The 40,637-nt window shown below is 70.4% G+C and carries 29 protein-coding genes and 1 pseudogene; 18 read left to right on the plus strand and 12 right to left on the minus strand.

The features are described 5' to 3' along the window. Positions 1 to 478 precede the first annotated feature (478 nt). Complete coding sequence (locus tag ACFHWU_RS23640) at positions 479 to 1,195, minus strand: creatininase family protein (RefSeq protein ID WP_416551032.1); 717 nt, start codon at positions 1,193 to 1,195, stop codon at positions 479 to 481. A 2-nt stretch (positions 1,196 to 1,197) separates the two neighbouring features. After that, positions 1,198 to 2,754, minus strand: a complete 1,557-nt coding sequence (locus tag ACFHWU_RS23645; RefSeq protein ID WP_416591604.1) for a helix-turn-helix domain-containing protein — start codon at positions 2,752 to 2,754, stop codon at positions 1,198 to 1,200. Between the two features lie 207 nt (positions 2,755 to 2,961). On the opposite strand from ACFHWU_RS23645, the gene fxlM reads away from it, so the two are divergent. The 5 genes from fxlM to ACFHWU_RS23670 all read left to right on the plus strand — a co-directional run bounded on the left by fxlM (position 2,962) and on the right by ACFHWU_RS23670 (position 9,118). Then, entirely contained in the window at positions 2,962 to 4,200 is a 1,239-nt protein-coding gene (gene fxlM, locus ACFHWU_RS23650; protein ID WP_416569074.1) for a methyltransferase, FxLD system, read from the plus strand. 14 nt (positions 4,201 to 4,214) lie between these two features. Further along, positions 4,215 to 4,361: an FxLD family lanthipeptide gene (locus tag ACFHWU_RS23655; RefSeq protein ID WP_278110917.1), complete on the plus strand. Its 147-nt coding sequence runs from the start codon at positions 4,215 to 4,217 to the stop codon at positions 4,359 to 4,361. Between the two features lie 71 nt (positions 4,362 to 4,432). Beyond that, positions 4,433 to 7,189 (plus strand): lantibiotic dehydratase, encoded by a 2,757-nt coding sequence (locus ACFHWU_RS23660; RefSeq protein WP_416569075.1) that lies wholly within the window; start codon positions 4,433 to 4,435, stop codon positions 7,187 to 7,189. Further along, positions 7,186 to 8,268 (plus strand): lanthionine synthetase C family protein, encoded by a 1,083-nt coding sequence (locus tag ACFHWU_RS23665; protein WP_416569076.1) that lies wholly within the window; start codon positions 7,186 to 7,188, stop codon positions 8,266 to 8,268. The genes ACFHWU_RS23660 and ACFHWU_RS23665 overlap by 4 nt, the downstream gene beginning before the upstream one ends. Positions 8,269 to 8,281: 13 nt before the next feature. Next, on the plus strand, positions 8,282 to 9,118 hold the full coding sequence (locus tag ACFHWU_RS23670) for a thiopeptide-type bacteriocin biosynthesis protein (RefSeq protein ID WP_416569077.1): 837 nt from the start codon (positions 8,282 to 8,284) through the stop codon (positions 9,116 to 9,118). A 72-nt stretch (positions 9,119 to 9,190) separates the two neighbouring features. Here the strand turns inward: ACFHWU_RS23670 and ACFHWU_RS23675 are convergent, their stop codons facing one another. Next, positions 9,191 to 10,429, minus strand: coding sequence for an LOG family protein (locus ACFHWU_RS23675; protein ID WP_416551039.1), 1,239 nt, complete (start codon positions 10,427 to 10,429; stop codon positions 9,191 to 9,193). A 246-nt stretch (positions 10,430 to 10,675) separates the two neighbouring features. On the opposite strand from ACFHWU_RS23675, the gene ACFHWU_RS23680 reads away from it, so the two are divergent. Continuing rightward, the gene (locus ACFHWU_RS23680) at positions 10,676 to 11,104 is read left to right on the plus strand and encodes a DUF3151 domain-containing protein (protein WP_416551040.1); all 429 of its coding nucleotides are present in this window, start codon (positions 10,676 to 10,678) and stop codon (positions 11,102 to 11,104) included. Positions 11,105 to 11,108: 4 nt separating this feature from the next. Here the strand turns inward: ACFHWU_RS23680 and ACFHWU_RS23685 are convergent, their stop codons facing one another. Continuing rightward, complete coding sequence (locus tag ACFHWU_RS23685) at positions 11,109 to 12,812, minus strand: MinD/ParA family ATP-binding protein (RefSeq protein WP_416591614.1); 1,704 nt, start codon at positions 12,810 to 12,812, stop codon at positions 11,109 to 11,111. Positions 12,813 to 12,882: 70 nt separating this feature from the next. Here ACFHWU_RS23685 and ACFHWU_RS23690 point away from each other — a divergent pair, with 70 nt between their 5' ends. Further along, a complete protein-coding gene (locus ACFHWU_RS23690) occupies positions 12,883 to 13,071 on the plus strand; it encodes a hypothetical protein (RefSeq protein ID WP_416551110.1) in 189 nt (62 codons plus the stop codon). Positions 13,072 to 13,251: 180 nt separating this feature from the next. On the opposite strand, the gene ACFHWU_RS23695 is transcribed toward ACFHWU_RS23690, so the two are convergent. Beyond that, a complete protein-coding gene (locus tag ACFHWU_RS23695; RefSeq protein ID WP_416551041.1) occupies positions 13,252 to 14,280 on the minus strand; it encodes a hypothetical protein in 1,029 nt (342 codons plus the stop codon). A gap of 128 nt (positions 14,281 to 14,408) precedes the next feature. On the opposite strand from ACFHWU_RS23695, the gene ACFHWU_RS23700 reads away from it, so the two are divergent. From ACFHWU_RS23700 to ACFHWU_RS23710, 3 genes are all read left to right on the plus strand, one after another. Continuing rightward, entirely contained in the window at positions 14,409 to 15,695 is a 1,287-nt protein-coding gene (locus tag ACFHWU_RS23700; protein WP_281552466.1) for an adenylosuccinate synthase, read from the plus strand. Between the two features lie 232 nt (positions 15,696 to 15,927). Next, on the plus strand, positions 15,928 to 17,280 hold the full coding sequence (locus ACFHWU_RS23705) for a ferric reductase-like transmembrane domain-containing protein (protein WP_416551042.1): 1,353 nt from the start codon (positions 15,928 to 15,930) through the stop codon (positions 17,278 to 17,280). A gap of 125 nt (positions 17,281 to 17,405) precedes the next feature. Next, positions 17,406 to 18,737, plus strand: a complete 1,332-nt coding sequence (locus ACFHWU_RS23710) for an NAD(P)/FAD-dependent oxidoreductase (protein ID WP_416551043.1) — start codon at positions 17,406 to 17,408, stop codon at positions 18,735 to 18,737. Here the strand turns inward: ACFHWU_RS23710 and ACFHWU_RS23715 are convergent. Both ACFHWU_RS23715 and ACFHWU_RS23720 read right to left on the minus strand, forming a co-directional pair. After that, entirely contained in the window at positions 18,731 to 19,597 is an 867-nt protein-coding gene (locus ACFHWU_RS23715; protein ID WP_416551044.1) for a trypsin-like serine protease, read from the minus strand. The two genes, ACFHWU_RS23710 and ACFHWU_RS23715, sit on opposite strands and share 7 nt — an antisense overlap. A gap of 164 nt (positions 19,598 to 19,761) precedes the next feature. After that, positions 19,762 to 20,307: a DinB family protein gene (locus ACFHWU_RS23720; RefSeq protein ID WP_416591605.1), complete on the minus strand. Its 546-nt coding sequence runs from the start codon at positions 20,305 to 20,307 to the stop codon at positions 19,762 to 19,764. 181 nt (positions 20,308 to 20,488) lie between these two features. On the opposite strand from ACFHWU_RS23720, the gene ACFHWU_RS23725 reads away from it, so the two are divergent. Then, a complete protein-coding gene (locus tag ACFHWU_RS23725; protein ID WP_416591606.1) occupies positions 20,489 to 21,709 on the plus strand; it encodes a hypothetical protein in 1,221 nt (406 codons plus the stop codon). A gap of 105 nt (positions 21,710 to 21,814) precedes the next feature. Here ACFHWU_RS23725 and ACFHWU_RS23730 read toward each other — a convergent pair whose 3' ends face one another. After that, positions 21,815 to 23,131, minus strand: a complete 1,317-nt coding sequence (locus ACFHWU_RS23730; RefSeq protein ID WP_416591607.1) for an ABC transporter permease — start codon at positions 23,129 to 23,131, stop codon at positions 21,815 to 21,817. Further along, on the minus strand, positions 23,128 to 23,826 hold the full coding sequence (locus tag ACFHWU_RS23735) for an ABC transporter ATP-binding protein (protein WP_416569082.1): 699 nt from the start codon (positions 23,824 to 23,826) through the stop codon (positions 23,128 to 23,130). The genes ACFHWU_RS23730 and ACFHWU_RS23735 overlap by 4 nt, the downstream gene beginning before the upstream one ends. Positions 23,827 to 23,999: 173 nt before the next feature. Between ACFHWU_RS23735 and ACFHWU_RS23740 the strand changes: the two genes are divergently transcribed. From ACFHWU_RS23740 to ACFHWU_RS23755, 4 genes are all read left to right on the plus strand, one after another. Then, positions 24,000 to 25,199, plus strand: a complete 1,200-nt coding sequence (locus ACFHWU_RS23740; protein ID WP_416569083.1) for a sensor histidine kinase — start codon at positions 24,000 to 24,002, stop codon at positions 25,197 to 25,199. Then, positions 25,196 to 25,879, plus strand: a complete 684-nt coding sequence (locus ACFHWU_RS23745) for a response regulator (protein WP_416569084.1) — start codon at positions 25,196 to 25,198, stop codon at positions 25,877 to 25,879. Before ACFHWU_RS23740 ends, ACFHWU_RS23745 begins: the two co-directional genes overlap by 4 nt. A gap of 84 nt (positions 25,880 to 25,963) precedes the next feature. Next, complete coding sequence (locus tag ACFHWU_RS23750) at positions 25,964 to 26,572, plus strand: hypothetical protein (protein WP_416569085.1); 609 nt, start codon at positions 25,964 to 25,966, stop codon at positions 26,570 to 26,572. A gap of 21 nt (positions 26,573 to 26,593) precedes the next feature. Beyond that, positions 26,594 to 27,193: a hypothetical protein gene (locus tag ACFHWU_RS23755; RefSeq protein WP_416591608.1), complete on the plus strand. Its 600-nt coding sequence runs from the start codon at positions 26,594 to 26,596 to the stop codon at positions 27,191 to 27,193. A 23-nt stretch (positions 27,194 to 27,216) separates the two neighbouring features. On the opposite strand, the gene ACFHWU_RS23760 is transcribed toward ACFHWU_RS23755, so the two are convergent. Both ACFHWU_RS23760 and ACFHWU_RS23765 read right to left on the minus strand, forming a co-directional pair. Then, positions 27,217 to 29,388 carry a DUF262 domain-containing protein gene (locus ACFHWU_RS23760; RefSeq protein WP_416591609.1) on the minus strand — a complete coding sequence of 724 codons (2,172 nt, stop codon included), beginning with the start codon at positions 29,386 to 29,388 and terminating at the stop codon, positions 27,217 to 27,219. A 51-nt stretch (positions 29,389 to 29,439) separates the two neighbouring features. Next, complete coding sequence (locus ACFHWU_RS23765; protein WP_416591610.1) at positions 29,440 to 31,560, minus strand: UvrD-helicase domain-containing protein; 2,121 nt, start codon at positions 31,558 to 31,560, stop codon at positions 29,440 to 29,442. Between the two features lie 222 nt (positions 31,561 to 31,782). On the opposite strand from ACFHWU_RS23765, the gene drmD reads away from it, so the two are divergent. From drmD to ACFHWU_RS23780, 3 genes are read left to right on the plus strand one after another with little or no spacing between them, the layout of a single operon-like run. After that, entirely contained in the window at positions 31,783 to 34,968 is a 3,186-nt protein-coding gene (gene drmD / locus ACFHWU_RS23770; RefSeq protein ID WP_416591611.1) for a DISARM system SNF2-like helicase DrmD, read from the plus strand. Beyond that, positions 34,968 to 39,107 (plus strand): Eco57I restriction-modification methylase domain-containing protein, encoded by a 4,140-nt coding sequence (locus tag ACFHWU_RS23775; RefSeq protein ID WP_416591612.1) that lies wholly within the window; start codon positions 34,968 to 34,970, stop codon positions 39,105 to 39,107. The genes drmD and ACFHWU_RS23775 overlap by 1 nt, the downstream gene beginning before the upstream one ends. Positions 39,108 to 39,121: 14 nt before the next feature. Beyond that, positions 39,122 to 39,880, plus strand: coding sequence for a hypothetical protein (locus tag ACFHWU_RS23780; RefSeq protein WP_416591613.1), 759 nt, complete (start codon positions 39,122 to 39,124; stop codon positions 39,878 to 39,880). A gap of 23 nt (positions 39,881 to 39,903) precedes the next feature. Here ACFHWU_RS23780 and ACFHWU_RS23785 read toward each other — a convergent pair. Next, positions 39,904 to 40,637, minus strand: a pseudogene (locus ACFHWU_RS23785) (IS701 family transposase); the annotation flags it as partial.

The raw sequence follows: 40,637 nt of genomic DNA on the forward strand, positions 1-40,637 counted from the left end.
CACGCCACCGAGGTGTGCGGATGCTGTCGTCGATCTTCACGTACAGTGCGGTCAAGAGGGTGTCCAGGTCTTGCGTCACAACATGATCTTGGATGCCCTCTCCTCATGCCCGGAGATCGACCCCTCACTTCGGAACTACTCGTCTAGCCGACGCATCTCCACTCCCAGTCGAGCACCGGATCGTGCTTCCCACCATTGCTGCGGTCAACTCGTTGGCCGGGAGCTCAGCGAGCTGGGTAGTGCCGTAGGGTCGCGCAGAAGGACGTCGCGCGGCTGGTCTACAGCACCCGCAGCACCGTGGCGAACGTCGAAGCCGGTCGGCGGGTGGTCGACACCGGCCGGGATCGTTGGACGTTGCGCAGGATGATCTTGCCGCGCCCGGCAGTCCATCCCCACTGCGGTCCGTCGTTGTGTGGTCGGCTCTGCGCTGGAGCGCTACGGCGGCCTTCGAGGCGTAGCGGGCTGCGGGCGTGGCTGGTCAGGGTCGGGTGTGCTGTTGGAGGATGGCGAGGCTGGTGGCGAAGGTGGTGGTCAGGCTGTCGAGGACGGCCTTGCCTTTGGTGGCGGTGGCGGCGGATGGTGCGCCGATGACGCCGGTGTGGGTGTAGCCGCGCATGCCGAGCACCAGAAGGTCGGGTCGTTCGGTGAGGTGGTCGGCGGTCTGGTAGCCGGGTCGGACGAGGTCGGGGCACAGGTGCAGGAGCAGGGAGGTCTCAATCTCACCGGCGTGCATGTCGTCGTGGCTGGTGCTGTCGAGGCCGGCGTGCTGGCGGGCGGTTTCCCAGTCCTGCCTCCTCGGGTAGAGGGCCATGCGCCGTCCGCTCGTGTTGGCCTCTTGGACGATGTTGGATAGCACGTAGTTGCCGCCGTGGCCGTTGACCACGACCAGCCGGTCGACACCGGCCTGCTCTAGCGACTGCGCGATGTCGGTGATGATCTGGGTCAGGGTGGAGGAGCGAATGCTGACAGTGCCCGGCCATCCGGTGTGTTCCTGCGAGCAGCTGATCGTCACCGGGGGCAGCAGCAGCAGGTCGTAGGCGGTCGCGGCGGCTTTCGCGATCGCGCAGGCCACGACGGTGTCGGTGATCAGCGGAAGGTGGGCGCCGTGTTGTTCGAAGCTACCCACCGGGAGAACGGCGACGCTCGCGGCCCGGCTGGCCTCGTCCGTGGTGGTCGCGGTGGAGATCAAGTCCATGATCACAGTCTGGTCGTTGACGCGACGAGGGAAAAGGCATTGCGGAAATCGACGACCTCAGTGGATCCCGTTACGCCTGCGAGCCGACCGTGGAGTTGGTTCAAGGAGGTCATCGCCCTGGCCGCCGAGGTCGCGGCGGCCAATCTCAGGGCGCGGCTGCCTTCGGCACCCGCCTCGGCCAACCGGTTCGTCGCAGCGTAGGACCGGGCGAGCCAGCTCCGGGTGAGCGCTTCATCCTGGCGGTAGTCGCCGGGCCAGTCGGTAAGGACCGTTTCCAGGGTCTCCGTCGCCGCAGCGGCGTGGCCGAGTTGGAGCAGGCAGTAACCCTCATGGGCGCGGAGGTAAGCGTGGGTGCAGTGGCGGCCGATGGTGTCCGGGTCATCTGCGGTGTTGCCCATGGACCGGCTGACAAGCTGGTGCGCGGTCTTGATCGCGGAGAGGGACCGCAGTCGTTCGTTGCGAAGGGCGTGTCCCTGGGCCTGGCGGATGAGGCAGAGGGCGCGGTCGCGGTCGGTAAGTGGCACGAGTGTCTCGGCGGTTTCGGCGAGTCCCGTCGCCTGGGTGCCGTCGAGGCGGTCGACGGCCTGCTGCGCTTGGCGCATGACGACGTAGGCTGCCATCCGCTTGTCGCCCGCCCGGTGTGCCAGGGTGAGTGCGTGGTCGAGCCAGTGGGCGGCCGCGTTGACGTCGGCGAGGTTGTCGGCGGTCCAGGACGCGAACTCCGCCCATCGCGCCTCCACTGCCAGAAGACGTGGCGTGAGGTCGTCCGGGGCCTCGCGGCGGTAGCGGCGGACGATGGCCAGCTCTCGGCAGACAGCGCCGTACACCTGGCGTGAACCGAAGACGTTGTGCGAGGCGGCCAGGAGCCGTAGCAGTTCACTCCAGTGCAGCGCCAAGGCGGGATCGACGCCAGCTGGGTCGGGAATCGGATCGAGGGCGGACACCGTCACCGGCCCCGGGATATCTGGAGCGTTGCCGGTCGATGCTGGTAGCGCCGCTGGGAGGTCGCCGGCAGCTGGCTGTATACCGACATCGGTCTCGCCCCAACGGGCCAGCTGCCTCGCCTCGACCCTTTCGCGGTCGAACCGTTGCTTCAGCCGCACGTAGGCGTCGTAACCGGCGAGTAGCGCGCCGCCGGCGTCCAAGAATTGATCACACCGCTGCCAGAAGATCCGGTCGGCTACCTGCTGACCCCGTTCCACCCCGGCGATGGTGCTGCGGGTGCTGTACACCCGCCCGGCGACATCGGCCTGGGTCAGACCACGCGACCTTCGCCGGTGAGCGAGCGCGGCACCGAGCTCCCGTTTGACGTCCTGGACCTGCCGCGGATCGATCACGAAGTCCCCGACTCTCCACCACACGTTGAAATAGCACAACGTTGAAAGGGCACGATAACCGTTCAACGCAGAGCGAAGCCACCGTGACCGGCCGGTGAGTAGACGAGTGGATGGGCGCCGGGTAGACCGCACGGACTCGGGACTTGGGGGTATCGCATGCGTGGATTCCGGGAGGCCGCCGGCCGGAGGTTGTCGAGGATTCGTGTCGAGGGTGTTCGACATCGCCGTTCAGGCGTTGAGTGGATGCGACCAACCGTTGATCCAGCGCCTTGTCTGCGTCTGGGGATTGTGGCGCACGATCACCGCGACCTGCTGGGAACGGTGGGGCTTCAGATGGTGGTCGCGAAGATGTGTTCAGGACCGGGCAGCGATCCGACCGAGCGGGTCGTCCGGATGGGCGGCCGTGACAGGTGGGGAGTGGCGTAGCGGATGAGTGTCGACATGGTGACCAGCGATGGTCTGCGGGCGGCGATGGTGGATGGGTTGGTCGCTGATCATGTGGCGAAGGGTCTGACGATGCGGCCGGAGGTGGAGGCGGCGTTGCGGGCGGTGCCGCGTGAGTTGTACACGCCGGGTGTGCCGTTGGAGGAGGCGTATCGGGGTGACAACGCGGTCATCACGAAGCGGCGGGGTGCGGAGACCGTGAGTTCGGTGTCGGCGCCGTGGCTGATCGCGGAGATGCTGGGGCAGGCGGCTGACGCCTTCGACGGCGGCCTGCTCGGTCGGCATGTGTTGGAGGTCGGTTCGGGTGGCTACAACGCGTCGCTGCTGCGGGAGCTGGTGGGTCCGTCGGGTTCGGTGACGACTGTGGACATCGATCCGGATGTGACGGAGCGGGCGGTGGCCTGTTTGGCGGCGGCGGGCTACGGCGATGTGACGGTGGTGTGCGCCGACGCCGAGCAGCTGATTGAGCCGCGTCGCCGGTTCGACCTGATCATCGTGACGGCGGGGGCGTGGGATGTCCCGGAGTCGTGGATCGCGCAGCTCGCCGAGGACGGCGTGTTGGTGGTGCCGCTGCGGACGTTCGGGATGACCCGGTCGTGGGTGTTGCGTCGGGTCGGTGAGCGGCTGGTGAGCCACAGTCAGCGGCTGTGTGGGTTCGTGGCGATGCAGGGTGCCGGGGCGCACGAGATGCGCTACGTCGACATCGCCGACGGGGTACATCTGCGGTTGGATGAGGGCGAGCAGATCACGGTGGAGTCGGTCGCGGGGTTGTTGTCGCAGCCGCATGAGCAGGTGTGGGCCGGGATGAGTCTGCCGCCCCGTACCGTGCTGGCGGATCTGGATCTGTGGCTGGCGGTGCGTCTGTCCGCTGAGGTGGATCAGTTCGTGGTGCTGTCGGCGCAGCAGGAAGCGGTCGACGCGGGCGTGGTGGCGCCCGCGTGGCGGTTCGGCACGCCGGCCGCGCTGCACGAGGGCACCTTCTCCTACCGGTCGGCGCTCGCCTGGACCGGTGACCGGTTCGATGTGGGTGCGTGCGCGCACGGGTCGGACGCCGCCGCGGCGGCGGAGCGGATGGTGGCGCACATGCGCGACTGGGTGGACGGCGGCGAGCCGTCCCCGGCGTTGCAGGTGCTGCCCGCGGCTACTCCCGACGGTGACCTGCCGGCCGGGACGGTGCTGGACAAGCGGCACAGCCGTGTCGTCCTCACCTTCAACCCCGCATGAGAAGGGAAACGCGCATGGAGACCACGGAAATCGAGGAGTTCGACCTGGACATCACCCTGGTCGACGCCGGCCCCGCAGCGGGCGGGTACGCGACCAACACCGACGACAACTGCGGCTCGGGTAACACCGGGTCGAACGCCTGCTCCGGCGGCGGCAAGTAGTTCGGATTCGACGCCGTTCGGGCCCGGCGTCCACGCGGACGCCGGGCCCCCTTCCCTCCCGGTGGTGTGTCATGGTTCCTGCGGCGGGTGCGGCCCTGGTCAGAGCCGCCGCCTACCCGGACGGACTGACAGTGCCGAGCTGGCCCGACCTGACTTCAGAGCAGCCGGAGCTGTGGCAGGGGTGGCTGACGCAGGTGTGGGCGTTGCCGGGGTTCGCGGCGGCGGTCGCCTGCGCCGCGCCGGAGCTCGCCGAACGGGTCGGCCGTGCGGTGGCCGGCGAGCCGATGTCGGATCGCCGGTGGCGTCGCCTGGTCGAGACGGTCGTGCGGTATCTGCTGCGATGGACGACGCGGGCGACGCCGTTCGGTGTCTTCGCCGGGGTGGCGCCGGTCGAGTTCGGCGCCCACGCCGCTGTGCGGTGGGGTGGGGAGCATCGGGTGGTCGTGCGCCCGGACGGGGAGTTCGTCGCTGAGGTCACCGCCCGCGCGGAGCAGGACGTGGCCGTCCTGCGGGGTGTCACGGTGGTGACGAACACGGTGGGGTACCGGCGTGGCGGGGTGTGGGTGGTGCCATGCGCGCACGCCGACGGTGACCGCAGGCGGGACGTCGAGATCGGGTTGACCGGGCCGGTGCGGGCGGCGATCGACGCCGCCGCCCGCCCGATCGCGTTCACGGTGTTGGCGGAGCGGATCGGCGGTCCGTCGCCGGCCGGGGTGGGCGCGGCCGAGCGGATGCTGGCCACACTTGTCCGGTCGGGGGTGCTGCTGTCGGAGCTGCGGCCGGCGATGACGGTCACCGACCCGGTGGCCCACCTGGCCCGCCACGTCGCGGTACCCGACCCCGGCGGACGGGTCTCGGCCGATGTGCGTCTGGACGTGCCGGTGACGCTGCCCGAGGCGGTCCTGCGGGAGGCGGGTGAGGCGGCGGCGACGTTGGCGGCGGTGGCGCCGCCCGCGTCCGGGTGGGTGGAGTACCACGGCGCGTTCATCCAGCGGTGGGGTCCGGGCGCGGCGGTGCCGCTGCGGGACGTGGTGACCGTGCTGGGTTTCCCTGCCGGCTACCGGGGGTCGACCCGCCGGGCGCCGGCGGGGTTCTCGGCCCGTGACCGGCTGCTCGCGCACCTGGCGCAGCAGTCGGCGGTCGGCGGGCGGGCGGAGGTCGTCCTCGACGACGACCTGGTCGGCCGGCTACGGGGAGACGACGACCGGCCGCCGACGCCGCACACGGAGCTGCGGTTCACGCTCGCGGCCGCGACTTTACGGGACCTGGACCAGGGCAGGTTCACGTTGACGGTGGCCAGCGGCGCCCGCCACGCCGGGGTGTCCGCCGGCCGGTTCCTGCACCTGCTCACCCCCGGCGAGCTGGCGTCGTTCCAGCAGGTCTACCGGAGTCTGCCGACCCTGCTGCCCGACGCGGACGCGGTGCAGCTGTCCGGTCCGCCGCTGGACCCGCGTCTGACCCCGCTCGCCCGGACACCGGAGCTGCTGCCCGTCCTGCCCGTCGGGGACTTCCACCCCGACCCGCCGTACACGGTCGCGGATCTCGCCGTTGCCGGCGACGGCCGCCGGCTGTGGCTGGAATCTGCCAGCACCGGCCGGCCGGTCGAGCCGCTGCTGTTCAACAGCGTGCTGCTGCCCGATCTGCAGCAGCCGTTGACGCGGTTCCTGACCGAGATCTCGACGGCGTGGACGGCACCCTGCGGCAGGTTCGACTGGGGACAGTCACACGATCTGCCGTTCCTGCCCCGGATGCGACGCGGCCGCAGTGTGCTGCACCCCGCCCGCTGGATCATCGACCGGCACGCCCTCCCACCCAGTGGATCCTGGCAGGTGTGGCGCGACGCCTGGCAGCGGCACCGCGACCACCACCAGCTCCCGGCCGAGATCCTGCTCGGCTGCGGCGATGACGTGCGGCTGCGCCTGAACCTCGACGACGACACCCACCTCGTCGTGCTGCGCCGCCACCTCGACCGACATCCCCGTACCGTCGTCACCGAAGCGCCCGGCCCGGCCGGCTGGATCGACGACCGGCCCGCCGAAATCCTGCTCACCCTCACCGACACCCCACCAGCCACCCGCCCTACCCGGCGCGCCCGGCAGGTCCGGGCCGTGACCTCCGTGTCGCACCGGCCCGGACCGTCGTCGCCGTGGCTGGAAACCCGGCTGTACGGGCGGCTCGACGACATCCTCACCGACCTCACCCGACAGACCGCACCCGTCCTGCCGGTGGGCTGGTGGTTCCTGCGCTACCCCGACCCCGAACCCCACCTGCGGCTACGCATCCCACTACCCGACTCCGCGAGCTTCGCCGACGTCGCCGGGCGCCTCGCCGAGTGGACACACCGGCTGGAACACGACCGTGTCATGCACGACCACAGCCTGCACACCTACCGGCCCGAGACCCGCCACGGCACCGGACCCACGCTCGCCGCCGCCGAGGCGGTGTTCGCCGCTGACTCCCGCACCGCGCTACGGCAGTTGACTGGCGACCGTCGGGCCGCCACCGCCGCCGGCATGACCGCCATCGCCGACGCGTTCACCGGCGACGGACCACGCTGGCTCACCGACCACGTCCCGCACCGCAGCGGTCCGCGACTCGACCCCACCCAACTCGACCTCGCCCGCACTCCACACCACGACGATGACCGCGCGGCCGCCCTGGTCGCCTACCGGGACCTCGCCCATACCGACGGCCTCGACCTCGACCAGGTACTGGCTGACCTGCTGCACCTGCACCACGCCCGCATGATCGGCGTCGACACCGCCTCCGAACGGCACTGCCTGCGGCTGGCCCGCGCCGTCGCCCGCACCCACCAGGCGACCTCATGAGCGCCGGGCAGTCCCTCGCCGACGGCGCGGCCGGGGCAGCCCTGCTGCACCAGGAAACCGGCGACTGGCCGGCCGCGTACGCCGCCCTACGGGAAGCCACCGCCGACGGCGTCAGCATCGCCGACGGCGCCAGCCTCTTCCACGGCGCACCCGCCCTCGCCTTCGTCCTCGCCACCACCGACCACCCCCGGCTCGCGCGAGCCCGAACCATCGCCGCGACCGGCACCGCCACCGTCACCCGCCGACGCCTCGACACCGCCCACCGCCGCATCGACTCCCGCCGCCGGCCGCATTACGCCGAGTACGACCTCATCCGTGGCCTGACCGGCCTCGGCGTCGCCCTGCGCCGCCTCGGCGACCACGAACGGCTCCGACACGTCCTCGACTACCTGGTCCGCCTCACCGAACCCGTCGACGACCTCCCCGGCTGGTGGTGCCACAACGGACCCGACCGCCACCAGCCGCCACCACCCGGCGGTCACGCGAACCACGGCCTCGCCCACGGCATCACTGGACCCCTCGCCCTACTCGCCCTCACCCACCGCGACGGCATCAGCGTCAACGGACACACCACCGCGATCACCCGAATCTGCCGGTGGCTGGACCGGTGGCAGCAACACACCGACAGCGCCACCTGGTGGCCGCAAACCCTCACCCTCGACGACCTGCACCGAGGCACACCAGCCCAGCGACAACCGTTGCGACCCTCCTGGTGCTACGGCACCCCCGGCATCGCCCGCGCCCAGCAACTCGCCGGCATCGCCCTGCACGACACCACCCGACGGCACCTCGCCGACACCGCCTTCACCACCTGCGTGACCGACCCCGCGCAGACCCGCCGACTCACCGACCGCAGCCTCTGCCACGGCACCGGCGGCCTCCTCGCCACCGGCCGGCGCATCGCCGCCGACGCACTCACCCCGACACCCGTCACGCCGCTGACCCGCCTGCACCAGCACACCACCAGCTCCACCACCGCCGACGAACCCGCCGGACTTCTCGACGGCACCACCGGCACCCAGCTCGCCACCGCAACCACCACCACGACCGGGTGGGACGCCTGCCTCCTCCTGAACTGATGAAAGGCCCGCCATGGACACAGCCTGGAAACAGGTGACCATCGACTACCCCGGCCGCAGCCGCCACGAACGCGAACACAACGCCGTACCCCACCTCCGCAGCGTGCTGCCCGCCGCCGAAACCGCCGGCCTCATCACCGCATGGTGGTTCATCCGCAAAGGACCCTGGCGTATCCGCTACCTGCCCACCACACCCACCGACCACCCCGACCCCCTACACCGTCTCCTCACCCAGAACGTCCCCTGGATCCACGACATCTACGAACCCGAAACCCACACCTTCGGCGGCCCCGCAGCGATGGACACCGCCCACACCCTGTTCCACCACGACAGCCACCACCTCCTCACCTACCTCCACGACCGGCCCACCAACCGACGCGAACACTCACTCATCCTCACCACCGCACTGATGCGCGCCGCCGGACTCGACCTCAACGAACAAGCCGACGTCTGGGCCAGCGCCGCCCAACACCGCCCCGACCACCCCCACCCCGCCACCCGCACCAACCCCGTCACCTGGACGTCGTTCACCGACAAGATCCGCCACCTACTACTCGGCAACCCCCACCACCCGTGCGACTGGCACACCGCCTTCGCAGACGCCGGCACCACCCTCGGCGGCCTACGCGCCACCGGCACACTCACCCGCGGGCTACGCGCGGTCATCACCGAACACGTGATCTTCCACTGGAATCGGATCGGACTACCCGCCACCACCCAGGCCACCCTCGCCCACGCCGCAACCGAAGCAATCCTCGGCAGCACTCTGCCACCACCGACCTACGGGCAGACGGCGAGCCGAACACGGCATTCCGCCCACGGTTGGCCACGGTCAGCTCAGCAGACATGAACCACGGCTGACGGACGTTATGCAATGAATGGGACCGACCGCCGGATAGTCGATCGTCCTGCCGAGCCGAGGTCAGCTCCGTGACTGGGCCGGCACTACCGGCGGCAGCGCGGCGGCGGTGAGCAGCGCGACCGCCTCGTGCACGTCGTCGGTGAGCCGGACCAGCGGGGACAGGTCGCCGGCCGGGGACAGCGCCAGCAGCGGCGCCAGCAGCGCCTCGACCGGCAGGGTCTGGCTCCAGAAGGCGCGGTCCAGGAAGACGTACGGGCCGCTGGCCCCGTCGGTGCCGTAGAACGTCTTCGTGGCCGCCTGGAACACCTCCTGCACGGTGCCGGCCCGGCCCGGCGCGAACACGATGCCGCCCCGGGTCAGCCGCAGGATGGTGTCCTCCCGGACGGCGTTGCAGAAGTACTTGGCGATCCGGCCGGCGAACAGGTTGGCCGGTTCGTGCCCGTACAGCCAGGTGGGGATGGCGAGCCCGCCAACCCGCGCCCAGCCGGAGTCGCTGTCGTTGGACACCGCCGCGTCGACCGGGTACCGGTCGCGGACCGCCAGCGCCGCGGCGGTGTACGGCTGCTGGTCGGCGTAGTCCGGCGCGCCGGCCAGCAGGTCGATGGCGTCGGTCAGCTCCTCGGCGTCGCGGCTGCTCAGGTACGCGCCGAGGTTCGCCGCCTCCATCACGCCCGGCCCGCCGCCGGTGACCACCAGCCGGCCGGCCCGGGCCAGCTCCCAGCCGAGCGTGGCGGCCAGCCGGTACGCGGAGGTGCCGCGCGGCACCGCGTGCCCGCCCATCACCCCGATCACCGAGGCCGGCCCGTACCGGTCGATCCAGGTCCGGGTGGCGTCGGCGAGCGCGTTGTCGATGCCGTGGTCGTGCAGCCGCTGGGCCAGCGCCTCGCGGATCTGCGGCTGGGCGCCGCCGTGCCGGCGGAAATGCCGGTAGACCAGGTTGTCGTACATTCCGTCGGCGCCGTGCTCGGCGAACCCGGCGGCCAGGTCGGCCGGGGTGTACAGCCGGGGCGGGTGACTCGGGTACGGTCGCCCGGCGAGCGGCGGGACCACATGTGCGCCCCGGCGCACCAGCTCCGCTTCTGCCGCCGCCGACGGGAACGAACAGCCCAGGAACAACGTGTCGGTGAGGTCGATGTCGGTCAGGTCGGGCACCGGCGGCACGTCGAACTGCAGTCCCTGTACGGTCAGCCCGGCCAGGCTGCCGGCGCGCAGATGATGGTCGAGCTCGGCGCGGGACTCCACCTCGTGCGGGGTGGAGTCGTAGTCGCCGGACAGCGCTGCGGGAGGTGGCGTGGGCATCCGGCCATTTTTCCGTACCGCCGCAACCGGCGTGGCGTGGCGCAGCGAAGCCCGGTCGTACGACGGCTCGGTCGTACAGCGAAGCCCGGTGGCACGAGGCCACCGGGCTTCCCAAACCGGTTCCTGGGGAGGCTCCGGACCTCTATTTCTAGTCGAGTACCGGCATCGGCACACCCGCCGCACGCGTGACGAAGGACTCATCCGTTCAGACACCATGTCGCTGCGAATCCAGGTTGAATGGGCAAAATGCAGAACCTGTTGCCCGAACCGCCGGCCACCACGCTGCCCGGCGACGAGCAGGCCGAGGCGGCACTCGCCGAGGCTGCCCAGGTGGACACCGAGGAGGCGTACGCCGCTGCCGCCGGACGCCACCCCACCTACAGTCGGGCCTGGGCGGTGCTCGCCCAGCGTGCGTTCACCAAGGGGGAGGTCGTCGCCGCGTACGCCTACGCTCGCACCGGCTACCACCGGGGCCTGGACCAGCTGCGCCGCAGCGGCTGGAAGGGGCACGGCCCGGTGCCCTGGTCGCACCGGCCGAACCGGGGTTTCCTGGCCTGCCTGCATCTGCTGTCCCGGGCGGCCGGGGAGATCGGGGAGAGCGACGAGGCCGCCCGGTGCGCGCAGTTCCTGCGGGACTGCGACCCGGCCGCCGGGGACGCTCTCGCCAGCAGTTGACGGCTCAGAGCCCTTCGGCCACCGCCGAGGCGATCTTCAGCCACGCCTGCCGGAACGTCGCGGACAACTGCCCGTACCGGATCGGTTCCCCGCTGTCGATGATCCGCTCGTAAGGTGCCAGCAGCACCGTACGGGTGCGGGCGGCGAAGTGCCGGTGGATCGGTGCCAGGTCGATCTCCCGGCGGGACGGCGGCATGGAGATGACGGTGACCGCTTGGCGGACCAGCCGCTGCCGGCCGGTCTGCTCCAGGTGGTCGAGCATCCGGGCGGCCGGCTCGGCGGAGTCGTTGCGCGCCGACATGGTCACCACGAGCTGGTCGGTGGCGTCGATCGCCGCCTGCCAGTTCTGTGCCCGTACGTTGTTCCCGGTGTCCACAAAGATCAACTTGTAGAACCGGCTGACCACCTCACGGATCTCGGCGAACGCGGCGGCGGTCAGCATCTCGCCGGCGGTGGCCGACTCGTCCGACGCGAGCACGTCGAACATGCCCTCGCCCTGCGCCCGCACGTACTGCGACAGGTCGCCGACCCGGCCGTGTGACCCTTGGAACAGGCGCAGGTCGCGCAGCATGTCCCGGACCGTACGGGAGTGGAAGTCCTGCTGGGCGCGCATGCCGAGGGTGCCCTGGGTCTCGTTGTTGTCCCAGGCCAGCACGTAGCCGCCGCGCTTCTGCCCGAACGTCATGGCCAGCATCAGGATGGCGACGGTCTTGCCGGCACCGCCCTTCGGATTGACCACGGTGACCTGGCGCAGCCCACCGAAGTTGCGGCGCACCATCTCGACGTCCCGCCGGATCTCCTGCTCGTGCTGCCCCGGCGGCAGCTTGACCAGGCCCAGCGTGGTCCGGTTGAGCGCGGCCCGGACCCCCATCGTGGCGACCGGGTCGGCCGGTTTCGCCGCCCGACGCAGGGCGAACTCCTCGGCGGTCGGCACGAACGACTCGGGTGTCCAGCCCGCCGGCAGCTGGCTGCCGCTGGCCGGCATGCTCGCCTGCTGGTGCGCCGGCACGGCCGGCTGCTGCCCGGGATCCTGGTACGCGGGGCCCTGTTGAGTGGGACCCTGCTGCACCGCGCCGAGCACCGCGGGCGGCACCGGGTAGCCCGAGTCGAACATTGCCGACCGTGGCGGCGGCCCCGGAGCGTCCGGCCCCGGCGAGCCCGGCTCCGGCGAGCCCGGCCCCGGCGAGCCCGGCCCGGGAGACGATGGCATCCGGTGCACCCCGGGCGCTTCCTGGTACGGCTGTCGGGGCAGTTCGGTCACGCCCGGACTCACCTGCTGGTACGCCGGTGCCGCCGGCGGTGGCGGTGACCAGGCCCCGCCGTCCGTCGGAGTCCAGTCGTCCCAGCCGGGCGTCTCGTCCCAGCCGGGCGTCGCCGTGGGCGCCGACACAGCAGGCGATGTCGCCATCGGGCCGGCGGCCGGCGGGGCCCACGGGTCGGCGGGCTGGCCCGGCATGGGTTCCGTCGCCTCTTCCTGAGGCTCGCCCGGTCGGCCGGGACCGGTCGGCGGCAGCGGGGGCGGCGTCGGTGTCTGACCGGGTGGTGGGGCGGGCCGGCTGGGACCGGGATGTGGCTGGCGGGGGTGGGTCGGGCCGGGCCGAGGCGGCGTCGGGTGCGGCCGGCCGGCAGCCTCCGACGTGGGCGTGGCCGCGTCCGCCGGCGGTACGGGCTGCTCCGTGAGCGGTAGCGGTACGGGCGCCTCCGCCAGCGGTACGGGCTGCTCCGGTGACCGCCGGGGAGCCGGCGGCACAGCGCCGGGCGGACCAGCATCGCCGCTGGTGCCAGCGGCACCCGTCGAGCGGCTGGTCAATCTGCTGGGGGGCTGCGCCCACGGCGACGCGGGCGAATGCGGCAGTTCCGGATCACGGTCGGCGGGTAACCGACCGTTGCCGGCCGTCCTGCCGTTGCCGGGCCGGACCTCGGCTCCGGACGTCACCGTCGGAATGACCGGTACGGCGATGGTCTGATCGCTGCGGGGAGTTGCCACTACTTCGTCCGGCGGCCAGAACGGCTCCTCCACCTGACCTCCGTCGGTGCCGGTCGACCGCCCCGGATCGGTGTTGTCGTGCACTGCGTACCTCCCCCTCGCCCCCCGTGGACAACCCGAGGATGTGCAGGTCAGTCGCTACTTAGCGTCGCATACCAGGTCAGTATGTGTACACGGCCCAGCCGCCTGGTTCCACCCACCAGGAGCGTTTCCGGGTCAAGCCGCCCACCACGCCGTCGTCCAGAAACGGCAGTTCGCCGTCGCGCGGGGTGACCGCCGTCGCGCGACCACGGGCCCGGCGGATCTCGATGCGTACCCGCTCGCCGCGCCACCACGACCTGGTCTTCACCGGTACCGCCACCGCCACCTCCAGCACCCCGTCCGCCGGGTCCGCCCGGGTCACCAGCTCCACCTCCGCCAGCCGGGCGTACCCGTCGGCGTTCGCCACCACGCAGGCCAACAGCGGGTCGTCGCCCGCGCTCAGCACGGCGTCATCGACCTCGATCCGTCCGCGCCAGGGTAGCGGGTGATCGTGCTCGTCGGCGGCGCCCAGCAGCGCGCCGTCCAGGGTCACCGAACCACTGTCGGTCCGCAGCAGGTCCAGCCGGCGCTGCCGACCGCCGAGGACCGCGGCGGCGACCGCGGCCGGCTCCCGGGGCAGGCCGAGCCGGCCGGCCAGGTCGGCTGGCGGGGCGTCGTCGGCCGGGGTACCGGTTGCCGTCGACCGCCGGGAGTCGGCAGAACCGCCGGGGTCGAGTGGCAGCACCCCGATCGCCGGCAGGTCCGGCAGGGTCCGGGAGTCGGCCAGGTCGGCGGGTCGCCGGCTCGGCGGCGGCGCGTAGCGGCGTACCATCCGGCGCAGCACCGCCCGCAGCTGCCCGTCGGCGGCCGTGGCGACGATCAGCCGGGTCTTGCCGTCGTCGTCGGGCCAGGTCAGACCGTCCGGCCGGGCCGGGCCGTCCAGCCGGGCGAGGACGTCGTCGATCTCCCGGTCCGACCGCGCCGTCACCGTCTCGACCCGGGCGCCGGCGGCGACCAGCGCGTCCCGGCAGGTCAGCACCGGCACCCGGACCGGTTCGGCGCAGTCGGGCTTCGCCCGGGTGAGTGCCGTGCCACAGCTGACACCGCAGCCGCCGTCGCAGCCCGCGTCCGGCTGGCTGCCGAGTGTCAGCAGCACCACGTCGTACACCGTCGCCGCCTTCCGCCGATCTCTGCGGCCACGTCCACCAGGTTCGTGACCCTTGTTAGCCTGACTCCTCGGGCTTGCCACGCGGTCGCCACCTGGCACCCGAGCCCCATGGAGGCGGGTTACACAAGATGCCAGCGATCGTGCTGCTCGGCGCGCAATGGGGTGACGAGGGCAAGGGCAAGGTTACCGACCTGCTTGGCGAGCGGGTCCACTACGTGGTGCGGTTCTCCGGCGGCAACAACGCCGGGCACACCGTGATCACGCCGGACGGGCAGAAGTACGCCCTGCACCTGATGCCGTCCGGTGCGCTCTCCCCGAACGCGATGATCATCATCGGCAACGGGGTGGTGGTCGACCCGAAGGTCCTGCTGACCGAGATCGACGGCCTCGCCGAACGCGGCGTGGACGTCTCCCGGCTGCGGATCTCCGGTGACGCGCACCTGATCATGCCGCACCACCGGGCGCTGGACCGGGTGGTCGAGCGCTACCTCGGATCGTCGCGGATCGGCACCACCGGGCGCGGCATCGGGCCGGCGTACGGCGACAAGGTGGCCCGGATGGGCATCCGGGTGCAGGATCTGCTCGACCCCGGCATCCTGCGCAAGAAGCTGGAGCTGGCGCTGCGGGAGAAGAACCAGATTCTGTTCAAGGTCTACAACCGCAAGGCGCTGGACCTGGACGCGGTGGTCGAGGAGTACCTGGCGTACGCGCAGCGGCTGCGTCCGCACATCGCCGAGACCCGGGCGATCCTCTGGGACGCCCTTGACCGGGGCGACACGGTGCTGCTGGAGGGCGCGCAGGCCACCATGCTCGACATGGACCACGGCACCTACCCGTTCGTGACCTCGTCCAACCCCACGTCGGGCGGGGCCTGTGTGGGCACCGGCATCCCGCCGACCGCGATCACCAAGGTGATCGGGGTGACCAAGGCGTACACCACCCGGGTCGGCTCCGGGCCGTTCCCGACCGAGCTGTTCGACGCCGCCGGTGACCATCTGCGCAAGATCGGAGCCGAGTACGGCACCACCACCGGTCGGGAGCGCCGCTGTGGCTGGTTCGACGCGGTCGTCGGCCGGTACGCCGTACGGCTCAACGGCATCACCGACCTGGTCGTCACCAAGCTCGACGTGCTGACCGGGCTGGCGAAGGTGCCGATCTGCGTCGGCTACGAGATCGACGGCGAGCGGTTCGACGACATGCCGATGACCCAGACCGGCTTCCACCACGCCACGCCGATCTACGAGGAGCACGACGGCTGGTGGGAGGACATCACCGCGGCCCGCACCGAGGCGGAGCTGCCGGTCAACGCCCGGCGCTACATCGCCCGGATCGAGGAGCTGTGCCGGGCCCGGGTCAGTGTGGTCGGCGTCGGTCCCGGCCGGGAGGAGAACGTGGTACGCCACGAGCTGCTCTGAGCCGTACCCGTCGGCTCTGAGTGGTGCCCGTGCCCCCGGCACGCGGATCCTCAGAAAATCCTCAGATCTCCGCCAAGCGTGGCGGGGCATGCCTGCTTCATGATCGAACCGGACCCGAACGTCCGCCGGTTGCCACCAGCGCCGGCGGCGGGGCACCCTTCCCAGAATTCGATCGAAATAACTGATAGCAGGGAGCAAGGCAGTGAGCCGGCTGTACGGCGATCCCAATCGCGTGCGAGACGCGATGGAGGCCACCCCCACCCCGACCCCTCCGACCGGCATCCCCCCGATGACCCTGGCCCGCTGGACCCTGTGGGGTGTGCTGGCGGCCAACCTGTTGATCCTCGAAGTGGCGTTCTTCGCGTACGGCCAGGGCAAGCACCCGGTGCTGACCGTCGCGAAGTTCTTCGGCCTGCACGCCGCCATGATCATGATGCTGCAGCTGACCCTGGTGGCCCGGATTCCCTGGCTGGACCGGCGGCTCGGGATGGACCGGCTCACCGCCTGGCACCGGTGGATCGGGTTCGGTCTGTTCTGGACCGTGATGCTGCACGCCGTGTTCGTGATCGCCGGCTACGCCACCCTGTACGACATGGGCTTCGGCGAGACGTTCCTGAGCCTGGCCGGGGTGACCGCCTCGCTGCTCGGGATGATCGCCGCCGGCATCATGATCGTCGTGGTCGGGGCCTCCATCCGGTACGCCCGACGCCGCCTGCCGTACGAGGCCTGGCACAGCCTGCACGTGCTGATCTACCTCGCACTGCTGGCCGGCCTGGTGCACCAGTTCATGGAGACGACCACCTTTGACTCGGCCCCGGCCAACATCTACTGGTGGACGCTGTGGGCGCTGGTGATCGGGTCGCTGATCGTCAACCGGGTCGCCGTGCCGCTGTGGCGCAACGCGTACCACCAGTTCCGGGTCGCCGCCGTGGTGCCCGAGGCCGACAATGTGACGTCGGTGTACGTCACCGGCCGCCATCTGGACCGGCTGCCGTCGCGCGCCGGGCAGTTCTGCATCTGGCGGTTCCCCGGTCACAACCGCTGGTGGCAGGCGAACCCGTTCTCGCTGTCGGCGGCACCCGACGGGCGTTCCCTGCGGCTGACCGCGAAGGCCGCCGGCAAGACCAGCGCCGGGCTGCGGCACCTGAAGGTCGGCAACCGGGTCTTCATCGAGGGACCGTACGGCGCGTTCACCAACCTGCACCGCAAACTGGACAAGACCCTGCTGATCGCCGGTGGCGTCGGGGTCACCCCGATCCGGGCGCTGCTGGAGGAGTCGGGCGGTTCGACGGTGGTCCTCTACCGGGCGGCCAGGGAAACCGACGCGGTGCTCCTCGGCGAGCTGCAGGGGCTGGCCGCCGCGCAGGGTGCGCAGCTGCACGTGCTGACCGGGCGCACCGGGTCCGGGTCGCCGCCGAACCGGCCGTTCGACCCGGAGAACCTGCTCGCCCGGGTGCCGGACATCACCGAACGCGAGGTGTTCGTCTGCGGGCCGCCGGCGATGACCACCGCTGTGGTCGACAGCGTCCGGGCCATCGGCGTGCCGAACGCTCAGATCCACGCCGAACGTTTCGGGTTGGGCTGACCCCTGAGGCTCAGTCCTTCCTCAGGGTCCTCAGATCTCCATCACGCGCCGGGTCCGGTCGCGGCCCGATGGTCGTAGGACCAGTCGGCGGGTCGGCGGGTTCGACCCGGAAGGGCGAAACAAGGGTGAGCGACAGCGACGGCACCAGCGCGATCGTGATCGGGGCGGGGATCGCGGGCCTGGTCACCGCCCGGGTGCTGAGCGACCACGTCGATCGGGTGACGGTCCTGGAACGGGACCGGCTGCCCGACGACGCGGTGCCACGCCGGGGCGTCCCGCAGGGCCGCCACTGCCACCTGCTGCTGGCGGCCGGTCGGCGGCTCCTTGACGGCTGGTTCCCCGGGCTGACCGGGGAACTGGTCGCCGCCGGTGCCGTCCCACTGCACGGCGCCGACCTGGTGTGGCATCAGGGCGGCGGCTACCGTGTCCGTCCCGACCTCGGCTTCCTCGCCGTGTCGGCGAGTCGGCCGCTGCTGGAGGATGCGGTCCGTCGGTGCCTGCTGCGGCAGCGGCGCAACGTCACCGTCGTCGACCAGACCGCAGTCGACGGCTTGGTGGGCGCGACCGACCAGATCGTCGGGGTCCGGGTGGACGGCGTCGAGCACCGGGCCAACCTGGTCGTCGCCTGCACCGGGCGCAACACCCACTTCCTGGATCAGTTGGCCGAGCTGGGCTTCCCGGCACCCGAGGTCGCGGCGGTACGGGTCGACGCGGCGTATGCGTCGCAGCTGGTCCGGCGGGGTCCGGACGACCTCGACGGTGCCATCGCGGTGGTGGTCGACGACCGGGCCGGCGGCCACCGGACCGGCACCATGGTGCCGGTGGAAGGCGACCGCTGGCTGATCACCATAGGCTCCCGGCACGGGGAGGTGCCGCCCAGTGACCCGGCCGAGTTTGAGGCCTTCGCCCGGGAGCTCCCGTCGCCCACCATCGCCGATGTGCTGACCAAGGCCGAAGCGCTCAGCCCGGTGCTGACCCACCGGATCGCCACCGATCAACGCCGGCAGGTGGAACGGCTGCGCCGTACCCCGGCCGGATTCCTGGTCCTGGGCGACGCGATCTGCAGCCTCAACCCGATCCACGGGCAAGGCATGACGTCCGCCGCGCTGCAGGCCCGGGCATTGGACCGGGCGCTGCGGCGGTACGGGCCGACCTCGCCACGGCTGGCCGGTGCCTTCTACCGTCGGGCCGGCCGGGCAGTCGACGCACTGTGGCGTACCGCGGTCGGAGCCGACTTCGCCGACCCCCGGACCACCGGCCACCGGCCGGTCGGGACCGGCCTGGTCAACCGGTACCGGAACCTGGTGTCGCGGGCCTGCCACACGTCGCCGGTGGTGGCCCGGCAGGCGCTGCTGGTGCGACATCTGCTGGCCCGGCCGGCGTCGTTGGCGACTCCGGCGATGATGCTGCGGGTGCTGCTGGCCAGCCGACGTCGGCCGGGCCGGGCCGATCAGTAGATCGTCACGTCGTACTCGTTGACCGCCTCACGCACCGGCTGGTAGAAGGTCGTGCCGCCGGTCCGGCAGTTGCCGCTGCCGCCCGAGGTGAGGCCCAGCGCGGTCGACCCGGAGTAGAGCGGGCCGCCGGAGTCGCCCGGCTCGGCGCAGACGTTGGTCCGGATCAGACCGCGGACGACCCCGCTGCCCAGGTAGCGGACTCGGGCGTTGAGCGCGGTGACCGTACCGCTGTGGGTGCCGGTGGTCGAACCGGTGCGGGTCACCGACTGCCCGACGAAGGCGTCGCCGACGCTGAACCCACCCGGGTGGCTCTGCGCCGGGTTGTCGTAGCGGACCAGCGCGTAGTCGTCACCGGGGAAGCTGTAGTCGATGGTCGGGCCGATCAGGTTGGTCTGCGCGGAGTTGCTGTACCAGGTGCTGACCACCTCACCGCAGTGCCCGGCGGTGAGGAAGTAGTAGGTGCTGCCGCGCACGGCGTTGAACCCGAGCGAGCACCGGCCGCCGCTGCCGTAGATCGGGTCGCCGGACGAGACCAGCCGGGTGAAGACACCGGACGTACGCTCCACCCGGATCGCGCCGGCCTTCCCGCGCGCGGTCCGCCGGATCTTGGCGATCTCGGCGCGGGAGACGCTGGTGTCGGCGGTCACCACGACGCGGCCGGAGGCGCTGTCGACGTGCCAGGCGATCCCTTCGACGCCGGAGGCTTCCACCAGGTCGCTGACCTGGGCTAGTTCGCTGGCGGTGTAGACGACCGGGGCGGCTGCACCGGCGGATGGCAGGGCGAGCGCGCCGGCGGTGAGTACGCCGACGGCGACGGCGAGCAGCCGGGTTGCCCGGCTGGTCGTGTGGCTGATCCGCACTGTTCCCTCCTGAATGGGACTGGGGATCTCAGGCTTACTGGATATTGACAGTTTTGTTGTGTGTCGATGTTTATGCAAGTGCTAACATGTCAAAGTTACTTAGACAATAGCCAATATGAAAAACGATTCTGGCAGTTGTCTGACTTGGCGCGGTCCCGCCCCGGTCAGAAGGTGGTCCGGTCGAGGTCGCCATGCGCTGCCCGGAGCATCCGGAGCTGGCCGATTTCCGAAGCGTTCTTCATCAGCTCCGCATTGACCCAGCTGGCCAGGTGGGCGAGGCTGAGCCCGGCTTCGGCGGGCCACGGATAGGCCGTCGGGCGGTCGAGGTCGGCGTCGGCGAGTCGGTCCAGCACCGTGGTCCAGGTGGCACGCAACTCCCGCAGCCAGCCGATGGATGCCGCACCGCTGCCCGGCCAGCGGATATCCGCGCGGTCGTGGGGCGTACGACTCTCGACGTGGTCGATGGCGACGGTCCACCACCAGCCGATGTGCCAGGCGAGCCAGGCGATCGTCGGCACCGGAGTCGGATCCGGTTCGCCGTCTGCCCAGTCCGGCATCCAGTCGCCGTCGTCGGACGGCCGCAGTGTCCAGCACACCGGTGCCGGTTCGGCGAGGAAATCGTCGGGCTGTAGTCGCTCCAGGTGGTACTCGAACAGCGACCAGGTCAGATCGAACTGCCACCGCAGCAGCTCGGCACGGGAGGACGACATCGGGTGATCATGTCACCCGCTGGTCTGGTGTCCAATGAATTACTGACACTGACCGTCTCCTGCTTGAACTTGCGACCAGTCCACAACTGTGGATCCTGGTAACGTTTCAAGCAGCACAGATCAATCTACTTCGATCTTTGTGTTCATTGTGTCGATCCAGTTCTCGTTGAGAGGATCACGGATGTCCCGTCCTGCCCGCCTCACCCGGCGCGCCCTCGCCGCAGCGGTCACCGGCGCCCTCGTCGCCACCCTCACGCCCGGCACCCCGGTCTCGGCCGCCGACCGACCCTTCACCTACCAGGTGACCCCCGGCACCGCGCAGTGGCGCGCGTTCAGCAGCCATCAGGAGATGGTCGACGCCGTACAGATGCCGGACAAGACCGCCGCCGCCCTGCGGACCCCGCTGCTCGTCGACGCCGTCCTGGCGTACCCGCTGCTGCCCGACGCCCTGGCCTTCAACAGCGTCCAACAAGGCTTCGAGACCGTCACCGCCCGCTTCACCGGACTGCAGGAACTGCTGCGCCGCCCCGACGCCGGCCAGGAACTGCTCAAGCGCTACCGGACCCTGAACCTTGCGGCCCGCCACGGTGAGACGCTCGATGAGGCAGGCGACCGGGTGATGACCGCGTGGAAACTGGAAACCGTCCTCGCCCAGCCGCAGGTGCTGGCCACCCTGACCCCGGCGCAGTCCGACGAACTGCTGCGGGTCGGCCTCGCCGTGCACCGGGCCAAGCAGGCTGACGCCGCGACGTACGGCCAGGCCAGCCTGGAACCGACAGCGGTGCTGCTGGGTCGCACGCTCGCGATCCGGGAGAACTGGGACTGGACCCGATCGGAGCTGCTGCGCGAAGGCCTGCAACTGCGGCCGGGCGCGGTGGCGACCACCGTCGCGGCGGTACGGGCACACCTGGCCGACCCCAGCGTCGCCCACCCGGTCCGCGACGACGTCGGGACGCTGGACTACTACAGCACCGTCTACACCCCCAACGGCACCCCGGTCTCGGTGATCACCATGACGTCCGAACTGACCAGTGCCGAGATCACCAGAGCCAACAATTTCGTGGCCGACGCCTATCCGTCGGCCACCCGGGAACGCAACGCCTCGCGCAAGTACAACTGCCACTCGTACGCCTGGTACAGCACCTCGAGCGCGAACAACCGGTGGATGAACAGCCCCGGTGACGACCAGTACTGGCTGGACGGCAGCTACACCCGCTGGCACCCGCCGTACATCTGGTTCTCCAACATGAAGCTGTCCTACTCGAGTGACGATCACTCCGGCATCTGGGTCGGCACCGGCAGCTACGTACGGTCCAAGTGGGGTCAGCTGCCCCTGATGTATCACTACTGGAACTACTCGCCGTACGTCAGCACGACCACCAACTCGTACTTCCCGTCCTGATCGATCGTCGGCCTGACCGACTCCATCTGCACGGCGACGTGCCTGGCGGGAACGGATCCCGCCAGGCACGTGGTGCAGGTCGGCCGCCTTCCGGCCGGCTGCTGCCTACTCGTAGCGCAGCGAGTTCACCGGATCGGCCCGGGCCGCCCGCGACGCAGGCAGGGTGCCGGCCAGGAACGCGATCGCCATCACCAGCAGAATGATCACCGCGATCGAGACCGGTTCGAAGGCGATCAACGTCAGGCCGGGCAGATCCGACAGGAAGCCGCCAGACAGTGCACTGCTGATCGCCGTACCGGCCGCGATCGCCAGCACCGCACCGATCGCGCTGCCGAGGAAGCCGATGAAGGTGGCTTCCAGACTGAACAGGCCGAACACCTTGCCGGAGCCCATGCCCATCGCCTTCATCAGGCCGATCTCGCGGGTGCGTTCCTGCACCGACATGAACAGGGTGTTGACGATCCCGAAGCTCGCCGCCAGCAGCGCGATGACCGCGAAGGCGTTGAGCACCAGCACGATGCCGTCGATCACGGTCCGGAACGCGCCGAGCTGGTCGGCGACCGTGCTCCCGGCGTAGCCGGCGTCGGCCAGCCGGTCCTTCAGCGCGCTGATCTGCTCGTCGGTCGCGGCCGGGTCGAACCAGATGCTCGCCTGGGCGTACCGCTGCGCCTCGGCGGCGGGCAGGCCGGTGTTCTGCGCGTCGAACAGCGCGTCGGTCAGCGCGTCGTTGGGCACGATGCTGGCCCCGTCCGGGGTCGCCAGGGTCTCCTCGGCCACCCCGACGATCGTCGCCTCGATGACCTGCTCTGTGCGCTCGGCGTCGGTGACCGCGATCGAGACGGTCTGCCCGACCGCCGCCGCGCCGTCGGCGAAGCCGAGCGGTTCGACGTACGACGTCGGGAGCGCGAGCTGCAGCTGCGATGACGAGTTGTCCGGCTCGGCCCCGGCCGCCAGCGGCGTCTGCTGCCCGGCGACCAGCCCACCGACGTTGACGACGTAGCGCGTGCCGTCGCCGACCTGGATGTAGTCGGCGCTGATCGACCTGGTGGCCTGGACGTCGAGCACACCCTCGATGTCGGCCAGCATGTCGATGTCGGCCGGGGTGAGCGCGACGACGGTCTGACCGGGCGGACCGGGCTGCCCGCTCGACACGGCGTCCGGGTCGTACTCGGCAGGTCCGGCGTCGGCGTCACCGAAGCCGTTGTCCGTGTCCGTGTCCGAGGACTTCATGACCGTCATGACGTCGGAGGCGCCGATCGCCGTCACCGTGTCGTCGATGTAGGCGTTGATGCCGGTGCCCAGCCCGCTGGTCAGGGTCAGGGTGAAGGCGCCGATGAAGATCGCCAGGATCGTCAGCAGCGTACGGGTCTTGGACCGGAAGGTGTTCGCGGTGGCCGAACCGATCAGATCGGAGATCTTCATGCCGGCACCGCCAGCGAGTCGCCGACCAGGTGGCCGTCCCGGACGAGGATGCGGCGGTCACAGCGCGACGCGAGCTCCTCGTCGTGGGTGACGACGATGAGGGTGATGCCGTTGTGCCGGTTGAGGTCGAAGAGAATGTCCTCCACCACCGCGCCGGTGGTGGAGTCGAGGTTGCCGGTCGGCTCGTCGGCGAAGATGATGCGCGGGTTGTTCACCAGTGCCCGGGCGATCACGACGCGTTGTTTCTGCCCGCCGGAGAGATTCGCGGCCTTGTTCTTCGCCTTGTCGGCGAGTTCCAGCTGTTCCAGTGCGGCCATGCCGCGCTGTTTGCGCTCGTTGCGACCCACCCCGGCGATCTTCATCGGGAGCATGACGTTGTCGAGCACGGAGATGTTCGGGGTGAGGAAGAACTGCTGGAAGACGAACCCGAACGTCTTGTTCCGGGTCTGGTTGAGGCGGCTGCCCCGCAGCGTACGGGTATCGACCCCGCCCAGCGTGATCGTGCCTGACGTCGGGGCGTCCAGCAGCGCGAGAATATGCATCAGGGTCGACTTGCCCGATCCGCTCTTGCCGAGGATCGCGACGCTCTCTCCGTCATGTATGTCGAAGTTGACTCCCTTCAGCGCGTCGAAGCTGTTCGCGCCGCGACCGTACGTCTTCCGTACGTCGACAGCCGAGATGACAGGGCTTTCCATCGGACTCCTCGTATTCGCCGACCAGGCCGCTTTCCGGCTGGTGTCTCCATCGTCGTCGGCGGCCCGGCCCGCCGCGTCACTCTGCGGCGGGCATCCGCGTACCACGTTCGCGGTAGCGGGGATTACCACGCCAGGTGGACCTGCGTGGTCACGACGGCCGGCAGACTGGGACCATGACGACCACTGCGGCCGGGCCGGCGGACCCGAGGTACCGCCGTCCGCGCGTACCGCCGTGGGTCGGTGACCTCGTCGCAGCGGTGATCATCGTCGCGATGGCGCTCATCCAGTTCAAGATCCCCGAGCACGAGCCGGCCGGGACCGTCGCCGTCGCCCTCGCGGTCGTCCCCGCCGGGCTGTTGCCGCTGCGGCGGCGCTGGCCGCTGCCCGTGCTCGCCGGCTGTATCGCCATATACGGTCTCGTCGCGGCCACCGGGGCGCTGGAGCCGGGCGTGGTGCTCGCCGTGTCGATCGCCATGTTCGGCGCGGCGAACCGCACGGACCGGCGGACCACGCTCACCGCCGCCTGCACCGCCGTCGTCGTGACGGCCCTGCTCAACCTTCTGACGGCGATCGGGAGCGTGTTCGATCCCCGCGCGTTCCAGGTCACCGTCGTGGTCGCCTTCGCCGCCGCCGCCGGCGACGCCACCCGCTCCCGGCGGGAGTATCTGCGCGCCATCATCGAACGCGCAGAACGAGCGGAACAGACCCGCGAATCCGAGGCCCGCCGACGGGTGACCGAGGAGCGGCTGCGGATCGCCCGTGACCTGCACGACGTCGTCGCCCACCAGATCTCGGTGATCAGCCTCAACGCCGGGGTGGCCTCGTCGGCGCTGCAGACCCGTCCCGAGCGGGCACAGCAGGCCCTCGGGGTCATCCGGGGCGCGGCCCGGACCGTGTTGACCGAGATCGGCGACCTGCTGCGGGTGCTGCGTACCGAGGACGACGACGCTGGCGGGGCGGCGGCCCCGCAACCTGGCCTCGACCAGCTCGACCGGCTGGTCAGCGGGTTCGCCGACGCGGGCCTGAGCGTCTCGGTGCGGACCGAAGGGGACCTGGCGGCGGTCAGCGGCGCGGTCGACGTGGTCGCGTACCGGGTCGTCCAGGAAGGTCTCACCAACGCGCACAAACACGGTGCCGAGCACCGCGCCCGCGTCCTGATCGAGGTCGACGCCAATCAAGTTCTGGTGGTGGTCACGAACCCGGTGTCCGGCCGATCGTCCGACGACCGGCCCGAGGTACCCAGTGGCGGACACGGCCTGGTCGGTCTGCGGGAACGGGTCGCCTCGGTCCGTGGCGTCGTCGAAACCGGCCTGTCCCCGGGTGGCTACCGGCTCGCCGCCACCCTGCCACTGCCCAAGGAGGATCCCCGGTGACCAGCGTGCTCGTCGTGGACGACCAGCCACTGATCCGCCAGGCCGTCACGGACATCCTGACCGACGACGGCCGGATCAGCGTCGTCGGCGAAGCCGTCAACGGTACGCAGGCCGTCGCGCTCGCCGCCTCGCTGCGCCCCGACGTCGTACTGATGGACATCCGGATGCCGGAACTGGACGGCATCGGCGCGACGGCGGCGATCTGCGCGGACCCGGCGCTCGCCGAGACCCGGGTGCTGATCCTCACCACGTTCGAGGAGGACGAATACCTGGTGGCGGCGTTGCGGGCCGGCGCGAGCGGGTTCATCGGCAAAGGGGCGGAGCCGGAGGAGATCGTCCGCGCGGTCCGTGCGGTGTACGCCGGTGAGGCGTTGCTGTCGCCGGCCGCGACCCGCAGCCTCATCGAGCGGTACGTGCTACCCAATGCCGCACCGGTCACAGTGAGCCGGCCGAATCCGGCCAGCGAGGCGATCGACCAGTTGACCGACCGGGAACGCGAGGTGCTGCTGCTGGTCGCGCGCGGCCGGTCGAACCAGCAGATCGCCGAGGACCTGGTGATCTCGCCACACACGGCGAAGACCCACGTCAACCGGATCATGACCAAGCTGTACGCGCACGACCGCGCCCAGTTGGTCATCCTCGCGTACGAAAGCGGCCTGCTGACCCCCGGCCTGACCTGAGGTCGAGGTGACTGTCGGAGATCTTGCACCGGGCTGGCCGGGTCTGCCTTGTGATCCATGGACCGACCTGCATACCGTATTGATATGTCCCGATCATTATCGTTGGTGGGGCGGGGGCGCCTGCCGAGCGGGGCGCGGGCCGCCGTGGTCGTGGCGGCCGGCACGGCGCTGTCGTTGCTCGCGGTCGCTCCGGTGCGGGCCGTCGACATGGTCCCCCAGGCCTGTCCGATCGAGGAGACCTACGAGGTCTGGACGCCGCAGAAGGTCTGGATCTCCACCGACACCGCGAGCGACTGGCAGACCGGCCCCGGGTCGATCGACTTCACCGGTAGCGGCACGATCGACATCTCGGTCACCACGTCGGCGAGTTTCTCGGTCTCGGCCGGTGCGCTCGTCGCGTCGGCTGAGACCACCTTCGGTGTCGACCTCACCGTCGGGTCGAGCCACACGACCAGCTGGAGCCATTCGATCCCGCTGTCGTCCGGGGTGACGTCCCGCCTGGTACGGACGAAAGAAGGCCGGCTGTTCGGCTTCAGGAAGCACCGGCTCAACACCAACTGCACGGTGACCACGTCGGTTGACGCGGTGGCGTACGCCCCACTCGCATCACACAGTTCGAACTACTACTGCTGGAAGCGGGACGACTACCCGGCGACGGCCTGGTGGTATCCGAACCCGCAGGGCGGATGTTAACAAAGGGTGACGTGGGGAGACATGGGGAAGCTGCCCGCCGTCCTGGGCCTCGCCGCGGTCCTGGCGTTCGGCATCGCCGGGTGCACCGACGACCCGGATGGCGGGGCGCCGTCGCAGTCGTCGTCCGCAGGCCTGGCCGACGACGACCATCGGGGTGTCGCCCTCGAATGGGCCGGGCGCGGCAGCCAGCACAGCTCACAGCTTGAGGTCAGCCAGAGTCGCTACGACGGCCTGGTCGTCTTCCGGAACGTGACGAGCTCTCCGGTCCAGCTGATCTCCGTCGAGATGGCGACGGGTGACTCGACGGTCGTCAGCGTGGACCGGGTCGGCCTGGTGGCGCTGACGCCGGACCAGGCCGACGGCGTCGGCTTCACCGACCGGTTCCCACCCGTGTTCGCACCTGGTCTGACCGCCGTCGATCCGGCTTCGGCCGAGCTGCTGCCGAGCGACGCCAGCCGGGAACGCTACTCGGCCGTATTCAAGATCACGGCCGTCCGGCCCGGCCTGTGGGAGGCCCCACCCGTCACGGTGACCTACCGGTCGACCGGGGGCGTTCGCTCGATCGACTTCCCGCACCGGCTCTCCGTCTGCGTCGATCCCGCCTCGACGGCCGAGTGTTGAGGCGGGCCCGACGGACCCGTCAGCTACCGGCGGACGAGGACGACGGTTTCGTCGACGAGCTGGGCGCGGGTCGCCTGGTAGCCACCGGCCACGATCGCCTTGCTCAGCGAGTTCGACTGTGAGTACCAGTACCCCGATCCGGCGCGGGCAGACGGTGCCAGTGGACCCCCGATGACGGTCTCCAGTTCGTCGAAGGTGACCGGCAGCGATTCGGCGTCCTGCTCACGTAGCCAGTCGGTCAGCGGTTTGTACTTGCTGGTCAGGGCGACGGAGTGGCCGGGGGTCGACTCCTCCTCGGTCTCGTCGACCTTCTCGGCCGGCAGCTTGTCTTTCTCGGCCGTGGCCAGGGGTGCGACGGCGGCGACGGCGGTCGGTGCCGGCCAGATCTGGAGGATCCGCTCGATGAACTCGGCGGTGCGCTGGCGGATCTGCTCGACGTCCCAGCCGTGCGGTGCGGTCAGCAGGATGTCGGCGTTGATCTTCAACGTCGTGTGCTTCTGCAGCTCGGTCAGCTTGCCGGTGGGGGCGGCGCCGACCGACTGGGCCTGTTCGTCGGTCCACGGCCGGTTGGACATGGACGGGTTCAGCTTGTTGTTGACCAGGGTCAGGTTGCCGATGGTGTGCAGCAGCTTGTCCCGCTCAGCGGCCAACTCCTCGGTGAGTCCGGCGGTCCAGTACGTTTGCCACTTCTGTGGCAGCAGGTGCTCGATGGTGAGATTGCGGGGGCAGTGCGGCTGCTCGCTCTTGGGGGTACGCCGGTGCTCCTCGACGGCCTCCAGGACCATGCGCAGCCGGGCCCGCAGCAGCGTCCGGTAGACCGGCGCGGTGGTCAGTGCCTCGCGTACCTGGGCGTCGGTGGGCCAGAACCGGGAGTCGGCCCGCTGCCCGGCGAGGAAGGTCTCGGTGACGTCGCCGGCGGTCGCCGGGCCGGTCTCGTCGAGTCTGCGCAGCAGATCGAGCGTCAGCCGGTTGATGTCCTTGCTGGTGAGCCGGCACAGCGCCCGGCGTACCAGCCAGCTTTCCAGCGCGGCGAGGGCCTTGTCCCGCTGGGTGGCGGGCAGCTCCTGATCGGTCCAGCGCAGCAGCCACAGCAGGACCGGGGTGACCACCGCCGAGTCCATCGCCTCCAGCACCCGGTAGCGGAACCTGCCGACAGCCGAGTCGGCCGGCCACTTGTCCAGGGCCGCGTAGTTCGCGGCGTCGCGGGACAGATCGGCGAGCAGCGCCGGCAGATCGAGCTGAACCGGTGCCGGCAGGTGCTCCTTGAAGGACAGGTAGAGACGGTCGGCCGGCACCTCCTTGATTGTCCGGGTGATCAGCCAGTGGTGGAGGAAGATGTCGATCCGGGGCACGTACTGCCGGCCACGGGCGACGCGCAGCCGCCAGTGGTCGGTGTCCAACTGCTCCCAGTGCTTGCGGTACAGGCTGGCCACGTCGAGCTGCTGTGCCTGCGCGATCTGGAAGACCAGGTTCTTGATCAGGTCGGCGGCGAGCAGCGGCATACCCCGGCTGTTGAGACTCTCGAAGATCACCTGGGCGTTGTCGCCCGGCTCCAGCTGGATCACCACCAGCTTCAAGTGGTCGCGCAGCGCCTGGGCCAGCGCCTGAAGTCGGGCAGCGGCCTTGTCCGGGTCACCGGTGACCTCGGCCCACTCGGCGATCGCCCGGACGAAGAAGTCGTGGCCGCGCACCAGCGCCGAGCCGGCCAGCTCCGCGTCGGGCGTGCCGTCGCCGTCCATCGCGGCCCGGAAGGCGTCCTGGTCGCGGTCGGTCGGCCAGACCTTGTACGCCTCCGACGGGTTCTGCAGGATCTCGGGCTGGTTGCGGACCAGGACCTGCAGCGCCTGTGCGTGCAGAGCGCTGCCGTGCTGTGCGGCGACCCGCTGTGCCGCGTTCAGCATCAGCTGCAGGGTGGTCAACCGCTGCTGGCCATCGATGACCTGGCGCATCGTGACGTAGCCGGATGAGCCGGCCGGCTGGTCGAGCACGATCGCGCCGAGAAAGTGCGGGGCGACCGGTAGGTTGCCGTATCCGGCCGGTGTAGTCAGCACGTCCTCCGCCACCCTGGCGACGTCCTCCCACAAGGGAACCCATTGGTCCTGCTCGTTCCACACGTACGGCCGCTGGAACAGCGGCACGACGTGCCGGACCTGGTGACCGAAGATCGCGGTCGGGGTGAGGGTGTGTGCCTGCATGTCGGGTGCCTCGCGAGGGTTCGGTGGTGGTCGCTGGATGGTCGGTGGTGGTCAGTGGGCGGGCCGGGCGTCGAGGAACGGGCTGGGCGCACCGGCGTAGGAGACATAGAGCGAGTCCCGGGCGCGGGTGCAGGCGACGAAGAGCAGGCAGCGTTCCCGTTGCAGGTCGTGCCGGTGCGCGGCGGGGTCGTCGTCGGCTGCGGTGATCGTCGAGCGGGCCGGCATGGTGTCGGCGTCGACGCTGATCGCCGCGACGCAGCGGAACTCGAGCCCTTTCATCGCGTGCATGGTGCCGACCCGTACCGCGTTGGTCTTGCTGGCAGTGGGGGTGCTGACCGGGATGCCGGCGGTGCCGAGCCGGTCGCGGGCGGCGCGGGCCAGGTGGCCGTTGCGTGCGGCGACGGCGATCGCGTGCGGTTCGACTCCGTCGTCGATCCAGCGGCGTACCTGGTTGACGAGCTGGTCGTGCTCGGCGTCGCGGTCGGGGTGCCCGGCGATCCGGGGCCGCCGGCCGTGCATCGGCGAGCGGTAGCCGGTCAAGTTGTCCGGCTGGTCGTCGAGTCCGGTCGGGTCGACTCCGGTGAGCAGCCGTACCGACCAGGCGAGGATTTCCTGGGTGGTGCGGTAGTTGATGGTCAGTTTCCGGCTGCGCCCCCGGATCCCGACGCCGAGGCTGCCCAGCGACACGTGGTTGTCGTAGATGCGTTGGTGCGGGTCGGCGACGATGAACAGGTCGTCGGGGCCGGCGGCGACGGCGGCCCGCAGCAGCCGCCACTGCGCCGGGTGCAGGTCCTGGCCTTCGTCGACGATGACGTGCCGGTACGGGCGGTCCGGCCGTTCGGCGAGGATCTTCGCCGCCTGGTCGGCCAGCTGCAGGTGGGTGTGCTGGTCCTGTTGCCGCAGCGCGTCGGTGACCTGCCGGATCGCTTCCCAGACGGCGAGCCGCTGGTCGGCGCGCAGCGGTGCGCCCCGGCCGTGCCGGCGGGCGGCGAGGTAGCCGGCCGGCTCGGTGATGCCCTGGGCGAGGATCACCTGCTCCCATTCACGTTGCAGGAAGGCAGCGCTGTGCTGCCCGCCGGTGGCGGCGGCGGCCTGTTCCCACAGCGGTCGGGTGACGGTCCTGGCGTCGGCGATGGCCGGTTGGCGGCCGAGGGTTTCGGCGACGATCCGGTAGGCGAGCCGGTCGACGTTCAGCACGTCGATCCGGTCCCGTACCGACGCATCGTCGGTGAGCAGGCCGAGTTGCCGGTCGAGGGCGTCGGCGAGGTTGCGGGTAAAGGTGGTCAGCAGCAACCGGTCCGGGCCGTCGGTCGTCCGGGCGGCGAGGAACACCGCCCGGTGCAGGGCGGTCACCGTCTTGCCGGTGCCGGCACTGCCGGTGACCAGCGCCGGTCCGGCGTACGACGGCCGGTGGGCGATCTCGCGTTGGGTCGGGTGCAGGAAGACCCGCCAGGCGTCGAACGGATGGGCGAGGATGCTGGCCAGTTCGGCGGGTCCGGAGACCAGGTGGAAGCGGTCCGGGGTGCGGGCGGCGGCGGCGGTCAGGTCGTCCGGGTCGACCGGCTCGGCGGGGGCGCTGGTCGGCAGGTGTGCGCTGACCTCGTCCCAGACCTGTTCCGGGGTGTATCCGGCGGCGAGGCCGGTGAGTGCGTCGTACTGGGCGGTGGGTAGCAGGTTCGCCAGGGCTTCCAGGTGCGCGTCGGTGGTGAGCAGCCGGACCAGGGGGAGGATGTCGGCGTCGACGCCGAGCCGGATCAGGTCGGCGTCGTTGACCCGGCTGAACAGCAGGCTCGGGTTGGCCCTGGCGGCCTGCTGCAGGGCTGGCTCGATGCTGTCGAGGGCCTGTTGGTTGCGGACCTCGAGGACGCCGAGGGCCTGGTTGACGGTGAACCGCCGGCTGCTGGCGTACTCGATGGCGTCGTCGTGGGGCAGGACGGTGAGCAGCAAGAATTCGTCGCCGCTGGTCGGGGCGAGTACGACGCCCCGGTAGAACTGGGTGATCCGGATGGTGCGGATGCGGGAGTCCTTGGCGTTGGCGAGTTTCTCCAGGTGGATGCCGGCGTGGGTGTGTGCCGCGAACTTGTCGATCACGGCGGAAACCGATTTCTGGACGGGTTTCTGCAGCTTGGCATAGTCGGCCAGGAAGTCCTTGGCGATTCCGAGCTTGGCCACTGTCGTAACCCCTGTCGACTGTGTAGACAAATTGCACTAACCTGCACGCCTGCGTTCGCGGAGAGCCCATGTTACGCAGTGGTCCCGGGCTCAGGAAACGACGAAAGGTGCAGAGTGGAGGCACGTACGTATGGAATGGGCCGTTCGGACACTTCGCACCAAACTATCGACGATGCTCAGCGTGCCGGATCGGCTGTCCCAACCCTGACGGAGCAGTCGGCGGTGCCCGCCGAAGGCCAACTGGTAACGGTACGAAACCGCAGGTGGGTGGCGGCGCAGGTGCATCGCGGCGAGGTCGCCAGCGCCGATCCGCACGTGTTCACCGGGCAGGCGCCGCACCTGGTGCAGCTGATCAGCGTCGAGGACGATGCCCGCGACGAGGAGTTGCGGGTGGTCTGGGAGTTGGAGCCCGGTCGGGCGGTGCACGACTCCACCGTCCTGCCCGGTCCGGGTGACGGGTTCGACGACCCGGCCCAACTGGACGCATTCCTCGACGCGGTCCGTTGGGGTGCGATTGCCTCGGCCGACCGTACGGCGTTGCAGGCCCCGTTCCGTTCCGGCGTGGAGATCGAGGATTACCAGCTCGACCCGGTGGTGCGGGCGCTGTCCATGCCGCGGACCAATCTATTGATCGCCGATGATGTCGGACTGGGTAAGACAATTGAATCCGGCCTGGTCATGCAGGAGTTGATGTTGCGGCACCGGGCCCGGACGATGGTGATCGTCTGCCCGGCCGGGCTGACCCGGCAGTGGCGCGACGAAATGCGCGACAAGTTCGGCCTCGAATTCCGCATCGTCGACAGCGCACTGCTGCGTGACCTGCGACGCAGCCGAGGCCTGTACGCGAACCCGTGGACCCACTACCCCCGGTTGATCGTCAGCGTCGACTGGCTCAAACGCGACCGCCCGCTGCGGCTGCTCCGCGAGGTGCTGCCGACCGCCCCCCGCTACCCGCGCGCCATCGACCTGCTCGTGGTCGACGAGATCCACACCTGCGCGCCGGCCGGCCGGGGCCGCTACGCCACCGACTCCCAGCGGACGAAGGCGATCCGGACCCTCGCCCCGCACTGCGAGCACCGGCTGTTCCTGTCGGCGACCCCGCACAACGGCTACCTGGAGTCGTTCACCGCGCTGCTGGAGCTGCTCGACGACCAGCGCTTCGCCCGAGGGGTGAAACCGACCGACGAGCAACTGGCCCGGGTGATGGTCCGCCGGCTCAAAAGTGAACTGCCACGGAGGTGGGACGGCACCCCACGGTTCCCGGTGCGCCGCCTCGACTACCTTGAAGTCGACTACCCGGCCGCCGAACGGCACGCCCACGAGCTGCTGTCGCGCTACGCCGCCAGCCGCCGCGACGCCGCCGCCGACCGGGCCGGGCAGCTCGCCGCCGACTTCGTCACCACGCTGCTCAAACGCCGGCTCTTCTCGTCACCGAAGGCGTTCGCCGAAACCGTCGACACCCACCTGGCCACGATGTCCGCCCGCACCGACGGCCACCCCGCCGACACCGCACCGGTACGCGACAAGGCCGACAAGGTGCTGCGGCCGGCGATCGACCGGCTCGACGAGACCGCCGAGGACGACGAGGCGTACGGCGAGGTCGAAACCGACGCCCTGACCGCCGTACGCCGCTGGGCGCCGCCGCTGTCCACCCAGGAAAAGGCGCTGCTCACCGAGCTGCAGACCTGGGCCCGGTCGGCGCAGCACCAGCCGGACGCCAAGTTCACCGCGCTGCGCGCCTGGCTGGACCCGATCGTGCGGCCGGGCGGCGACTGGTCCGACGAACGGGTCATCATCTTCACCGAGTACCGCGACACCCAACGCTGGCTGCACGAACGGCTGATCACCGCCGGCTACCCGGCGGAACGGATCGCGTTGCTGTTCGGCGGCCAGGACCCGCAGGACCGCGAACAGGTCAAGAACGTGTTCACCGAGGACCCGGCCCTGGACCCGGTACGGGTGCTGCTGGCCACCGACGCCGCCAGCGAAGGCATCAACCTGCAGCGCCACTGCCACCGGCTGCTGCACTGGGAGATCCCGTGGAACCCCAACCGGCTGGAGCAGCGCAACGGCCGCATCGACCGGCACGGTCAACGGGCCGCCGAGGTGCAGGTGCTGCACTTCGTCCCGGCCGGCTGGCAGCACGCCGACTACACCGACGGGTCCCTTGAGGACGAGCTGGCGTTCCTGCGGCTGGCTGTGGAGAAGGTCGAGGCGATCCGCACCGACCTGGGCAGCGCCGGTGAGGTCATCGCCACCCAGGTCGAGCAGAAGATGACCGGCAAGCGTACGGACTGGCGGGCAACCGACGCCGAGATCGGCCAGCGGGCCAGCCGTGCCCGGCTACGGTACGAGCGGGACCTGGCCCGTGAACTGCAGCGGCTCACCGAGAAGCTGCATGCCAGCCGTACCCAGCTGAACCTGACCCCGGCCACGGTGGAGCGGGTGGTCCGCACGGCGCTGCGGCTGGCGCACCGCCGCGACCTGATCGTGGCCCCGACCCCGGCGGACGCCACCGGCACCTGGTTCCGGCTGCCGGAGCTGCCGGGCGCGTGGGCGACGGCCCGCACCGACGGTCTGCTGCATCCGGTCACCGGCCGGGAAAGGCCGGTCACGTTCGACCCGGACGCCGCGAAGGGCCGCACCGACGTGGTGCTGCTGCACCTCGGGCACCGGCTGGTCGGCATGTGCCTGCGGCTGCTGCGCGCCGAACTGTGGTCGCGGACCGGCGGCAGCACCTCCGGTGCCGGTACCGGCACCGACGCGGGCACCGGGAAGCGGCTGCACCGGGTCACCGCCCGGATCGTCCCCGGCGACCTGCTGCGCAGCCCGGCGCTGATCGCCCACGGCCGGGTGGTGATCACCGGCACGGAAGGCACCCGACTGCACGAGGAGATCATCACCGCGGGCGGGCCGATCGTCGCCGGCAAACTGACCCGCGCCCGCCAGCAGGAGCTGGACGCGCTACTCGCCGCCGCCACCGACGAGACACCGGCGGAGCCGATGCTGGGCCAGCTCGTCGAGCTGTGGCCGACGCTGTCCGAGCCGCTCAGCCGGGCCCTCGCCGTCCGCGCCGACCAGCGCAAACGCAGCCTGTACAGCCTGCTGGAGCAGCGCTGCGCCGAGGAGGTCACCGCGATCGGGGCGGTGCTCGACGAGCTGGCGGCCAACATCCGGGCCCGCCTCGACGACACGCCGTCCTGGGAACAGCCGTCGCTGTTCGAGCTGGAACGCGAACAACTGCACGCCGACCGGGACGCCCTGCGGAACCGGCTGCGCGACATCCCGGCGCAGCGGCAGCGGGAAACCGACGCGCTGCGCTGCCGCTACGCCGACCCGACCGCCCGCTGGTTCCCCGCCGCCGTCACCTGCCTGGTGCCCGCTTCCCTCGCCCGAGGTGCCCGCTGATGCCGTCCACCCGAAGCACCGCCACCGCAGTCAGTGCCGGCCGTCGCCCGTACCGGCCGGCTCCGCAACGTGCCGACGAACAGCACGCCGAATGGCTCGGCCTGCTCGGCCCGGACGGGCCGTTCCTGACCGTGCCGGTGCTGACCGCCGCCCTGCCCGACGGCCTGGACACCGTGCCCGACGAGGTCCGCCACCGGATCCGCCAAGGCTGGGGTGAGATCCTCGACGCCCCGCCGGACCTGCTCGCCCCGGCCTGGGTGGAGCTGATCCTGACCGAACTGCTGCGCTACCCGGCCAGCGCCCGCGGCGACGGCACCGCGCTGCCGTCGGAGATCCTCGCCGGCGCCGACCGGCGTCGCCGTCGACCCGACTGGATCATGTACGGGCCGGAACCCGGCGGCGGCCGGGCCGCCCGGCTGCACGTCTACCACCTGCCGGCTGACACCCCGCTGACCAGGCCGGACGGCGACCGGCCGGCACCCACCGAGCAGGCCGCACAGCTGTGCCGCGACACCCGCACCCCGGTGGCGCTGCTCACCAACGGCCAGCACTGGGCGCTGGTGCACGCCCGCCCCGGCACCGCCACCGGAGTCGCCGTCTTCGACGCCGACCTGTGGTTGGAGGAGCCGCTGCTGCTGCGGGCGTTCGTCACCCTGCTGGCGGCGAGCCGGGTGCTGCCGCCGGCCGCCAACCCGGACGGCACCGCGTCGACCAGCCTCGCCGGGTTGTTCGTCCGCAGCGCCGACGCCCTCACCCAGGTCACCACCACCCTCGGTGACCAGGTCCGCCGGGCGGTGGAGCTGTTCGTCGGCGAACTGGCCCGGCTGGACCGCGAATCCGGCGGGGAGCTGCTGCGCGACGTCGCCGACCGGGAGATCTACCGGGGCGCGCTGACGGTGCTGATGCGGCTGGTCTTCCTGCTGTACGCCGAGGAGCAGCGGCTGCTGCCGCTCGGTGACCCGCTCTACCAGGAGGCGTACGCGGCGACCACGCTGCACGCCCAGCTGAGCCTGGCGCGGGACCTGTACAGCGAGGAGGTGACCGACCGGCGGGCGGCGGCCTGGCCCCGGCTACTGGCCCTGTTCGCGGCGGTGCACGGCGGCTGCGCCCACCCGGACCTGATGATCCCGGCGCACGGCGGGTCGCTGTTCGACCCGGCCCGGTTCGGCTGGCTGCACCGGGCGGCGGTCACCGACCGGGTGATCCTGGAGATCCTGGACGCGCTGCTGGTGCTGCGCCACCGGGGCAAGGCCGCCGAGCAGCTCAGCTACTCCAGCCTCGGGGTGGAGCAGATCGGCCACGTCTACGAAGGACTGCTCGACTTCTCCTGCCTGCGGGTGGATCAGCCGCACGTCGGGTTGATCGGCAAACTGGAGCCGGAGCTGCCGCTCACCGAGCTGATCGAGCAGGCCGGGCACGGTGAGCCGGAGTTCCGCGACTGGCTGATGAAATGCTGCGGCCTGACCGCCGGCCAGGTGACGAAGGCGCTGGCCCGCACGCCCCGGCCGGACGAGGTGGCGGCGCTGCACGCCGCCTGCGACAACAACGCCGACCTGGCCGAGCGGGCCCGCCCGTACTGGGGGCTGCTCCGCACCGACCTGCGCGGCCTGCCGGCGATCTTCCCGGCCCGGTCGGTGCTGTTCACCCAGGTCGGCGACCGGCGCGCCACCGGCACCCACTACACGCCGAAGGAGCTGGCCGAGGAGGTCGTCCGGCACACGCTGGCGCCGTTGTGTTTCGCGCCCGGCCCGGCGCAGGGCGTCGCCGAGGAAGGCGTGTGGCGGGCGAAGACCGCGGATGAGTTGCTGCAGCTGAAGGTGCTGGACCCGGCGATGGGCTCCGGCGCGTTCCTGGTGGCTGCCTGCCGCTACCTGGCCGAGGTGGTGGTGCGGGCCTGGCAGCGCGACAAGCTGCCGGCCGAGCTGGCCGACCTGCCGGCCGACGGGCGCACCGAGGAGGATCTGCGGCTGGCGGCCCGCCGGATGGTCGCCGCCCGCTGCCTGTACGGGGTGGACCGCGACGACATGGCCGTCGAGTTGGCGAAGCTGTCGCTGTGGCTGGTCACCCTGGCCAAGGGGCGACCGTTCGGCTTCCTCGACCACGCGCTGCGCTGCGGTGACTCGCTGGTCGGCATCACCTCGCTGGACCAGCTGACCGCCTTCCACCTGGACCCGGAGCAGGGCCGCTCGCTGCACGCCCGGCTCTACGGCTCGGTCACCGACCGGCTGCACGAACTGGTCGCCGAGATGACCGAGCTGCGGGAGCAGATCGAGGCGACCGTGGTGCAGGACACCCGCGACGCCGCCGACAAGGCGGCGAAGCTGGGCCTGATCGAGCAGATGGGGGACGGGCTGCGGCTGGCCGCCGACGCCGTCGTGGGCGCGGCGCTGTCCACCGCCGTACGGGCACAGCGCCGTCCATGGGATCCGGCCGACGACCCCGACGACGACCCGGAGTACAAGTACGACGACCGGCTGTCGGCGATCAGCGACCAGGTGTACGCGGTGCTGCACGACCAGGCGTCGGCGAGGCAGACCCGGCAGTTGACCGACACGATCAGCGGCTGGCTGCGCGGCAGCCGCCCCGCCCCGATCCGCCCACTGCACTGGCCGCTGGAGTTCCCCGAAGTCATCAACCGCGCCGGCTTCGACGCCGTCATCGCCAACCCACCGTTCGTGGGCGGGCAGCGGCTGACCGGATCGATCGGTGTCGACCTTCGCGAGTATCTGGTGGAGCGGGTCGGCCGGGGTCGACGTGGCAGCGCCGACCTGTGCTCGTACTTCCTGCTGCGCAAACTGGCGGTGACCGGGAAGGGCCGGGTCGGGCTGATCGCCACGAACACGATCGCCCAGGGCGACACCCGCGAGGTCGGCCTGGACCAGGCGATCGACATGGGTTGGACGATCTACCGGGCCAACAAGTCGCAGCCGTGGCCGGGCACCGCCTCGCTGGAGGTGTCGCTGCTCTGGGTGGGGCACGCCGGCAGCGGCGAGGAGCGCATCCTCGACGGCCGCAAGGTGCGGGGCATCACCGCCTCGCTCGACGCCGAGTCCCGTGTGACCGGCAACCCGCACCGCCTCGCCGCCAACGCCGGCCAGTCGTTCCAGGGCTCGAACATCCTGGGCAAAGGATTTCTGCTGGAGCCGGATCAGGCACAGGCGCTGATCGCCAAGGACCCGCGTAACAAGGACGTCCTCTTCCCTTACCTCAACGGTGAAGACCTGAACACCAGCCCGGACTGCTCAGCCACCCGCTGGGTCATCAACTTCCACGACTGGCCCATCGAACGCGCCCAGCAGTACCCAGACTGCTTCGCCACTATCGAACGCGAAGTCAAACCCGAACGCGAGCGCAACAAGTACAGCGCTAGTGCGCGCAAACGTTGGTGGCAGTACGAGCGCCGCCGCCCAGAACTGTACGAGGCAATCGAAGGACTTGACCGCGTCCTCGCCATCGCCCTCGTCAGTAAGACAGGGCTACCGATTACGGTGCCGACCGGACAAGTCTTCTCGCATATGCTTGGTGTATTCGCAACCAATCGCTTCGCGCATCTGACGCTGCTGTCGAGCATAGTCCATTTCGCCTGGTGGACCGGTAAAGGTGGGTCCACCCTCGAAACTCGACTTCGCTATACGCCTTCCGATGGGTTTGAGACCTTCCCACAGCCAGTGTTGACGGGCCGCATGGACCGGGTTGGTGAGGAGTTGGACTCGTACCGACGGTCGGTGATGTTGGGGCGGGGGTTGGGGCTGACGGAGCTCTACAACCTGGTCCACGACGAGGGCGTGGCCAGCGCGGACATCCGCCGGCTGCGGGATATCCACGTCGAGATCGACAAGGCGGTTGCCGAGGCGTACGGCTGGTCTGAACTGAGGCTCAACCACGGCTTCCACGAGACGCGGCAGGGCACCCGCTTCACGATCGACCCAACGGTGCAGGTTGAGATCCTTGATCGCTTGCTGGAGCTCAACCACAAGCGCTACGACGAAGAAAACCGCAAGGGCCTGCACTCCGGCGCACGCCGCACACCACGCAAGTCAACCAAGTCGGTCCCGCGACCCCGAAAGCCAGCGGAATCCGAGCCGCTACCCCCGGCCTTCGACGACGCCCTGTTCCCCCGCCCCGACGCCCTCTTCTGATTTGTGGAGTTGACATGCCACCGAAGCGTCCATCCCGTATTCGTCGCGAGTTGCTTATCAACGGTCGGCGAGTCCGCATCTCCGACCTGATTGAAGCCGAGTTGCTGCAGGCTGGGCAAAAGCTCTACTACACGCCTCGTTACGGTGAGCCGCCGTACGAATCCGTCGTGACAGACCGCGGGAATCTCCGGCTGGCTGACGGTCGGGAGTTCTCTACGCCTTCAGCGGCGGGCGCTGCTGCTGCCAACATCCGTGCTGTGGCCGGTTGGTCCGCTTGGAGGGTGAGTCCAACTGGAGCTTCGCTGCACGAGCTGCGCCAGCAGTTGCTCAAGGCGGTTGCCGAGGAGGTCGCATCCGAACACCAGGCACCTCCGGAGGAGGCCGAGGCGGCCCGTCGTCGCTTCGAGTATCTGGAGGAGGCTCGCGCCAAGGCAGAGGCAGGGAAGCCGCAGAGCTTGACCGTGCGTGAGTTCATCCGGCTCTGGGGCGTCGAGGACCGTGACCGTGAGGCCAGCGCTCGCATCGATGCGGACCTCGCCAACCACGGACTGGTCACCGTCCCCGACTTCCGAGCGGTCGGTCTGCATCTCGCCCTGCGGCTGGAGACACCAAGCGAGAGTGATGAAGCGCCGGTGAACGTGGCTGACCACCGTGCCCCTGAGCGCGACGAGTCAGCCGACGACACGAACGACGAGGACAGTACGGACATCGGCCTGACGCTGGGCAACCTGCTGCAAGACGATAGCCCGCTGGTCTCGGTTTCTCCCTCGTAGGGCAGCCGTACTTTGTGACTTGATCATGTGAGTCTGGATCGGTAGTGGTACCAGCGGGCGCGGGCTTGATGGCGGCGGCGCCACCAGGACCAGCGGAGATGGTGTTCGAGGCTGTGCCAGGCCCTGGTAGCGAGGTTGTACAGCCGTTTGATCTCGACAACGGTCAGCCGGGTGAGTCCGAGGTCGGCCGGTGGTGGTTCGCTGGGGTGGGTGGGTCGGGGTGGTGGCGGGGTGCCGGCCGCGGCGTCGGCGGCGGTGACCGCGCAGACGGCGAGCGCGGCCATGACCAGCACTATGTGCCGCATGATCGGGGTGTGGAGCCGGTTCTGGAACTGGTCGAACCCGAAGTGGTCCTTGCCGAACCCGTGGTCCTCCTCGATCGTCCACCGCCGGCCGGTCACCCTCACCAACGCGGTCAGGGTCGCCGGAAGGCGCTCCGGTATCCAGCAGTAGAAGTAGGCCAGGTCGTCGGGGTCAGCCAGGCTCCGGCGTACGAGCAGGTAGTGGCGGGGGCCGGCGGTGGCGATCCACGCCCACGCGTACCAGCGGTCGCCTTTGGAACCCGCCCCGCAGGACATGGTCTGCCAGGCGGTGTCGGTGGTCAGGGTGGTGACAGCGGTGTCGGCGCGGATCTTCGTCTTCCAGCCGGGCAGGGTGATCCGGAACGAGCACGGCACGCCGAGGCTGTAGCCGATTCCCCGGGTCTCGCAGGTGTCGCGTAGCCGCCGGTCCCGGCCGTAGACGGCGTCGGCGGTGC

This window comes from Micromonospora sp. LOL_015 (assembly GCF_048060275.1).
Taxonomy (GTDB): Bacteria; Actinomycetota; Actinomycetes; order Mycobacteriales; family Micromonosporaceae; genus Micromonospora_E.

Excerpts from the sequence above, each read along its gene's own strand:
- ACFHWU_RS23640 (WP_416551032.1), bottom strand. The coding sequence starts at position 1,195 with ATGGACTTGATCTCCACCGCGACCACCACGGACGAGGCCAGCCGGGCC.
- ACFHWU_RS23645 (WP_416591604.1), bottom strand. The coding sequence starts at position 2,754 with ATGTCGAACACCCTCGACACGAATCCTCGACAACCTCCGGCCGGCGGC.
- ACFHWU_RS23775 (WP_416591612.1), top strand. The coding sequence starts at position 34,968 with ATGCCGTCCACCCGAAGCACCGCCACCGCAGTCAGTGCCGGCCGTCGC.
- ACFHWU_RS23725 (WP_416591606.1), top strand. The coding sequence starts at position 20,489 with ATGTCCCGTCCTGCCCGCCTCACCCGGCGCGCCCTCGCCGCAGCGGTC.
- ACFHWU_RS23740 (WP_416569083.1), top strand. The coding sequence starts at position 24,000 with ATGACGACCACTGCGGCCGGGCCGGCGGACCCGAGGTACCGCCGTCCG.
- ACFHWU_RS23720 (WP_416591605.1), bottom strand. The coding sequence starts at position 20,307 with ATGTCGTCCTCCCGTGCCGAGCTGCTGCGGTGGCAGTTCGATCTGACC.
- ACFHWU_RS23655 (WP_278110917.1), top strand. The coding sequence starts at position 4,215 with ATGGAGACCACGGAAATCGAGGAGTTCGACCTGGACATCACCCTGGTC.
- ACFHWU_RS23750 (WP_416569085.1), top strand. The coding sequence starts at position 25,964 with ATGTCCCGATCATTATCGTTGGTGGGGCGGGGGCGCCTGCCGAGCGGG.
- ACFHWU_RS23700 (WP_281552466.1), top strand. The coding sequence starts at position 14,409 with ATGCCAGCGATCGTGCTGCTCGGCGCGCAATGGGGTGACGAGGGCAAG.
- ACFHWU_RS23760 (WP_416591609.1), bottom strand. The coding sequence starts at position 29,388 with ATGCAGGCACACACCCTCACCCCGACCGCGATCTTCGGTCACCAGGTC.
- ACFHWU_RS23670 (WP_416569077.1), top strand. The coding sequence starts at position 8,282 with ATGGACACAGCCTGGAAACAGGTGACCATCGACTACCCCGGCCGCAGC.
- ACFHWU_RS23660 (WP_416569075.1), top strand. The coding sequence starts at position 4,433 with ATGGTTCCTGCGGCGGGTGCGGCCCTGGTCAGAGCCGCCGCCTACCCG.
- fxlM (WP_416569074.1), top strand. The coding sequence starts at position 2,962 with ATGAGTGTCGACATGGTGACCAGCGATGGTCTGCGGGCGGCGATGGTG.
- ACFHWU_RS23665 (WP_416569076.1), top strand. The coding sequence starts at position 7,186 with ATGAGCGCCGGGCAGTCCCTCGCCGACGGCGCGGCCGGGGCAGCCCTG.
- ACFHWU_RS23735 (WP_416569082.1), bottom strand. The coding sequence starts at position 23,826 with ATGGAAAGCCCTGTCATCTCGGCTGTCGACGTACGGAAGACGTACGGT.
- ACFHWU_RS23675 (WP_416551039.1), bottom strand. The coding sequence starts at position 10,429 with ATGCCCACGCCACCTCCCGCAGCGCTGTCCGGCGACTACGACTCCACC.
- ACFHWU_RS23680 (WP_416551040.1), top strand. The coding sequence starts at position 10,676 with ATGCAGAACCTGTTGCCCGAACCGCCGGCCACCACGCTGCCCGGCGAC.
- ACFHWU_RS23730 (WP_416591607.1), bottom strand. The coding sequence starts at position 23,131 with ATGAAGATCTCCGATCTGATCGGTTCGGCCACCGCGAACACCTTCCGG.
- ACFHWU_RS23755 (WP_416591608.1), top strand. The coding sequence starts at position 26,594 with ATGGGGAAGCTGCCCGCCGTCCTGGGCCTCGCCGCGGTCCTGGCGTTC.
- ACFHWU_RS23780 (WP_416591613.1), top strand. The coding sequence starts at position 39,122 with ATGCCACCGAAGCGTCCATCCCGTATTCGTCGCGAGTTGCTTATCAAC.